General features: G+C 44.2%; 52 protein-coding genes and 1 tRNA gene (1 of these 53 running past the window's edge). 42 read left to right on the top strand and 11 right to left on the bottom strand.

The genetic code is table 11. The features are described from left to right. Together F0364_RS23430 and F0364_RS23425 are read left to right on the top strand one after the other, a co-directional pair. Nucleotides 1–1,984, top strand: the 3' portion of a protein-coding gene (locus F0364_RS23430; RefSeq protein WP_153800254.1) for a TonB-dependent receptor domain-containing protein. 461 nt of this gene lie to the left of the window's left edge; the window shows 1,984 of its 2,445 coding nt (coding positions 462–2,445); its start codon lies beyond the left edge, outside the window; it ends in the stop codon at nt 1,982–1,984. Nucleotides 1,985–2,170: 186 nt separating this feature from the next. Then, a complete protein-coding gene (locus tag F0364_RS23425; protein WP_153800253.1) occupies nt 2,171–2,401 on the top strand; it encodes a hypothetical protein in 231 nt (76 codons plus the stop codon). Between the two features lie 54 nt (nt 2,402–2,455). Here the strand turns inward: F0364_RS23425 and F0364_RS23420 are convergent, their stop codons facing one another. Then, nucleotides 2,456–3,031 carry a DUF1684 domain-containing protein gene (locus F0364_RS23420; protein WP_153800252.1) on the bottom strand — a complete coding sequence of 192 codons (576 nt, stop codon included), beginning with the start codon at nt 3,029–3,031 and terminating at the stop codon, nt 2,456–2,458. Between the two features lie 169 nt (nt 3,032–3,200). On the opposite strand from F0364_RS23420, the gene F0364_RS23415 reads away from it, so the two are divergent. The 4 genes from F0364_RS23415 (at nt 3,201) to F0364_RS23400 (ending at nt 8,842) form a co-directional block, all read left to right on the top strand. Beyond that, complete coding sequence (locus tag F0364_RS23415) at nt 3,201–4,247, top strand: dihydrofolate reductase family protein (RefSeq protein ID WP_153800251.1); 1,047 nt, start codon at nt 3,201–3,203, stop codon at nt 4,245–4,247. 66 nt (nt 4,248–4,313) lie between these two features. Then, a complete protein-coding gene (locus F0364_RS23410; RefSeq protein WP_153800250.1) occupies nt 4,314–5,396 on the top strand; it encodes a Gfo/Idh/MocA family protein in 1,083 nt (360 codons plus the stop codon). A 551-nt stretch (nt 5,397–5,947) separates the two neighbouring features. Then, a complete protein-coding gene (locus tag F0364_RS23405) occupies nt 5,948–7,498 on the top strand; it encodes a serine hydrolase domain-containing protein (protein WP_153800249.1) in 1,551 nt (516 codons plus the stop codon). 339 nt (nt 7,499–7,837) lie between these two features. Next, entirely contained in the window at nt 7,838–8,842 is a 1,005-nt protein-coding gene (locus tag F0364_RS23400) for a glycosyltransferase family 9 protein (RefSeq protein WP_153800248.1), read from the top strand. Nucleotides 8,843–8,856: 14 nt separating this feature from the next. On the opposite strand, the gene F0364_RS23395 is transcribed toward F0364_RS23400, so the two are convergent. Beyond that, complete coding sequence (locus F0364_RS23395) at nt 8,857–9,831, bottom strand: class I SAM-dependent methyltransferase (protein ID WP_153800247.1); 975 nt, start codon at nt 9,829–9,831, stop codon at nt 8,857–8,859. A 122-nt stretch (nt 9,832–9,953) separates the two neighbouring features. Here F0364_RS23395 and F0364_RS23390 point away from each other — a divergent pair, with 122 nt between their 5' ends. Next, nucleotides 9,954–10,853, top strand: coding sequence for a glycosyltransferase family 2 protein (locus tag F0364_RS23390; protein ID WP_153800246.1), 900 nt, complete (start codon nt 9,954–9,956; stop codon nt 10,851–10,853). 293 nt (nt 10,854–11,146) lie between these two features. On the opposite strand, the gene meaB is transcribed toward F0364_RS23390, so the two are convergent. Beyond that, complete coding sequence (gene meaB / locus F0364_RS23385) at nt 11,147–12,046, bottom strand: methylmalonyl Co-A mutase-associated GTPase MeaB (RefSeq protein WP_153800245.1); 900 nt, start codon at nt 12,044–12,046, stop codon at nt 11,147–11,149. A 136-nt stretch (nt 12,047–12,182) separates the two neighbouring features. Between meaB and F0364_RS23380 the strand changes: the two genes are divergently transcribed. Both F0364_RS23380 and F0364_RS23375 read left to right on the top strand, forming a co-directional pair. Then, nucleotides 12,183–12,959, top strand: a complete 777-nt coding sequence (locus tag F0364_RS23380) for a glycosyltransferase family 2 protein (protein ID WP_153800244.1) — start codon at nt 12,183–12,185, stop codon at nt 12,957–12,959. Then, nucleotides 12,949–13,977 (top strand): glycosyltransferase family 9 protein, encoded by a 1,029-nt coding sequence (locus F0364_RS23375; RefSeq protein ID WP_153800243.1) that lies wholly within the window; start codon nt 12,949–12,951, stop codon nt 13,975–13,977. Before F0364_RS23380 ends, F0364_RS23375 begins: the two co-directional genes overlap by 11 nt. Nucleotides 13,978–14,012: 35 nt before the next feature. Here the strand turns inward: F0364_RS23375 and F0364_RS23370 are convergent, their stop codons facing one another. Beyond that, nucleotides 14,013–14,882, bottom strand: a complete 870-nt coding sequence (locus tag F0364_RS23370; protein WP_153800242.1) for a glycosyltransferase family protein — start codon at nt 14,880–14,882, stop codon at nt 14,013–14,015. A gap of 110 nt (nt 14,883–14,992) precedes the next feature. Between F0364_RS23370 and F0364_RS23365 the strand changes: the two genes are divergently transcribed. From F0364_RS23365 to pyrH, 9 genes are all read left to right on the top strand, one after another. Then, nucleotides 14,993–15,628, top strand: coding sequence for an LON peptidase substrate-binding domain-containing protein (locus F0364_RS23365; RefSeq protein ID WP_153800241.1), 636 nt, complete (start codon nt 14,993–14,995; stop codon nt 15,626–15,628). A 384-nt stretch (nt 15,629–16,012) separates the two neighbouring features. Continuing rightward, nucleotides 16,013–16,735, top strand: a complete 723-nt coding sequence (locus F0364_RS23360) for a type III pantothenate kinase (RefSeq protein ID WP_153800240.1) — start codon at nt 16,013–16,015, stop codon at nt 16,733–16,735. Next, a complete protein-coding gene (bamG, locus tag F0364_RS23355) occupies nt 16,713–18,080 on the top strand; it encodes a BamG family beta-barrel-assembly machinery protein (RefSeq protein ID WP_153800239.1) in 1,368 nt (455 codons plus the stop codon). Before F0364_RS23360 ends, bamG begins: the two co-directional genes overlap by 23 nt. Next, nucleotides 18,073–18,648 carry an LPS export ABC transporter periplasmic protein LptC gene (gene lptC / locus F0364_RS23350; protein WP_153800238.1) on the top strand — a complete coding sequence of 192 codons (576 nt, stop codon included), beginning with the start codon at nt 18,073–18,075 and terminating at the stop codon, nt 18,646–18,648. Before bamG ends, lptC begins: the two co-directional genes overlap by 8 nt. A 285-nt stretch (nt 18,649–18,933) precedes the next feature. After that, complete coding sequence (locus F0364_RS23345; RefSeq protein ID WP_153800237.1) at nt 18,934–20,190, top strand: hemolysin family protein; 1,257 nt, start codon at nt 18,934–18,936, stop codon at nt 20,188–20,190. A gap of 276 nt (nt 20,191–20,466) precedes the next feature. Beyond that, nucleotides 20,467–21,315 carry a twin-arginine translocase subunit TatC gene (gene tatC, locus F0364_RS23340; RefSeq protein ID WP_153800236.1) on the top strand — a complete coding sequence of 283 codons (849 nt, stop codon included), beginning with the start codon at nt 20,467–20,469 and terminating at the stop codon, nt 21,313–21,315. 37 nt (nt 21,316–21,352) lie between these two features. Continuing rightward, nucleotides 21,353–21,811: a ribose 5-phosphate isomerase B gene (gene rpiB, locus F0364_RS23335; RefSeq protein WP_153800235.1), complete on the top strand. Its 459-nt coding sequence runs from the start codon at nt 21,353–21,355 to the stop codon at nt 21,809–21,811. A gap of 327 nt (nt 21,812–22,138) precedes the next feature. Further along, nucleotides 22,139–22,873 (top strand): DUF2490 domain-containing protein, encoded by a 735-nt coding sequence (locus F0364_RS23330; RefSeq protein WP_153800234.1) that lies wholly within the window; start codon nt 22,139–22,141, stop codon nt 22,871–22,873. Nucleotides 22,874–22,953: 80 nt separating this feature from the next. Continuing rightward, complete coding sequence (gene pyrH, locus F0364_RS23325; RefSeq protein WP_153800233.1) at nt 22,954–23,673, top strand: UMP kinase; 720 nt, start codon at nt 22,954–22,956, stop codon at nt 23,671–23,673. 164 nt (nt 23,674–23,837) lie between these two features. Here pyrH and F0364_RS23320 read toward each other — a convergent pair whose 3' ends face one another. Further along, nucleotides 23,838–25,319, bottom strand: a complete 1,482-nt coding sequence (locus F0364_RS23320) for an NAD(P)H-hydrate dehydratase (protein ID WP_153800232.1) — start codon at nt 25,317–25,319, stop codon at nt 23,838–23,840. A gap of 1,042 nt (nt 25,320–26,361) precedes the next feature. On the opposite strand from F0364_RS23320, the gene F0364_RS23315 reads away from it, so the two are divergent. Continuing rightward, complete coding sequence (locus F0364_RS23315) at nt 26,362–28,869, top strand: AsmA-like C-terminal region-containing protein (protein ID WP_153800231.1); 2,508 nt, start codon at nt 26,362–26,364, stop codon at nt 28,867–28,869. 15 nt (nt 28,870–28,884) lie between these two features. Here the strand turns inward: F0364_RS23315 and kdsB are convergent, their stop codons facing one another. Next, nucleotides 28,885–29,610, bottom strand: a complete 726-nt coding sequence (gene kdsB / locus F0364_RS23310; RefSeq protein WP_153800230.1) for a 3-deoxy-manno-octulosonate cytidylyltransferase — start codon at nt 29,608–29,610, stop codon at nt 28,885–28,887. Nucleotides 29,611–29,678: 68 nt separating this feature from the next. Between kdsB and F0364_RS23305 the strand changes: the two genes are divergently transcribed. The 3 genes from F0364_RS23305 to F0364_RS23295 all read left to right on the top strand — a co-directional run bounded on the left by F0364_RS23305 (nt 29,679) and on the right by F0364_RS23295 (nt 34,277). Beyond that, nucleotides 29,679–30,302, top strand: a complete 624-nt coding sequence (locus F0364_RS23305; RefSeq protein ID WP_153800229.1) for a DNA-3-methyladenine glycosylase family protein — start codon at nt 29,679–29,681, stop codon at nt 30,300–30,302. A 106-nt stretch (nt 30,303–30,408) separates the two neighbouring features. Then, nucleotides 30,409–30,482 (top strand) — tRNA-Asn (locus tag F0364_RS23300). A 450-nt stretch (nt 30,483–30,932) separates the two neighbouring features. Continuing rightward, nucleotides 30,933–34,277 (top strand): vitamin B12-dependent ribonucleotide reductase, encoded by a 3,345-nt coding sequence (locus tag F0364_RS23295; protein WP_153800228.1) that lies wholly within the window; start codon nt 30,933–30,935, stop codon nt 34,275–34,277. A 176-nt stretch (nt 34,278–34,453) separates the two neighbouring features. On the opposite strand, the gene F0364_RS23290 is transcribed toward F0364_RS23295, so the two are convergent. Then, the gene (locus F0364_RS23290) at nt 34,454–34,897 is read right to left on the bottom strand and encodes a hypothetical protein (RefSeq protein WP_153800227.1); all 444 of its coding nucleotides are present in this window, start codon (nt 34,895–34,897) and stop codon (nt 34,454–34,456) included. 261 nt (nt 34,898–35,158) lie between these two features. On the opposite strand from F0364_RS23290, the gene gatB reads away from it, so the two are divergent. Next, nucleotides 35,159–36,601 carry an Asp-tRNA(Asn)/Glu-tRNA(Gln) amidotransferase subunit GatB gene (gatB, locus tag F0364_RS23285; protein WP_153800226.1) on the top strand — a complete coding sequence of 481 codons (1,443 nt, stop codon included), beginning with the start codon at nt 35,159–35,161 and terminating at the stop codon, nt 36,599–36,601. A gap of 221 nt (nt 36,602–36,822) precedes the next feature. Beyond that, complete coding sequence (locus F0364_RS23280) at nt 36,823–37,950, top strand: TlpA disulfide reductase family protein (RefSeq protein WP_207632843.1); 1,128 nt, start codon at nt 36,823–36,825, stop codon at nt 37,948–37,950. Nucleotides 37,951–38,103: 153 nt separating this feature from the next. Here F0364_RS23280 and F0364_RS23275 read toward each other — a convergent pair whose 3' ends face one another. The 3 genes from F0364_RS23275 to F0364_RS23265 form a co-directional block, all read right to left on the bottom strand. Further along, nucleotides 38,104–39,654, bottom strand: coding sequence for an Rne/Rng family ribonuclease (locus F0364_RS23275; RefSeq protein WP_153800224.1), 1,551 nt, complete (start codon nt 39,652–39,654; stop codon nt 38,104–38,106). Between the two features lie 362 nt (nt 39,655–40,016). Continuing rightward, nucleotides 40,017–40,874, bottom strand: coding sequence for a tetratricopeptide repeat protein (locus F0364_RS23270; protein WP_235921223.1), 858 nt, complete (start codon nt 40,872–40,874; stop codon nt 40,017–40,019). Between the two features lie 22 nt (nt 40,875–40,896). Continuing rightward, nucleotides 40,897–41,187, bottom strand: a complete 291-nt coding sequence (locus tag F0364_RS23265; protein ID WP_153800223.1) for an HU family DNA-binding protein — start codon at nt 41,185–41,187, stop codon at nt 40,897–40,899. A 450-nt stretch (nt 41,188–41,637) separates the two neighbouring features. On the opposite strand from F0364_RS23265, the gene F0364_RS29050 reads away from it, so the two are divergent. The 18 genes from F0364_RS29050 to F0364_RS23180 all read left to right on the top strand — a co-directional run bounded on the left by F0364_RS29050 (nt 41,638) and on the right by F0364_RS23180 (nt 56,646). Next, nucleotides 41,638–41,802 carry a hypothetical protein gene (locus F0364_RS29050; protein WP_207632842.1) on the top strand — a complete coding sequence of 55 codons (165 nt, stop codon included), beginning with the start codon at nt 41,638–41,640 and terminating at the stop codon, nt 41,800–41,802. A 15-nt stretch (nt 41,803–41,817) separates the two neighbouring features. Further along, nucleotides 41,818–42,309 (top strand): nucleotidyltransferase, encoded by a 492-nt coding sequence (locus F0364_RS23260; RefSeq protein ID WP_153800222.1) that lies wholly within the window; start codon nt 41,818–41,820, stop codon nt 42,307–42,309. Nucleotides 42,310–42,388: 79 nt separating this feature from the next. Then, nucleotides 42,389–43,495 carry a F0F1 ATP synthase subunit A gene (atpB, locus tag F0364_RS23255; RefSeq protein ID WP_153800221.1) on the top strand — a complete coding sequence of 369 codons (1,107 nt, stop codon included), beginning with the start codon at nt 42,389–42,391 and terminating at the stop codon, nt 43,493–43,495. Between the two features lie 34 nt (nt 43,496–43,529). After that, entirely contained in the window at nt 43,530–43,757 is a 228-nt protein-coding gene (gene atpE, locus F0364_RS23250; protein ID WP_153800220.1) for an ATP synthase F0 subunit C, read from the top strand. Between the two features lie 103 nt (nt 43,758–43,860). Beyond that, nucleotides 43,861–44,370 carry a F0F1 ATP synthase subunit B gene (gene atpF / locus F0364_RS23245; protein WP_153800219.1) on the top strand — a complete coding sequence of 170 codons (510 nt, stop codon included), beginning with the start codon at nt 43,861–43,863 and terminating at the stop codon, nt 44,368–44,370. 86 nt (nt 44,371–44,456) lie between these two features. Beyond that, on the top strand, nt 44,457–45,020 hold the full coding sequence (gene atpH, locus F0364_RS23240; protein WP_153800218.1) for an ATP synthase F1 subunit delta: 564 nt from the start codon (nt 44,457–44,459) through the stop codon (nt 45,018–45,020). Nucleotides 45,021–45,214: 194 nt separating this feature from the next. Then, complete coding sequence (atpA, locus tag F0364_RS23235; protein ID WP_153800217.1) at nt 45,215–46,792, top strand: F0F1 ATP synthase subunit alpha; 1,578 nt, start codon at nt 45,215–45,217, stop codon at nt 46,790–46,792. A 606-nt stretch (nt 46,793–47,398) separates the two neighbouring features. Beyond that, nucleotides 47,399–48,265 (top strand): hypothetical protein, encoded by an 867-nt coding sequence (locus F0364_RS23230; protein WP_153800216.1) that lies wholly within the window; start codon nt 47,399–47,401, stop codon nt 48,263–48,265. A gap of 122 nt (nt 48,266–48,387) precedes the next feature. Further along, a complete protein-coding gene (locus F0364_RS23225; protein ID WP_153800215.1) occupies nt 48,388–49,227 on the top strand; it encodes a hypothetical protein in 840 nt (279 codons plus the stop codon). Between the two features lie 135 nt (nt 49,228–49,362). After that, nucleotides 49,363–49,860, top strand: a complete 498-nt coding sequence (locus tag F0364_RS23220) for a hypothetical protein (RefSeq protein WP_153800214.1) — start codon at nt 49,363–49,365, stop codon at nt 49,858–49,860. Beyond that, the gene (locus F0364_RS23215) at nt 49,857–50,255 is read left to right on the top strand and encodes a hypothetical protein (protein ID WP_153800213.1); all 399 of its coding nucleotides are present in this window, start codon (nt 49,857–49,859) and stop codon (nt 50,253–50,255) included. The genes F0364_RS23220 and F0364_RS23215 overlap by 4 nt, the downstream gene beginning before the upstream one ends. Before the next feature lie 273 nt (nt 50,256–50,528). Further along, a complete protein-coding gene (locus tag F0364_RS23210) occupies nt 50,529–52,775 on the top strand; it encodes a TonB-dependent receptor (RefSeq protein ID WP_153800212.1) in 2,247 nt (748 codons plus the stop codon). 314 nt (nt 52,776–53,089) lie between these two features. Next, entirely contained in the window at nt 53,090–53,365 is a 276-nt protein-coding gene (locus F0364_RS23205) for a 2TM domain-containing protein (RefSeq protein WP_153800211.1), read from the top strand. A gap of 11 nt (nt 53,366–53,376) precedes the next feature. Beyond that, entirely contained in the window at nt 53,377–54,003 is a 627-nt protein-coding gene (locus F0364_RS23200) for a hypothetical protein (RefSeq protein ID WP_153800210.1), read from the top strand. Nucleotides 54,004–54,150: 147 nt separating this feature from the next. Further along, nucleotides 54,151–54,834 (top strand): DUF2306 domain-containing protein, encoded by a 684-nt coding sequence (locus tag F0364_RS23195; RefSeq protein WP_153800209.1) that lies wholly within the window; start codon nt 54,151–54,153, stop codon nt 54,832–54,834. Nucleotides 54,835–55,016: 182 nt separating this feature from the next. Then, complete coding sequence (locus tag F0364_RS23190) at nt 55,017–55,622, top strand: hypothetical protein (protein ID WP_153800208.1); 606 nt, start codon at nt 55,017–55,019, stop codon at nt 55,620–55,622. Nucleotides 55,623–55,667: 45 nt separating this feature from the next. Further along, nucleotides 55,668–56,360 (top strand): hypothetical protein, encoded by a 693-nt coding sequence (locus tag F0364_RS23185; RefSeq protein WP_153800207.1) that lies wholly within the window; start codon nt 55,668–55,670, stop codon nt 56,358–56,360. Beyond that, nucleotides 56,353–56,646: a winged helix-turn-helix domain-containing protein gene (locus F0364_RS23180; protein ID WP_153800206.1), complete on the top strand. Its 294-nt coding sequence runs from the start codon at nt 56,353–56,355 to the stop codon at nt 56,644–56,646. Before F0364_RS23185 ends, F0364_RS23180 begins: the two co-directional genes overlap by 8 nt. Before the next feature lie 3 nt (nt 56,647–56,649). Here F0364_RS23180 and F0364_RS23175 read toward each other — a convergent pair whose 3' ends face one another. Further along, on the bottom strand, nt 56,650–57,438 hold the full coding sequence (locus F0364_RS23175) for an FkbM family methyltransferase (protein WP_153800205.1): 789 nt from the start codon (nt 57,436–57,438) through the stop codon (nt 56,650–56,652). Nucleotides 57,439–57,671: the final 233 nt, after the last annotated feature.

Genomic DNA, 57,671 nt, shown 5'->3' with positions numbered 1-57,671 from the left:
TGTAACCGTTGATAAGGATGACAACATAAGCCTTAGCGGAAAGAACGGCGTGCAGGTTTATATTGATGGCAAACCTTCTCCGTTAAGTGGCAGCGATTTAAGCAACTTCTTAAAATCCCTGCAGTCATCGCAGGTAGAAGCTATTGAAATAATCACCAACCCTTCAGCAAAATATGAAGCCGCTGGTAACGCCGGTATCATTAACATAAGGCTGAAAAAAAATAAAGCTTATGGTACCAATGGTTCGGTTAACCTTGGATATAACCAGGGGGTTTATCCTAAATACAATGGCGGCCTGTCTTTAAACCACCGCAATGCCAAGTTTAACCTGTTTGGCAACTACAATTACAATAAGGCCAGGAATGAAAGCTTTATGGAGCTGCACCGTGTGCAACTGGATACTTTGTTCGATCAGAAGTCTTTAATGACTTTCAGCAACGCCAGTCATGGCTTTAAAGCTGGTGCAGACTATTTTGCCAATAAAACCAGCACAGTAGGTGTTATGGTAAATGGTAACATTTCAGAAAACACTTTCAGTAATGTAAGCAAAACGCCTATTTCTACCAAAGGCGTTGTGGATAGAATTTTGTTTGCTGATAACGTTAGCAAGAGCAACCGCGACAACATAAACTTTAATGCGAACTACCGTTATGCTGATACTGCCGGCCGTGAATTAAACCTGGACGCTGACTATGGCTTTTACACCATCCGCAGCGACCAGTTTCAGCCCAACTATTATTACGATCCCAGTTTTACCACCATTAACAACCAGTATATCTACAACATGGTTGCCCCAACAGACATTGACCTTTATTCTGCCAAGGCGGATTATGAGCAAAACTTCAAAAAAGGCAGGCTGGGTATTGGCGGCAAGATATCTTACGTAAAAAGTGATAACGATTTTCAACGCTACAATGTGTATTCTTCAGATAAAATTCTGGATACACTGCGCAGCAACCGTTTTAACTATAAAGAGAATATCAACGCGTTATACGTAAACTATAACAGGCAGTTTAAAGGTATTATGATACAGGCTGGCGTTCGTATGGAGAATACAAATGCCGAGGGCCGCTCCAACGGTTTTAAATGGCAGGGTGATTATATTCAGTATGATTCAGCCTTTAAAAGAAATTACACCAATTTCTTCCCGAGCGCGGCTATTACCTTCAACAAAAACCCGATGAACCAGTGGAGCATCAGCTACAGCAGAAGGATTGACCGACCTGCTTACCAGGACCTGAACCCCTTTGAGTTTAAGCTGGATGAGTACACTTACCAGAAAGGTAATACAGAGTTGAGGCCACAGTACACCAATAGCATTTCTATCACCAATACGTTTAAGTATAAGCTTACTACCACATTAAGCTACAGCCATGTTAGCGATGTGTTCTCGCAGATTATTGATACTGCCGAAAAATCAAAATCATTCATTACCAAAAAGAACCTGGCAGACCAGGATATTGTAAGCCTTAACGTCAGCATGCCGTTCCAGTACAAGATATACAGCATATTCGCTAATGTTAATGCCTACTATTCCAAGTACCAGGCAAACTTTGGCGAAGGCCGCACCATTAACCTGGATGTGTTTGCCGCCACTTTGTATGCCCAGCAAACATTAAAACTGGGCAAGCTTACTACTATGGAAATCAGTACTTTTTACACTACGCCTTCTATATGGCAGGGCACTTTTAAAAGTAAAGAAATGTTTGGGCTGGATCTTGGTGTAATGCAAACTGTACTAAAAGGTAAAGCCACTATAAAGGCAACTGTTACGGATGTGTTTCAAACCATGCGCTGGGGCGGTACCAGCGACTTTGCCGGTCAGTATATTAAAACAAGGGGTGGTTGGGAAAGCCGCCAGCTACGCATCAACTTCAGCTACCGTTTTGGCAGCATGCAGGTTAAAGCCGCCCGCCAGCGTAAAACAGCTACCGATGAAGAAAGCAAACGCGTAGGCAGCCAGGGTGGCGGGATAAGCCAGTAGCATCTTTTTGATTTCAGCGATACAACAATGGTTAAAAGGCCCGGGTAACTCCGGGCTTTTTTATTTTCTTCATCTTATTTCTCGGGTTTTCTTCCCGGTTCATCCCCCATTTTTTCCGTTTCATACATTCCCCGGTATTGCGGCAGAGTTACCGTTATTACATTTGTTCCGCAATCATACACAAAAATGCTACTGCAATTTTTCAAATATTATCCACTAAAAAACATTCTGAAGAAGCATTTGCTGCTATTCTCGCTTGTTTTTGCCACTGCTATAATAAGCAGCAGCGGCAGGCAGGCCTTTCATATATTTTTCAACCCTGGTACCAACGTAAAAAACGCCTCTCTGGCAAATAGTGATAAAGACTTGAAAAGCGTAACCTGTAACCCTTCTTTTATAAGCAGGTTTATACAGTAACGGCTAAAGGATAAGCCGGAGAAAGCTACAGGCTGGCATCATCTGCCAGCTTTTTTATTTTAAACCGGTGTACTTTTTTTCGCCGGCATTAACGGCAAAAGGTAATTTGTTGGCTGGCGGCGGTATAGGGCAGTTATAACCGGTTACAAATGCGCAGGAAGGGTTGTACGCCTTATTAAAGTCAATGAGAAGTTTACCAGCCTGTATATCGGCGGCGGTAAAATCAAGGTAGCGGCCACCACCATAATTCCCTTTACCACTGGCTGCATCTTTAAAAGGAACAAAAAAGTGGGTGGCATGTTCGGCTGAATTCTTTAAAGCTATCAACTGGTAGGCATACAGTGTGTAAGATTTGTCTTGATAGTTGAAGTGCAGCCTTGCATATTTTACCGCCTCTTTTGTTTTGCCGGATGAAGTTATCATATCAAATACGGGTTCTTCCTTCAAAAGCTCCACGGTGGCGTTAACAAGCAATGCTTTGTTGATGGGATAAAATTTTACTTTAGAAGTATCAATGTGCAGTTCATTGGCCAGGCCGGTTTTGTAAGTAAGCTGGTAAGCGGCATAATCTGGCTGGCCGTCAGCGGAAAAAGTTAGCAATATCAATATCAGCGGCAGAATTTTTTTCATAGCCTAAGTTCTGTCTTTTTACTAATACAACCAATCAAACTGTGCATGGCTAACAAAGATGTGTATTGACACATTTGCACCCGCAGCTTGTCATATACAGCCTCTGCCCAGCCCATCTAACCAGGGTAAGTTTACAATAAAGTATTACTTAACTATTCAAACATTTTGTATGCGCAAACTGATAGTATCCATGATGGTTTCGGCAGATGGTTATGCTGAAGGCCCTGGCAACAACCTTGATTGGCATGTGTGGGATGATGAAATGGAAACTTACATGACAGCGTTTCTTGAAGGCATTGACTTGCTTATTTATGGGCGGGTATCGTACGAGTTGATGATACAGTACTGGCCCAATGCTGAGGGCCATTTTGCCGGGATGATGAACAACAAAGAGAAGCTGGTATTTTCAAGCACGCTTAGCAAAGTTGAATGGAACAGCAGGCTGGTAAAAACCGGCATACCTGAAGAGATAAACCGGCTTAAAGCGCAGCCGGGTAAAGACATGGTATTGTTTGCCGGGCCTACCCTGCTTGCCGAAATGATCAAGCATCAACTGGTGGATGAATACCGCCTGATTATAGTGCCCGTAGTGTTAGGCGCCGGTACGCCGGTATTTAAAAACGTGACGCATCTCTTAAACCTTACGCATGCGGCAACCCGCAGTTTTAAATGCGGTAACGTATTGCTTACCTACCAGCCGCGCAATGAAAAACAGCAATTGCTGGCAGACCTGGAAAACGCAGGCAAGGATTTGCTGCAAACCCTTGCCGGTTTTACACACGGGCAGGCCAACATAACTCCTTTTGAAGGTAGCTGGACGGCAGCACAGGTGGCGGAACATGTGCTCAAATCCTTGTCCGGAGTGCCACAGGTATTAACTGAGGGCATTGTACCTACCTCAAGGCCTGCTAATGAAAAAGTACCTGTCATAAAAAGCATTTTCCTGGATTATTACACCAAAATGCAATCGCCGGATTTTATATGGCCTTCCGCCGGGCCACTTGATAAAGAAGCACTTGCAAACCAGTTGCAGCAAGCTATAAGGGAAATACAAGCTATAGCGGAGACCGCCGATTTGTCTGAAACCTGCACCAGTTTCCCTTTCCCGCAACTTGGGGAGCTTACCCGGCAGGAATGGATTTGTTTTGTTACCTGCCATACCATGCGGCACACAAGGCAGTTAAAAAATATATATGAAAAAATAGCAGCCGCTTAACAGGTTTAACCCTGCATAACAGTAGTTTTGCCGCCGCTGGCATTCACCTATAAAAACAGTTACAATATGCAGGGTAATACAAACAAAGTAAAGGTACTTGTGGTGGGTTGTGGTAATATGGGCGCTTCTCATGCGTGGGCCTATCATACAATGGATGGCTTCGAAATTTGCGGTATAGTATCAACAGGCAAAAGCAAAGAAGTGCTTAATGAAAAACTGGGCGGCGGTTATCCGCTGTTCAGCGATTACGAGAAAGCACTGGCTACAACCAGCCCCGATGCGGTTTGTATTTCCACATACCCGGATACACATGAAAGTTATGCCATAACCGCCCTTGAAAAAGGCTGTCATGTATTTATAGAAAAACCGCTGGCCGATACCGTTGCCGGTGCGGAAAGGGTGGCTGCCGCTGCACAAAAAGCGGGCAAAAAGCTGGTGGTGGGTTATATACTCAGGCAACACCCTTCGTGGGAGCGTTTTATACAACTGGCGCAACAGTTGGGTAAGCCGCTGGTTATGCGCATGAACCTTAACCAGCAAAGCCATGGAAACATGTGGAATGTACACCGTAACCTCATGAAAAGCTTAAGCCCTATTGTTGATTGTGGTGTGCATTACATAGATGTTATGTGCCAGATGGTGCGTTCCAAACCGGTGCAGGTGTATGCCATAGGTGCCAGGCTAACAGAGGAAATACCTGCCGGAAATTATAATTATGGCCAGTTACAAATAAGGTTTGAAGATGGTTCAGTAGGTTGGTACGAAGCTGGTTGGGGCCCCATGGTTAGCGAAACAGCTTTCTTTGTTAAGGATGTGTTTGGGCCAAAAGGTTCCGTATCTATTGTGGCTAAAGATGCCGGCGGAGCCGGTAAGTCAGATTCTGTGGAGGCGCATACAAAAACAGAATCTATAAGGTTGCACCATGCCCAACTGGATGCTGATAATAATTTTACCCAACCTGATGAATGGATCAACCTTCAGGATGAGCCCGATCACCAGGAACTTTGCAACCGCGAACAACGCTATTTTTTAAAAGCCATACTGGAAGATATTGACCTTACAGACCATATTGAAGACGCGGTTAACAGCCTGCGCATCGCGTTTGCCTGCGATGAATCTGTAAGAACTGGCGAAGTGGTAAAGTTGTAAAAAGCAGGGAAAATTTTTTATGAGCCCGGCTGGAGAACATGCATGAGGCTGTCGTTGCGTCGCACTCTTGTACGTCCAGTATTTCTATTCGCCATTGTGTAACATGCCTGGGTTGTTCAAAGTTTATCTGTTCAAAGTTTAAAGTTATTGCTGAGCTGCTTTGCAAAATCTCTCCGTTCTTCGCAGGCTTACGCATCATTACCCACCTGGAAAGCCCAGTGTCCGGAACCGGTGAAGCGTTTCACTATTTAAACTATTGCTAAAGGTTACAGCATATTGGAGAAAGCTGGGCAAAAAGTGAGCTTTTCTTCACAGAAAAAATGGATACTTTTTCTGGCAATTTTTTAACAGTAATTAAAGCTGCCCGTTTAACAGCCATGCCATCAACCGGATGCTCCTGTCTCCGTTTTGGCGAATAGAATTCCCGGACGTACAAGAGTGCGACGCAAGGAACGCCAAATACCTGTTCCTGCTGCCGGGCACATAAAAATTTTGCCTCAAATGGCGCCAGCCATTTGATTTTTGATATCTTAACCCTATAAAACCTTATAATGATGGCTCGCCTGAAAACACTGCTAACAGCAATACTCCCCCTTTTTTTGTTCCACCTGCAACTTACCGCTCAAACCGATGGGTTACCACGTAGTACGCCTGAAGCTGAGGGTGTTTCTTCAGCGGGCATACAGGCTTTTTTGGATGCTGCCAAGGCCAGCAAACATGAGTTTCACAGCATTATGTTTTTACGCCATGGCAAAGTTATAGCAGAAGGCTGGTGGGGTCCTTATGGCCCAAATCTTAAACACACCATGTACTCTACCAGCAAAAGTTTTACCGCTACGGCAGTTGGGTTTGCCGTAAGTGAAAAACTGCTGAAGCTGGATGATAAAGTGGTTTCATTCTTTCCCAACGATTTGCCTGATACCGTTAGCCCTAACCTTGCAGCGCTTACGGTAAAAGATGTGCTCATTATGTCTGACGGCCAGGAACCGGACCCAACTTTTGCCGTCGCTTCCCGCGACAGCAACTGGGTAAAAGGCTTTTTGTCAACACCTGTGCTGCATAAGCCGGGCAGCCGTTTTTTGTATAACTCTTTAGGCACTTACATGTTAAGTGCCCTGGTACAAAAAGTAACAGGACAGAAAGTAATTGACTACCTGCGCCCCCGTTTGTTTGAGCCACTGGGCATTACCGGCATGGATTGGGAAGTTGACCCCCGCGGTATTAACACCGGGGGATGGGGCCTGAGAATAAAAACTTCAGACATGGCTAAGTTTGGCCAGTTGTTTTTGCAGAAGGGTAAATGGAACGGCAAACAGGTATTGCCCGAAGGATGGGTTGAGCAGGCCAGCACGGCCTCTATTATGCAGGAGCCGGATGCCCCCCAGTCTAAAAAAGACTCCAGCGACTGGCTGCAGGGTTATTGCTATCAAATGTGGCGCTGCCGCCATAATGGCTACAGGGCGGATGGCGCATTCGGACAGTTTATTATCGTACTGCCGCAGGAAGATGCTGTTGTTGCCATTACTGCCGAAACACCCGACATGCAGGGTGAAATAAACCTGGTATGGCAACACCTGCTGCCTGCTATGAAAAAAGGTACGCTTACAGCAGATAAAACCGCCAGTAATAAACTGCAGCAAACGCTATCATCGCTGGCGCTGCCGTTTCCGGGTAAAGCATCATCATCGCCTATAGAAAAACAGGTTGCAGGTAAATCTTTTGTTTTAAACGCTAATGACGGGCACTACGACAGCCTTTCATTCAGCTTTGATGACGGGAAACTTTTGTTGAAAATGCACAGGGGCAGTGCTGTGTACAGCATTCCCTTTGGTTCATCGCAATGGGCCGCCGCCGAAACTGAAAAAGAAGGCCCTTATCTTGTGGCAGCAGCAAAGGCAAGAGGCGTGGGGCTGCCACCCGCGAAAGTAATGGGCGCTTATCAATGGCTTAACGAAAATACACTGCAACTGGTTCTGCGTTATATTGAAAGTCCACATACAGAAACCATCACCTGCCAGTTTGAAGGCAACAACCTATCCGCGGAAACACGCAACAGCTTTTCGCCCAATAACAAAACTGTGGTAACCGGCACATACAGGTAAGTGAGTGGTGAGTGGTGAATAGTGAGTGAAATGATTTTTACATCGTACATCCCACATCGTACATCCCACATATTATAGGTACTTCGTACTTCTAACTTCGTACTTGCGTTTTGGGGGTGCCCCCAAGCTATCGCAAGGGGTCGGGCTTTCCGCTATTACTCCGCCACAAGGCCAGGCTGCGAAGGCTTCAGCGGGGTAACCGCTGCAATCCCTCACCCAAAGTGCAACATACTGCGGTATTACAAACAGTCTCTATTGCAAGTACAATAATACCCTTGCCTGAAGCGCTTAATACTTCGTAACCCGTACATGTTCAGCCCCGCCGTATTTTTGCAAAGCATGGATAAAAAGTTCCTGGTTATACAAACAGCATTTATTGGCGATGTAATACTTGCAACAGGCGTGTTGGAAAAGTTGCACCGGTTTTACCCCGGCGCAGCCATAGACTTTATGGTGCGCAAAGGCAACGAAACTTTGCTTACCGGCCACCCGTTTTTACGCAGGGTGTTGGTATGGGATAAGAAAAAAAATAAGTACCGCAACCTGCTGAAACTACTGCACCAGGTAAGAAGGGAGCGTTACGATGCAGTAATCAACATACAGCGTTTTGCCGCTACAGGTATGCTTACTGCTTTTTCAAATGCCGGAGAAACCGTAGGCTTTGATAAAAACCCGTGGAGCTTTGCCTTTAGCAAACACATACCGCACGTAGTGAACAGCGATGCACAGGGGCAAACCTTGCACGAAATAGAGCGGAATAACCAACTGGTAGAACATTTAACTGATGCGGTGGCGGATAAGCCCAAACTCTATCCTTCGGCTGATGATTATACTTCAGTGGAACAGTTTAAAACCCAGCCCTATATTTGTGTTGCACCGGCTTCAGTTTGGTTTACCAAGCAATACCCCAAAGAAAAATGGATAAGCTTTATACAAAAGCTTACTCCCTGGTTGCCTGTATACCTTATAGGAGCCCCAACAGATAGGCAGCTTTGCGACGAAATTGTACAGCAATCCGGGCATGCCAATGCCCTTAACCTGGCTGGCCAGCTTAGCTTTCTGCAATCTGCCGCTTTGTTAAAGGATGCGCAGATGAACTATGTAAACGATTCTGCGCCTATGCACCTTGCTTCGGCTGTTAATGCACCGGTTACTGCTATCTATTGCTCTACTGTCAACACGTTTGGATTTGGCCCGTTGAGCGACAAAAGTTTTGTTGCAGAAACCAGGCTACCGCTTGATTGCAGGCCCTGTGGGTTACATGGTCATGCCGCCTGCCCACAAGGGCATTTTAAATGCGCCTTAACTATTGAAGATGAACAATTGCTGGAGAAGCTGGGGTAGCGAATAGCCCTATGTTAGCTTGCTTTTGTTATATAAAAAGCTGCATCACCACCCAGGTGTTGCTGGTTAAGCTCCTTTATCCTTTTCCGGTAATTACGGATGTCTCTTTTGCTGAACATAGAGTTGCGCCGGTTTATCTCGTAAGATTTTTCAGACTTTAAAGGGATTCCCTTTTTGTACTGCTCACTTACCCAAAAGTGAAAAGCTGTTGCATCATGCACAACCTCTTTTATGGTAAAACCTGCCTTGTTGCAAAGTATATCCATACTTTTTTCTGAATGGATAAAGAAATGCCTCGGCGCATCCAGGCTTGACCAGTAAACGCCATAATGTTGCCAGCAGTAAGCGTTTGAAACAGGAACCCTTATCAGCAGCGTGCCACCGGTATTTAGCAGGGAGTACAGCTTTTCAAGTATGGCCAGTTGGTTATCCATGTGCTCGAAAGCATGGTTAAGCATAATAAAATCGAAACTGCCCTGCAGGCTGAAAACTTCCTGCTTGTAGATGGAAATATTTTCTGTAAGAATATCCTGCTGTATAAATGGGTCAACACCGGTTAGGTTTGTGAAGCCATTGCTTCGCAGCCTGAATAGCAGGTCTCCGCTGCCGCAACCAACATCCAGGATGGATGTGTTGTAATTTGCTTTCACTTTTTTAATCCAGGCAAAATAATCGGGTTGGTCGTAACCGGCACAGAGAATACTGCCTAATAGTTTGTTTTTGCCAAAAAGCAGGTAATCAGACTGTATCTTTCTCACTTTTTGAGAAAAGGAATTTTTGTCTTCTTTTGCCACCCGGCTTGTTTGATAAGCATAATATTCTGTGGCAGGGTAGTATTTATCAAGATTGGCGGGTGGTTCCACAATCTGGATGCAACCGCAGTTGCTGCACTGGAAATAATCAAATTCATCACCAAAGCCAAACATTCTTTCTGTTGCTTTGAAAATGGTATTGTTGTGGTTATTGCCACAGATTTTACAGTCTGGCATAGTTGGAGCAGCACCTCACGAAAATAACCGGAGGCATTGGCAAACATAAAAATATGGGAATAAATTGTATGCCCCGGAAACAATAGCTTTACAACTTTACACATATTCTAATTTCTGCGTTTATGAATATAGCTGCAGCGGTAACCAAGGTAAAAAGAGAAGTAAAAGGAGATGAAAAATTTTCTATACTGATACCTACCTGGAATAACCTGCCCTACCTGCAGTTATGCATCAACAGCATACGCAAACATTCACAATTTAACCACCAGCTAATTGTTCATGTTAATGAGGGCACGGACGGCACGCTGGAGTGGCTGGCCAACGAGGCCGGAATTTCTTATACCTGCAGTAAGGAAAACATAGGCATTTGCTATGCGCTTAATGTTGCCCGGGATTTAATAACCACTGATTATGTACTGTACATGAATGATGACATGTACGTATGCCCCGGCTGGGACACGGTTCTATGGAAAGAAATAGCGGCGGTTGGGCATAACAGCTTCTTTTTTTCATCCACCGTTATTGACCCGGTGCGCAGCGCCCCCATTATGATTACCAGGAATTATGGAACCAGCATCGAATCGTTCAGGGAGGGGGATTTGTTGCAGGAATATGCGGGCCTGCCTTTTAACGACTGGCAGGGTGCCACTTCTCCACCCAACATTGTACACAAGGATGTATGGGACCTGGTGGGCGGTTACAGTATCGAATTTTCGCCGGGCATGTATTCTGACCCCGACTTTTCCATGAAACTCTGGAAAGCTGGTGTGCGCCTGTTTAAAGGTCTTTCGGAAAGCAGGGCTTATCATTTTGGTTCTATTTCTTTAAACAGGGTTAAGCGCAACAAAGGATATTACACGTTTGTTGCAAAATGGGGCATTACCCAGAATGTTTTTACCAAATACTTCCTGCGCCGCGGAGAGGTTTTTAACGGCCCTCTTGCAGAACCACAGCTTAACAAAGGCCACCAGGTAAAGAATATTTTTAAACAGTTGAAGGCTGCATTTTATGGTGATAAATAACCTGTTTGCGGTTTGCCGGGCAGCGGTGAAACTACCTACAATATGGCGAGATGTTAAATTGGAAGTTTCTGGCGCCGCAGGCGGCAGAAACAAAGCTACATGGTGGGAAAAGCCGCATAGAGCCTCATCCGCCCTTTGGGCACCTTCTCCTAAAGGAGAAGGAAAAAAGGATGAATAATCTTCAGAACGTACAAGAGTGCGACGCAAGTAAAGCTTAAGATAGTTCCTTCTGCCGGGCCCCAAAAACATATTCTTCTCATTGTGCAAAGCACAATTACCCATAAAAAACTGTTCTATTTTTTGTAGTTACCGGCAAACCTGTACAGGTTAAAGTGAGGCGACTGATAGTTTTTTTCAATTTCTGATACCAGCTCTTCTTTCACTATATCGCTCATTCTAATTTTTTGAATAAGCCGGTAAGCTTTTTCGGCGAGCAGTGTTAGCTTCTTATGCGTGTTCACGGAATAGGACTGGTGCTGTTCAATGGCTTTTGCGAGGTCTGCAATGCCCAGCTTTTGTGTGGCAACTGTTTTTAACACAGGCGTGTTATGGTTGGGCGCTGATGTATGCAAGGTTAACCGCAGGCTTTTAAGCATGGCATCGGCTTCGGGCCTGTCTGCCTTGTTTACTACAAAAATGTCCGCAATTTCCATGAGCCCGGCCTTCATGGTTTGAATTTCGTCGCCGGCTTCCGGCACCATTACCACAACGGTTGTATCGGCGAGGGAGGCTATCTCTGTTTCACTCTGGCCAACACCCACCGTTTCAATGATGATGTTATCAAAAGGCCCAGCTTTCATCAGGTCGGTAATCTCAATAATCTTTGGGTGCAGTCCGCCGAGGCTCCCCTTGGAAGAAAGTGAGCGAATGTACACGTTAGGGTTGTTAAACCATTCGCTCATCCTAATCCTGTCGCCCAGCAAAGCTCCGCGGTTAAAAGGTGAGGATGGGTCAATGCAGATAATGCCGGTCTTTTTGCCTTCGCCCATCCAGTGTCCTGTAAGTGCATCCGTAAGGCTGCTCTTGCCTGCACCGGGAGGGCCGGTAATACCGGTTACCCGGGTGTTGTAATTACCAAGTGCCTGCAACAATTGCTCATAACCCGGCACCTGATTTTCAACGAAAGAAATAGCACGGGCAAGCACTTTAAAATTGGCTTGCTGTATGGCTGTTATGGTTTCCTGCACATTCATGGGTTGCAAAAATAAGGTGGTGCGCTGTCTTAAGTTACGCCGCCGGTAATGGCTACAAATATTATCACTATATTTCCGGCTGTTTTACCATCCCGCGTTTGTTTTGCGGTAGGGGGTAAATGGTTAAGTATCTCCCATGCTAAAGCTAAGCGTAGTTATCATAACGTTTAACGAAGAAAAAAATATTGGCCGTTGCGTACAATCTGTAAAGAATGTAGCGGATGAAATAATCGTGCTGGACAGCTACTCAACCGATACTACCGCTGCCATAGCGGAAAGCCATGGCGCCAAAGTTTTTTACCAGGCATTTTTAGGGCATATAGCACAAAAAAACGCGGCTATAGCGAAAGCCTTGTACGGCTGGGTGTTATCGCTGGATGCGGATGAAGCGCTGTCTCCCCAACTTGAGCAGGAAATATTGCAGGTTAAAAAATCTGCTGCCTACAGCGTGTACAGGATGCCCCGTTTTACCAACTATTGCGGTAAATGGATAAGGCATTGTGGTTGGTACCCCGATAAAAAAATACGGCTGTTTGATAAAAGCAAAGGGGCATGGGTAGGCGAAAACCCGCATGATTACTGGCAGCCCTTTAACGCTGATGAGGAAACAGGTAACCTGGCCGGCGACATTTTGCATTACAGTTATTACACACTATCCGACCACATAAAACAAATTGAAAAATTTACGGAGATAGCCGCCCATGCCGCTGTGGCCAAAGGAAAGGATTGCAGCCTGCTTAAAATATGGCTGGGGCCTAAATGGAAATTCTTTAGCGATTACATTATCCGCAAAGGTTTTTTGGACGGATACGAAGGCTACCTTATTTGCAGGTATTCCGCCTGGGCCAGTTTTGCGAAGTACAGTAAAATAAGGCAGTACGCCAAACTGAAAAGAAACAACAGTGAACAGTAAACCACATCTCAGCAATATCATTATCAGCCGCACAGACAGTATTGGAGATGTGGTGTTAACGTTACCGGTGGCGCAGGTAATAAAGCAACATTTTCCCGGCATAACAATAGCCTTTCTCGGCAGGGCTTATACCAGGCCCGTTATAGATGCCTGCAGCCATGTGGATGAGTTTATAGATGTACGCGATTTTTTGCAGCAGGATGTTGTAATAGCAGGCAAAAAGCCGCAGGCAATACTGCATGTATTTCCCGAAAAACAGGTAGCGGCCAGGGCAAAGGCGCTGGATATAAAACTTCGCATAGGCACTACCAACCGGTTTTTTCACTGGGTAAGCTGCAACAAGCTGGTAGCATTAAGCAGGCGTAAATCTAACCTGCATGAAGCCCAACTTAACATGAAGCTGCTGGAAGGCATAGGAATCAATGTTGATATTCCCCTGGAAAAGTTTCCCGGGCTTTTTGGGCTAACTAATGTGCAGCCCCTGGAAGAAAAATTTGCCGCATTGCTGCATCCTGAAAAGTACAATCTTATTCTCCACCCAAAATCCCAGGGCAGCGCAAGAGAGTGGGGGCTGGATAATTTCGCAACCCTGGTAAATAGCCTGGATAGCGCTTTGTTTAAAATTTTTATTTCAGGAACGGATAAAGAAAGAGAGCTGCTAAACCACTTATTTAGCCAGGTGGGCAACAAGGTTACGGATATAACCGGCCTTATACCCTTAGGCCAGTTTATTTCTTTTATTAACCACAGCCATGGCCTTGTAGCCAACAGCACGGGCCCCCTGCATATTGCAGCGGCATTGGGTAAAGACGCGTTGGGCATATACCCGCCCATGCGCCCCATACACCCCGGCCGTTGGGCGCCATTGGGGCAAAATGCTAAGGTATTTGTGCTGGATAAATTTTGCAGCGATTGCAGCAACAATGCTATGCCCTGCCATTGTATTGCCACTGTACCACCAGCCTGGCTGCACAAAGAATTGCAGGCAAGGGCAGAAAAGCTGTTGCAGCTAAAATAGGGAGCTCAACAACAAAAAACTGTTTAAAGAAAGCTCTAAATTTTGCGGTAGTTCCTGAAATCGAACAACCGTATGCCGGTGAGCTTTTCAAAAATGTAGAGTAACTTATTTTTCAGGGAAAACTTCTTTTTAGACACATCCAGTTGCAGGTTCCAGTTTTTTGTGGCAATGCGTTGCTGCATAACAGCCGGGTGGGTGCCGGTAAACTTTTGAAGGCTGTCGAACTGCGTAAAATCAAATACATCGTTAGATGCCAGCCATCCCGCTATCTCTTCATCAGAATGCCAATACACGCTGCTGTTCTTTTGTTTCTTTATCATTTGTTCCGGGCTTTTTACCCAGCCATAGTGATAAATGCAGGCATCTATAGATTTTACGGCAATTTTATTGTTGTTAATGCGAAAACCCTGTGCGTCTTTATAAGACTGTATGCGCTTATCGTTTCGGATGATGCGCACTTCATGGCTGTACCATTTACGGCTATCGCCCACATAATCGTAAGTGCCAAAAAAGTGAAGATATTTAAACAGCAGGCCCTGTACACGGGTATCGTGTTCGTATGCCCTGCACCCGTCCAGTATTGCCTGGTGATATTTTTCATGCACCACTTCATCACTTTGAATGTAAAAAGCCCAGGTGCTCTCAGGGTCAACCAGGTTAAAAGCCTTGTCTGTTTCTACAGCAAGTACGGCGCCGCCTTTTCTTAAAGCAGGGTCCCAAACGGAATGGTGAATCTTTATTTTATCGCTCTTAATGCTTCTTATAAGGGCTTCGGTATCATCGCTGCAGTCACCCACCAGTACAATCATTTCATCTACCACCGGCAGTATGGATGTAATGGCTTCCACAACCGGGTAATCGTTGGCAACCGCGTTCTTAATAATGGTAAAGCCACTTATTTTCATGCCTTATGGTAATGGTATTTGCACAAAGAAAGGAAACCGCTTCGATTTTATATTGTAATTAAGAAAAACAAATGCTGAAAAATTTAATTTGCATTACTTAGCAGGTGCGTATGATAAATTTTATTCCCATATTTCCGCTCAATATTGTTGTTTACCCAGGCGAGCAGTTAAACCTGCACATTTTTGAAGAGCGTTACAAACAACTGGTTAACGAGTGTTACAAAGACAATAAGCTCTTTGGCATCCCTTCTGTTATTGATAACAAGGTTGCCGATATGGGCACGCTGGTACGTGTAACCGAAATAGTGGAGGTATATGAAGACGGCAGGATGGACATACGTACAGAGGGGCTGCGCATTTTTAATATCCTTGAGATTATTAAAAGCATACCCGATAAATTGTACAGCGGCGCCATTGTTAACTATCCTGATACGGTTGACACAAAAAACCTAAGGATGATGCGCCGCATCATGATGTCAATAAGAGAACTGCATAAGCTGCTAAAGGTTACCAAAGATTTTAAAAAGCCGGATGATGAGTTGGTAAGTTACGATGTGGCACACCATGCCGGCCTGTCGTTGCAGGAAGAATATGAACTGCTTGGCCTTTTGCTGGAAGACCAACGCCTGGAGTACCTAAAACGCCACCTGAACAAGGTAATACCCATTATTGGCGGCATAGACAACCTTAAAGAAAAAATTCAGCTAAACGGCCATTTTAAGGAGCTTAAAGGGTTTAACTTGTAGCTATGCACAGTAATTATCATCATCCCGTATAATTCATATTTATTTGGTTCCCGCCTGTGGTATTTTATGGCATCGCCTGTTGTGTCACTCACTTGTACGGCTGGTTTTTCATGGCATCTTTTTAGCCCGGATAGGGTAGCCAAACCAATAATTATAAACCAGCAATTATCAAATAACAGGGCATGGAATAAGCAAAGTTGTTGCACTATGTTGAGTAGTGCTAAAGGTGTACAAGTGAGCAATCCTGCGTGTCAACGCAGCAGGATTGGAAACAACCTTCCTGCTTGAGATAGTAGTAATCCTGCTAAGTACATAAAAAATTGTTCAATAAAATTTTCCGTACAAACCCAACATCACTCCCTAATTTAGCGGCTTTACCATTGTATGCAAACCACCCTCTGCTTCGATTTTGGAAATACACGCCTTAAATGTGCCGTTTTTAACGATGCGCTGCTGAAAGATGTAATAGTGCTGAACGATGACTCTGTAAGCAGTGTTCAGCAAGTGCTGAATGAGTACAAACCTTACAAGACCTTGCTTTCATCGGTTATTAAGCATAATCCTGAAATTGAAACGCTGCTGGCTGCAAACAGTGCATTTCACAAGCTTGGCCATCTTAGCAAGCTGCCCGTTACCACACCGGTGGGCAAACCTGAAACCATTGGCGCAGACAGGCTGGCACTGGTTACAGCCGCTGTGCACCTGCACCCTAAAAAGCACAACCTGGTAATCGGGCTTGGCTCCTGCATTACATACAACTTCGTTAATAAATTTCATGAATTCCTGGGTGGTAGCATTTCGCCGGGGCTGGAAATGCGCTTTAAAGCCATGCACGATCATACCGCCCTGTTGCCGCTGGTCAAGCCAGACTGGAACTTTCCGCTGGTAGGTTACGATACACGCACCAACATGTTAAGCGGCGTAATATTGGGGATAAGCAAGGAAATTGACGGAATTATAGAGGAATATGAGGAAAGGTACAGTGATTTTAACGTGCTTTTAACCGGAGGTGATATGCCCTTTTTTGTGCCGCATCTCAAAAAGAAGATATTTGCAGACCCTTATTTAATCTATAAAGGTTTGTATGCTATCAGCGAGTTCAATTAATAAACATAGTGCTCTTTTTGTTCTTACACTGTTTGTTTTTTCTAATCTTCTGGCCCAGGAAAACTCCCCATATTCCCGTTACGGTATAGGCGAAGAATATGCTAACCAGCATGTTGCAACAAAATCATACGGCGGAATAACTACCACTTATGCGGATGGACAAGCCATCAACGTTTCTAACCCGGCTTCTTATGGCAGCATAGCATTGGTTACCTACGATTTAGGTTTTGCCATAGACCGCCGTACGCTTCGGCTGGCCAACCCGGTTGATAAATACACCTCCACCAACTTTATTCCCAATTACGTAATACTGGGCATACCGCTAAGCCGGGGAAAAGGCTGGGGTATGGCATTGGGCTTCAGGCCTGTTACAAGGGTAAACTATAGCATTGTAGATACTACACAGCCACCCATTGGCGGCACAACACGGTTACAAACTTTGTACGAAGGCAACGGCGGCATGAATGAATTTTTCTGGGGGTTGGGCAAAAGGTTCAAAAATTCACTGAGCATTGGCTTTAATGTGGGGGTTGATTTTGGGCGCAAGCAAACCAATACACGCACCGCTCCCGTAGACAGTGTTTACTTCTACAAAGGCAACCGTGCCACCACCACTACTTACCGTGGCCTCTTTTTAAACGGCGGCCTTCAATACGATATCAAGCTGAAAAAGAAAGAAGATAAAATAAAAAACACCACCTCTACGCTGTTAATGCGTGTCGGCGCTTTTGGAACGTTGGGCAATACGCTGAATGCGGAAACCGACGTGCTTACAGAAACCTTTGAATACGATCAAAGCGGTGGTGTAAGAACCATTGATACCATAGAGTACCAGCAGGCGGAAGATGGCAAAATAAAATTGCCGCAAACGGTGCGTGGCGGCCTTTCGTTCATTAAAAAGATATCAGACGGTTTTAGCACTTATGATAAATGGAGCGTAGCTGTTGAATACAATAAAGCCCAGTGGAGCGATTACCGCTTTTATGGCGCTAAAGACGAGTTGATCAATAACCACATGTTCCGCACCGGCGCTTCGCTTACGCCCAACAATCCTTTTTCAGACAAAAGCATGTTTGCACGTTCTACCTATCGTGTTGGCTTTTACACCGGCAAAGATTTTATCAATGCCGATGGTAATGAGTTAAAAGTGTTTGCATTTACAGCAGGCTTTGGCTTTAATATCCGCAAAAGAAGATCCTTCGATAACCAGTTTACGCTCATCAATACTTCGTTTGAATGGGGCAAGCGTGGCAGTAACGTTAATAATATAACAGAAAGCTTTTTCAGGTTTTCCGTTGGGTTATCTTTGAGCGATGTTTGGTTCATCAAGCGCAAATATGAATAACAGGTTTTTACGACAACTATATTTTGCGGCAGCTTTTATTACAGGCTGCCTTTTTTTATGCGCCTGCGAAAACGATATTAAAGACGTTCATGCGCTTGGCAAGAAAAAGCCTGGTATTGATGAAGTGTACAATATGGTAAGCTACCTTAGCGAAGTGGGCCGTGTAAAAGCCAAACTTACAGCCCCTCTTATGCTGCGTTACCAGGATACACCCCGTTTTACCTTTCCCAAAACCCTGCACGTTGATTTTTACGACAGCACCCTTAAAGTAGAAAGCCAGCTTTTTGCCAAATACGGCCAATACCTCGACAACCAGGATAAAGTGTATTTAAAAGACAGTGTTGTAGTATTTAATGTAAAAGGCGACACCCTGTTTTGCGATGACCTTTGGTGGGATAAAAGCAAGGAGAGTTTTTCCACAGATAAAAAGGTTTCCATTCATAAACCTTTTGGCGAAACAACCAACGGTATTGGCCTTACGGCAAAACAGGATTTCAGCAAATGGACCATTTTTAAAATTCAACCTAACACTTTCTTCAACTACGCCGATAGCGGGCTTACGGAATAACAATATTATTTTCAGGGGGTGCCCCCAAGCTATCGCAAGGGGTCGGGCTTTCCGCTCCTATTCCGCCACAAAGCCACCGCGCAACACCTTCAGCGGGGGGACTGCGTCCGCAACCATCGTCAAAGCAACGTTTAGTTGCTTTGACGATGGTTGTGCTTCAATCCCTCACCCAAAGTGTAACAGGCTCATTTTTTTGAAGGCAGGTTGCTGTGCCAATACAAAAACAGTAAGCATTAAACCTTCGACAACCATATTTGGCAAACCGGTAAAACACTATATTTGGGTATGAACGACATGTACACCTTAATACTGCTGGTGATAACACTGCTGTTTATCGGCTTCTTTGGCGGGCTGGAAATAGCGTTTATCAGCGCCAATAAACTGGGTATAGAACTTCGCAAAAAACAAGGAAAAAAAAGCGGCATATTGCTTTCTCATTTTATGGAAGAGCCTGCCAAATTCCTGGGCACCTGCCTCATTGGGTTTAACGCCTTCCTGGTAATTTTTGCCCTGTTGTTCAGCAGGCTAAGCAATACATTATGGTCGTACTTAAATTTCGGCGGCGGCTCTTATCTGCAACTGTTACTCAATACTCTCGTATCCGCATTTGTTGTGCTCATTTTCGGGGAGTTTTTGCCTAAAGCCATTTTCAGGGCTAAGAATGATGCATTGCTTAATTTTTTTGCACCGGTAATCAATTTCTTTCATAGTTTTTTTTACTGGATAGCTGTAGTTTTTGTAAACATCAGCCAGTGGATACTCAAAAACCTGTTTAATGTACGGGTAAAGGATAAAGACGCTTTTTCAAGTATTGACCTGCAACATTTTTTGCAGCAGATAGAGCAGCAGGATGAGAGTAATGACGAGCTGAACAACGATTTATATAAAAACGCACTTTCGTTGCCTGCTGTCAAAATTCGCCAGTGCCTTGTGCCACGTACAGAAATTGAAGCGGTGGAAATAAACACAAGTATCGCAGAAGTAAAAAAGCATTTTATTGATACCAAGCTCAGTAAAATAGTAGTGTATAAAGAGAATATTGATAATATACAAGGCTACGTTCACCAGCTTGACCTGTTTAAAAAGCCAGCCAGCCTGGAAGCGGTTTTACTGCCCATACCCGCCGTTCCTGAAAGCATGAGCGCTATGGACCTCATCACCAAGTTTTCCAAAGAAGGTAAAAGTGTAGCCTGGGTGGTGGATGAATTTGGCGGTACCGCCGGTATTGTAACCATGGAAGATGTACTGGAAGAGATTTTTGGGGAAATAAAGGATGAATACGATACAGAAGAGTTTGTAGAAAAGCAGATTGCCGAAAACGAGTTTATTTTTTCCGGCCGGCTGGAGTTGGATTACCTGAAAGGCAAGTACGATTTTGAGTTCCCGGAAAATGAATCAGAAACACTCTCTGGCTATATTATCAATGCCCACGAAACCATACCACGGTTAAAGGAAAGAATTATTATTGAGCGTTACGAATTTGATGTGCTGAATGTAAGCGATACCCGCATTGAAATGGTTAAGATGAAGGTGCTGAGATAAAGCCAGCCTGTTTTTTGATTACAGGCTGCCGTAGCGGTACTCTGCCACCAAATTTCCTGTAGGCAAGAAACCTGTCAGCCTCGTTTTATTTGCCTTCTGCCTGTGATGGTTGATTGTTCTAACCGGCTGATTACAATTACTTTCCACATTAAAAGCCAAACATTTACTACTACCAATTTGCCAATCACCTTACCCCCCTTACAATTCACCATCTTTTTAGCGATTGAATATTCCATACAGTTAACTTTGCCTGCCTGATTAAGGGGTATAAACGTAATGGCAAAATCATTTTTAGGCAGAAGAAGTGGCGAAAAACAGGAGATGGCGTTTGTTGACCATCTTGAAGAACTTCGCTGGCATATTATCCGTTCGGTTATCGTAATACTGGTGATGGCCGTTATTATTTTCATCAACATCCGCTGGGTATATGAAAATATAATCGCAGGGCCCATCAACCCGAGTTTTGTTAGCTATAAAGCACTCTGCGACTTTAGCCATTGGTTGCATATTGGTGATGCGCTTTGTATGCCGCCGGTAAAGGTGATATTGCAAACCACCGTTGTTGGCGGGCAGTTTCTCAGTGCTATTTCCATATCTTTCATTGGAGCATTCATTGCCGCTTTTCCGTATGTTTTCTGGGAGTTCTGGCGATTTGTGAAACCAGCATTGAAACCTAAGGAAGTAAAGAATACGAGGTTTATTATTTTTTGGGTATCATTTTTCTTTTTTTTAGGTGCGGCTTTCGGTTATTTTATACTTGGCCCCTTTACTTTTAATTTTCTTACAAGTTTTAAACTGGGCTTTATGGTTGAAACTAAACCTACCATAAATGACTACCTGGATAATCTTACCAATATTGTACTGGGTTGTGGCCTTGCCTTTGAACTTCCTGTATTGTCATTCGCACTTACCCGTATAGGCATAATTACCCCCGGCCTGCTTAAGCGTTCCCGCAAATTTGCTATTGTTGTGATATTGATTGTGGCTGCCGTAATAACACCCAGCCCAGACTGGATGAGCCAGCTAATTGTATTTATCCCACTGTTCCTTTTATACCAGTTGAGCGTTCTCATATCCTCACGTGTATACAAGAAAATGGAGAAAGAAAGCGAAGAGTGGAGCTAAGAAAACAACGGCAAATAAAGTTTTAAAATACAATATCATGAGCACATCCGTTTTTGACATTAGCAAACCAATAGCCATAGGTTGCGACCATGCCGGGTTTGATTACAAAGAGCCTATTAAAAACTGGCTTCGCGAAAAAGGCTGGCAGGTAACCGATTTTGGAACGGATTCTGCGGACTCTGTTGATTATCCTGACTTTGCCCACCCCGTAGCTACCGCTGTTGAAACAGGTGTGGCATCTTTCGGTATTTTACTTTGCGGCAGTGCCAATGGTGTGGCCATAACGGCCAACAAACACCAGGGCATTAGTGCCGGGCTTGTGTGGCACAATGAGGTAGCCAAACTGGTACGCCTGCACAACAATGCCAATGTTATTTGCCTGCCTGCCAGGTTTATTTCCGTTGAAGAAGCGTTGCAATTTGTGGAAACTTTTATTACAACTGCGTTTGAAGGCGGCCGCCATGCAAGAAGGGTTGGCAAGATGGCCTGCATGTAAGTATGGCCCCGAAAGGAAGCGGGACAATGTTATTAAATTAAGCTGTCAGCCTGAGCCTGTCGAAGGCGGCGTTGGCGAAAACGCAGCTTGCATACTCCGGTTTCGCCCCGGAATTTCTGGACTCAACCTGACATTCGTTTCTTAACTTAATTACATTGGGAAGCGGGATGCGGGTTTAGTTGCTGCGCAAAGCTTTGCAGTACAAGAGTGCGACGCAACGATGCCTCATTCATATTCTTAGCCGGGCCCATAATAAAAAAAGGGCAAAGCCCGCCGTAAGGCAAGGAAATAAAAACGAATCATTCATCCAGATACTTTATTAAGCGTATGAAGAAATTGATTTTTGCTGTTTGCCTGTTCTTTTCCGTTTGCGGTTTTGCGCAAAGCAGGATAAGCGAACACAACAGTATTGGCTGGTACGCTTTTTTTGTTTCCCCACGTATTACTGACAAACTTAGCGGGCATATAGAGTACCAGTGGCGGCGTGAAGATTTTATCAGCAATTGGCAGCAAAGCCTGTCACGCATTGGGCTTACCTACAAAATTAATAGCCAGGTAAGCGTGCAGGCTGGTTATGGCTGGATTGTTACCTATCCCTACGGCAAATATTCCCTTGCTGCTGTACCCAAAGATTTTCCTGAACACCGCATTTACGAACAGTTACAGGTAACCACACCGGTTGGCAAAACAACACTGAGCCACCGTTTGCGGCTTGAGCAACGCTGGCTGGGCCGCCTTAACAGCATACAAAGCGAAAAGCCGGATAGCTGGATTTTTTTAAACCGTTTTCGGTATATGCCCCGGCTGGATGTTCCGCTGAACGACAAGCTGTATACCGCGCTATACGATGAAATTTTTATAGGCTTTGGTAAGAATGTTGGCGAGAATGTATTTGACCAAAACCGTGTGGCCTTGTTGCTTGGCTATAGGTTTAGCAAGGCGGTAAGGGCCGAAGCCGGCTTTCTAAACCAAACGGTGCAGCTTGCCCGGGAAATTGATAACAAGAACGTGTTTCAATACAACAATGGCTTTATAATTAACACATACATCAACATAAATTAAATGCTTGGCGGTTAAAAAATTTTAAGGTTATTTGCACCGCTAACCAGTTAATTAATAAAACTCTTAATTGCGCAAAAATTATGCAGCCTAAGTACAAGCGTATTCTGTTAAAACTTTCCGGAGAGGCTTTAAGTGGTAATAAAAGCGGTGGCTTTGACCCCTTTAACCCCGCCGTTATTGAGCAATACGCCAATGATATTAAACTGGTTACTGACCAGGGCATACAGGTTGCAATAGTGATAGGCGGCGGCAATATTTACCGTGGCATGAATGAAAGTGAGAGCGGTATTGAGCGGGCCCACGGTGATTATATGGGCATGCTGGCTACCATGATTAATGGCATGGCCATGCAGGCCATGCTGGAAAAAATTGGCGTATTTACCAGGTTGCAAAGCGCTATTAAGATGGAACAAATTGCAGAGCCCTACATACGCCGGCGAGCCATGCGCCACCTTGAAAAAGGCCGTGTGGTAATTTTTGGAGCAGGCACCGGTAACCCTTATTTTACCACTGATACCGCCGGCTCGCTAAGGGCTATCGAAATAAAAGCAGATGTAATTCTTAAAGGCACCCGTGTAGATGGTATTTACACCGCCGACCCTGAGAAAGACCCCACCGCCACACGTTACGATAAAATCAGCTTCCAGGAATGCATCAGCAAAGGATTGAAAGTGATGGATATGACCGCCTTTACACTGTGCATGGAAAACAAACTGCCTATCATTGTGTTTGACATGAACAAACCCGGCAACCTGCTAAAACTGGTTGAAGGAGAAGCAGTGGGTACGCTGGTTAGTTAGATGCAGGGAAAATGTGGGATGTAAGGTTGTGTTTAAGTAAAACTTACAAAGTATGAAATACTTTATCTCCGGAAGGGGTAACACGTTGTATGTATAATGTTCCCAGCCTGTATTTTCGGCCGTGGGCTTTTTATCTCTCTATTCATATCTTTCACTAGCGCTTTTTACAACCTGCACGCTTTAAAAGCCTTTCCCATATTATCAATTATATCGCCGGGCAGCAGGCTTTCTTCGCTTTGGTTTTCCAGGGCAATATCCGCCGCCAGGCCGTGCAGGTACACAGCCGTCAGGGCAGCATGCAAAGGTGGGTACTGCTGGGCCAGCAAAGCTGTAATAATGCCGGTTAGCACATCGCCGGAGCCCCCGGTAGCCATGCCCGGGTTGCCGGTAGTATTAAACCATCCTTTACCATCGCAGGCCACCAGACTGTACCTTCCTTTAAGCACAATAATTAAAGAAGATTCCTTACTGTATTGTATGGCCTTGTTAATCCTGTCAAAATCACTGGCGCTCTCGCCAAAAAGCCTGTCAAATTCTTTGGGGTGAGGCGTCAGTATAGAACGTATGGGCATTTCCGGCAGCAAACGGTTATTGCCGGCCATTATATTCAGCGCATCCGCGTCAGCAACAATGGGTTTTGTATAAGCGCTTAGTAACCTGGTAAGCAGGGTTGCTGCATCGGTTTTTGTGCCCAGCCCCGGCCCTATGCCAATAGCGTTGTATTTGTTCCAGTCAATGGGTTCTGTTCTTGTTACGGCCATCGCCTCCGGCAGGTTGCCATGCAGTATGGGCAGGCTGCTTTCCGGCAGGCTGCAGGTTAGCAGGCCGGCGCCGCTGCGCAGGCATGCCCTGGCAGCAAGCAAAGCGGCGCCAATTTTACCGGTATTGCCTGCCAGCAGCAAGGCATGCCCGTAAGTGCCTTTATGAGAAAAGTTTTTGCGTACAGGCACCAGCCGGTTAATCAAACTATGTGTAGTTAGCTGCAGGCTTGTTTCAACAACTTGTAAAAAGCCGGGGTGCAGGCCAATATCCAATACGGCAACCTCACCAAAAAAGGCAGCATTTTCAGCTACTAAAAAGCAAAGCTTTAACGATTGAAAGGTGAGTGTTGCCGATGCTTTTACAATGCTGTTGCCCAGGGAGCTTTTGTGGGTAAACATGCCGCTGGGCACATCAATGGCAATAACGGTTGCACGGCAGTTATTAATATGCTCTACCAGTTCGGCGCTTAAATCCTGTAAAGGCCTGTTGAGGCCAGACCCGAACAAAGCATCAAGCACCAAACAGCCTTCATCCAGCTCAGGGAAAAACTCAGAAGATTGTATAAAGTAAATTTCCCTGGTCAGCTCATGCATTCGGCTAAGGTTGGCCTGAAAATCTTCCGTTCCTTTTGCTCCAAATTCAAGAATATACAGCACGGGGTTAAAGCCCTCGTTGATTAGCTGCCTGGCAATAGCCAGCCCATCACCGCCATTATTGCCCTTGCCGCAAAATATTTTGATGGAGCGGTATTCTGCAGGCTGCTGGATAATCCAGTCAGTGCAGCGCCGGGCAGCCCTTTCCATCAGGTCAAGCGATGTAATAGGTTCATGTTCTATAGTGTACGCATCCCACTGGTGTATTTGCTGGGCATTCAGAATTTTCATACCGGTATTTATAGCTGTGATAATTGTGTGGCTTGGCTACTTAAAGTTAGGGTAGTTTATGGTATGTTGGCGGCGCACGGCATTACATAGATGAGGGCCATACATTTTTTTGTACAGCATTTTTATGGTACCGGCTGCAGTATTCCATAGCATCGCCTGTTGCGTCGCAATCCGTTCATCGGCTGGTTCATTGGGCGGCTTTTCAGACCCGGGTAGGGTTGTAGTGTCTGCCACCTTAGGTGCCAGACACGTCAACAACAAGAGGCTTTTTAATTATCAGGGAGGTAATAGGCTCTAGTGTCTGCCACCCTAAGGGTGCCAGACACGTTGCCCACAGCAGGTTTAATCATCAGGACGGTCACGCCCAATATGTGCACCCATACAACAGGCACAACGCTGAATACTCTTTACCAATCCTGCATCCCGTGTTTTACAAAGCCCCATCGGGGCGATATGTTAGAAGAAAGGGAGAGCAGCGCACATACCTGGGCAATAACTGTTTTCTTAGCAGGCCCCTGCACAACATGCCGCCCCGATGGAGTTTTGCAACCGGGGCCGGCACTGCTGCAGTGTCTGCCAGCTTTGTTACAGTACACGTTAGCCATTCAGGGTATAGAACTGCTCCGTTAAGTGCCTTTTATTTTGACCTTCCATTACCGGCACGCTTTAATGCTTAAGGCGCCTAAGGGTTGCAGAAGCGGGTGCAGCATCTTGCAGTGTCTGCCAGTTATAAGCCTTTTAAACTTCAACAGACCGGCAACTTGTAACCGGTAAGCTGCAACTGGTCTTCGGGTGAGGGATTGAAGCGGATACCCCGGTGAAGGTTTTGTGCCGTGGCCTTGTGCCGGAGTATGAGCGGAAAGCCCGACCCCTTGCGATAGCTTGGGGGCACCCCCAAAAACATTTATTTTTATACAACCCTACAAACCCGGTGCAGCATATAAATGCGTTGCCACTTCCTTCAATTCGCCATAAAGCAACAGCATGTGGAAAATTTTTAGCAAAACCTTCTGCAACATCCGGCTTGCAATACCCGTCAGTAATGTATTTTGTTGTAGTAAAACAAAGGGTATTGTTGCAAAAGAGTTTGCTGAACATAAAAAGCGCTGTAAAAAACAAATGGTTACGTTGGGGCATTTTATCATTATCCGGCCTTGCAGCGCTGTACGTGCTTGCTTTGGTGATAATGCAGTTTTATGCCGGCAGTAAAAAAGTGCAGATGCTTGCCATTATTAACCAGGTGCTAAGAGACAATATCAACGGTAATGCATCCATAGAAGATATTGAGATAAACGGCTGGCGTTATTTTCCTTACATAGAAGTGCGGCTGGTAAATGTTTCTGTTAAAGACAGCCTTAACAAGCCGCTGTTATCGGCGGGCTCCGTTGCAACCACATTCAGCCTTATTGAACTGGCCGGTAAAAAGAAAAAATTAGACAACATTATTGTAAAAGAAGGGCTCTTTCACCTGTATACGAACGCCAATGGTTATACCAATAAATACCTGCTCCAGTTAAAAAAGCAGGCGGATACAGGCCAGCCTGCGGCAAAGGGCAAACAAACGGTTGACATTAGGACCATTGAAGCGGAAGATGTAGAACTGCTGATTGAAGATGAAAGCAAAAACAAAAAATTTGAGCTGACGGTAAATGAGTTGGAGGCGCACTTAACACGTAAAGGTCCGCTGCTTTTTATTGATGCCGAAGAAGCCTGTACCATGAAAGCGGGCCTTGGCTTTAACCTGGAGAGAGGATCTTACCTGCAAAACAGCAAGCTGGAAGCTGAATGGAAGCTAAAACTGGATATACCTGCAAAAAATATATCTTTCGATAAAACTGAACTGGAAATTAATGGCCAGGATTTTACAATGGCAGGCTTTTTTGACTTTTCAGCCAAAGCGAAATTTGGGTTGCAGTTTGAAACAAAGGAAATTGATTATGGCAATGCATTGGCTATTCTTACCTCATCTGTACGTGGTAAACTGCAAATGTTGCAAGTGGATGAGCCGCTGGATGTAAAAGGCCAGGTTGAGGGCTCGCTGCTTCCGCACACTATTCCTTTTGTAAAAGTATCATGGTCCACGCAATACAACAGGCTGCAAACGCCCGTAATTGAGTTTACTGACTGTGGGTTTACCGGCAGTTACACGAATGAAGTAATAAAAGGGGTGCCACGTACCGATGCCAATTCCCGTGTTGTATTTGATAAGTTTTCCGGTAACTGGGATGGTATTCAAACCTCCGGCTCAGGCATTGCCATTAACAACCTTGAAACACCGGTTTTGCAACTTAACCTGCAGGCCAACAGCGACCTGGAAAACCTGGACAGCAAGTTTGCGCTTAAAACACTCAAGTTTATATCCGGCAAGGCCAGGTTTGACATGCATTACACCGGGCCTTTAAAGGCTGATAAATCTATTATTGAAAACGCTACGGGCAACCTGCATGTACAGGATGGGGTGATAACTTACCTGCCACGTAACTTTACTTTTACCAACTGCAGCGGCACCGTTAATTTTTTAGAAGACAGCATAATGGTAAACCAGTTGCGTTGCCGGTACAGGCAAAATAACTTTTTGATTACCGGCCATGCTGCCAATATACGTAAGCACAACGGCCTGCAGGATTCTACCAAAGCCTCAATATACTGCGATGTGTATTCCCCATTTGTAAACCTGAAAGACTTTAGCGGGTTGTTTTCCACTCCGGTACAAACAGGCGGCAGGAGAAAAGTTGCAGGGGTGCGTTTTGCACGTACAGCCACTACCGTTGATAACCTGCTGGAAAAGGGAGCTTTGCAGGTGAACATGAATGCGGACTCGTTAAAGCACGGGCTATTTACCGCGGGCAACCTGCGTGGCAGTATTGTATTCAGCCAGCATAATTGGGAGATTCCCTCGGTTTCATTCCGCCTGGCCGACGGCATGTTAAACGCCAGGGGCAGTGTGCAAAATGCCGGCGCAGGTGCAAGGGCAAACCTTACTGTAAACATGCACCAGATGAATGTGCAAAAACTGTTTTATGCTTTTAACGAGTTTGGACAGGATGGCATAACCAGCCAAAACATAAGGGGCGTACTACAGGCAGGCGCTAATATAACTACCGCCATCAGCGATTCCGGCAGCCTTGTAACAAACAGTTTAAAAGGCACAGTGGATTTTTCTTTGCGGGATGGGGAGTTGCTGAATTTTGAACCACTTATAAAGCTTAAGAACTTCATCCTGAAAAACAAGGAGGTGAATGATGTAAAGTTTGCTGAACTGAAGAACCGGTTACAGATAGAAGGTGACAAAATTTACATTAGCCGCATGGAGATACAATCAACCGTATTAAGCATGTTTATAGAAGGTGTTTATGGTACCAGGGGCAATACAGACCTGCTTATACAATTACCCATGAGTAACCTTAACCGGCGTGATAAAACCTACAATCCTCAAAACATTGGCGTGAATGCCAAAGTGGGGCCCAGCATACGTGTAAGAGCTGTTTCGGGCGATGATGGAGACCTTAAGTTTAAGCTTACCTTTTCAAGGAAAACGAAAGACAGGTAGTAGCCTTACGAAATGCTAAAGGTATCTGGCTGCCCTTTCCAGGTCTTCCGGGGTATCTATTTCCACGCCCATGTAATCTACAATTACCATTTTAAGAGGCACACCATTTTCAAGATAACGGAGGCATTCGATTTTTTCGGCAGATTCCAGGGGTGTTATGGGCCAGTTGGTAAAATTGAGCAGCGCCTGCTTGCGGAAAGCATATACACCAATATGCTCATAGTAAACAATAGCGGCCTGGGTGCTCCGCGGGTACGGTATAACGGAACGGCTGAAGAAAAGGGAGTTGCAGTTTTTATCTACGGCAACTTTTACATAGTTGGGATCGTCAATAAATTTTTGCTCTTTCAATACCTGCATCAGGCTGGCCACCTGCACTTTTTTACCCTCTTCTCCTTCAAACACGTTCAGCAGTTTTTTTAAAGGTTCTTTTTTAACAAAAGGCTCATCGCCCTGTACGTTTACCACAATATCAACCTGCATGCTGGCAACAGCTTCGGCAATGCGGTCACTGCCGCTTTCGTGCTGCTTCCTGCTCATTACCGCCTTGCCACCGTGGGTTGTTATTTCATTAAAAATAATATCGCTGTCTGTAGCTACGATTACCTCGTCAAATAAACCGGTAGCCAGGGTATTGTCGTAGGTATGCCTTATAACAGGTTTAGCGCCCAGCATTTGCATCAGCTTGGCAGGAAAACGCGTTGCCGCGTAACGTGCAGGTATCAGCGCAACTTTTTTCATGGGCCAAATTTAATACCGCCTGTCAATTGCAGGCTATTTTAATTGGTCAATTTAAATATCTTGGCTGAATGGAATACCTGGAACATTTAAAGAAAGACAAAAAACTGGGCATAGCCATAAGCGGGCCGGTGGATGAGATTGTGCCACGCAGGCACATAGCATTCCTGCTGATGAGCAGCATCATGAGCCAGCAACTGAGTACCAAAGTAGCGGCTGTAATAAAGCAGCGTTTCCTGGCACTGTACGGTGGCAAAATACCCAAATCGCAACAGGTACTGGATACGGCTTCGGAACAATTGCGTGCCATCGGTTTATCCAACGCTAAGGTGAGCTACATTAAAAATGTGGCGGCGTTTTGCATTGAACGCAAGATTACCGATAAAATGCTGATGGCAATGGACAACGAGGCTGTTATTGAATTACTTACCGAAATTAAAGGAGTAGGCCGCTGGACGGTGGAAATGTTGCTGATGTTCAGCCTGGGCCGCGAAGATGTTTTTGCCATAGACGACTGGGGGTTGCAGAACGCTGTTATTAAATTGTACAAGCTTGACACTTCTGATAAAAAAAAGCTTCGTGAAAAAATATTGCGTATTTCTGCCAAATGGAGCCCTTACCGCAGCTATGCCTGCCTGTACCTGTGGCGGTGGAAGGATAATAAGCCAGCGGTAGAGGAGGTAATCAACAAATAGACGCTGATTATTACTGCATTGGATGTGTTGTAAAAAAAAATTACAAAGCTCTTGGCAGATATGCAAAATCTCCTATTTTTGCAGCCCGATTAGAAATAACGGATATTCCTGAATAGCTCAGTTGGTTAGAGCATCTGACTGTTAATCAGAGGGTCGCTGGTTCAAGTCCAGCTTCAGGAGCATAAAAAGCCACCACTTGCAGGTGGCTTTTTTTGTTGTGTATAAAATTGGTAAAGATGGTGCAATCTGTTTACTAATACCCGCTTAAATGGCCCCATAAAAAACCGAACGTACAAGGGAGTGACACAACCAAAGCCTCATAGTAGTAACCAAAGTCCGTCCCCGTAAAAAGCCTGCCACCGGCAGGCATAGTAACAACACATATACAACTTTTTACCCGCATTTTAGTTAAATAGCCCGGAAATTGTTATACGCAACTGTTGATAAACCGGCAAACGCAACAGGGGGTGGCGATACGGAAAAATCAACATTCCTTTTCCACAACCTGTGCATATTTCAAGGTTCTTTTTTTCATTGTATCGGGATATTTTCGTCAACCGCTAACGATTCAGTTGACAGGGACCACATAAAGAAAAACCGCATTTCCTAACTTATTAAATTATTATAATCATGGCCAGGCAATCCACAAAAGGGCTGCAGTTTCAACGCCGCTTTACCAAAGAAGGGGTAAGCGTTTACGACTTGTTTGAATATGATTACCGCACCAGCGTAATCAGGAACCCCAGTGGGGAAGTAGTGTTTGAAATGAATAATGTGGAGGTTCCGAAGCAGTGGAGCCAGATTGCCACAGATATATTGGCGCAAAAATATTTTCGCAAAGCAGGTGTGCCACAGGCTGATGGCTCCCTGGGGCGTGAAACATCTGTTAAACAGGTAGCCCACCGTATGGCCAACTGCTGGCGGATATGGGGTGAAAAATATAATTACTTCGCCAGCAAAAAAGACGCGGATGTTTTTTACGAAGAACTGGTGTACAGCATCCTTAACCAGGCATGTGTACCTAACAGCCCGCAATGGTTTAACACCGGCCTGCACGCCAGCTACGGTATTACCGGTAAACCACAGGGCCATTATTATGTGGACCCGGTTGATGCAAAACTGAAAAAATCTGAAAACGCTTATGAGCGGCCCCAGCCACATGCCTGTTTTATTTTAAGCGTTAGCGATGACCTGGTTAATGATGGCGGTATCATGGACCTGTGGGTTAGGGAAGCAAGGATTTTTAAATATGGTTCTGGTGTTGGTACTAACTTTTCCCAAATACGCGGTGAAGGTGAAAAACTGAGCGGCGGCGGTACATCCAGCGGTTTAATGAGTTTCTTGAAAATAGGCGACCGTGCAGCCGGCGCTATTAAAAGTGGAGGTACCACCCGCCGTGCGGCTAAAATGGTGTGCCTTGACCTGGACCACCCCGAAATAATGAATTTTATTAACTGGAAGGTAGAAGAAGAAAAGAAAGTAGGCGCCCTTATAGAGGCTGGTTACGATAACCACTACGAAGGAGAAGCTTACCTTACAGTTTCAGGCCAAAACTCTAATAACTCCGTACGCATACCCAACGAATTTTTTGAAAAACTTGAAAAAAATGAAGATTGGGAATTAAAGGCCCGTACTGATGGCCGTGTAATGAAAAAAGTGCCAGCCAGGGAAGTGTGGAACCAAATTTCTTACGCAGCCTGGCGTTGCGCTGACCCAGGCACGCAATATGATACCACTATTAACGAATGGCATACCTGCCCGCAGGGTGGCCGCATCAATGCGTCTAACCCCTGTAGCGAGTACATGTTCCTGGATAATACGGCCTGCAACCTGGCTTCTGCCAACCTGATTAAGTTTTTTGATAAGGAAAAGAATGAATTTGATATAGAAGGTTTTGAATATACCTGCCGCCTGTGGACGGTTGTGCTGGAAGTTTCTGTGCTGATGGCGCAGTTCCCTTCCAAAGAAGTGGCACAACTGTCTTACGACTACAGAACACTGGGACTTGGTTTTGCCAACCTGGGCACTGTATTGATGGTGAGTGGGATACCTTACGACAGTGAAGAAGCCCGTGGCATTGCCGGCGCTATCAGCGCTATTATGACGGGTATTGCTTATAAAACTTCTGCTGAGCTGGCCGAAATACTGGGCCCCTTTGCTAAATACGAAGAAAATAAAGCAGATATGCTGCGTGTTATGCGTAACCACCGTGCCGCAGCATACGATGCTTCAGAGGCTTATGAAGGCCTTAGCGTAAAGCCAGTAGGCATTAACGCTAAGTACTGCCCTGATAACCTGTTGAAAGCCGCTACCAAGGCCTGGGACGATGCTGTGCAACTGGGAGAAAAATTCGGCTATCGCAATGCGCAAACCACCGTTATAGCACCTACAGGTACCATTGGCCTGGTAATGGATTGCGACACCACCGGTGTTGAGCCTGATTTTGCGTTGGTGAAATTTAAAAAACTCAGCGGTGGCGGTTATTTTAAAATAATTAACCAGAGCGTGCCCGCAGCACTTAAAAACCTGGGTTATACAGAAAAGCAAATTGACGCTATTACCAAATACGCGGTTGGCGCTGCCAGCTTTGAGGGTGCCCCGTTTATTAACCCGCAAACGCTGAGTGAGAAAGGTTTTATTGCCGAAGAAATTAAGAAACTGAATAATGCCGCCAAAAGTGCATTTGAAATAAGCTTTGTATTCAACAAATTTACCCTGGGCGAGGCCTGCCTGGAAAGGCTGGGCTTTACCCCGGAACAATACAATGACTGGAGCTTTAACCTGCTGGAAGCACTGGGCTTTACAGACGAGCAGGTAGATGCGGCTAATGATTATGTTTGTGGCACTATGACGGTTGAGGGAGCCCCTTACCTGAAGGAAGAGCACCTGCCTGTTTTTGACTGTGCCAACAAGTGTGGTAAAAAAGGCGAGCGTTATATTCATGCGCATGGGCATATTAAAATGATGGCTGCCTGCCAGCCTTTCCTTAGCGGCGCCATATCCAAAACCATTAATCTGCCACACGAAGCCTCTATTGAAGAAATTGCTGACTCTTACCTGCTTAGCTGGCAACTGGGCCTTAAAGCCTGCGCTTTGTACCGCGACGGCAGCAAATTGAGCCAGCCGCTGAGCAACAAGAGCGATAAAAAGAAAAAAGCAGAAAGCCAGGAAGATAAAAAGGAAGAAGCCACAGTGGCGCTACCCGAGTCAAACATAGTTGACATGAGCAAGCTTACTGTAGAAGAGTTGCTGGATGAAGTAACCAAACGCATGCAGGCTTCTACCGATACTTCACTCAAACGTGCTTTGTCACGTATTGTAGAGCGTAAGTCCCTGCCGGCTAAACGCCGTGGGTTTACCCAAAAAGCAAAAATTGGCGGGCAGGTATTGTTCCTCCGTACAGGCGAATACAACGATGGTACCTTGGGCGAAATATTTATAGACCTTGCCAAAGAAGGTTCTACCCTGCGCAGCCTGATGAACTGCTTTGCCATAGCTGTTTCAGTTGGCCTGCAGTATGGTGTGCCGCTGGAAGAATTTGTGGAGAAATTCGTGTTCACCAAGTTTGAACCAGCAGGCATGGTTGACCACCCGAACATAAAGACCACAACATCCCTGGTTGACTTTGTGTTCCGTGCACTGGCTTACGAATACCTCGACAGGACAGACCTTGTACACGTGATTGACCGCCCGCAGGTTGGCAATACCGGTGACGAGGGCGATGTTACCTTAATCGGCAAACCCGAGCTTAGCAATATACGCGTAACAGCACCGGCACCGGCAGCCCAGCAGGTTCACCAGCACAAAGCGCAAAAAACCGCGGTTAAGGCTGAAGCCGGTCTTGATGCCATGAACGCTGCGGCTAAAAACATGCAAAGTGATGCCCCGGCTTGTAATGTGTGCGGCCATATAACCGTACGCAGCGGTACATGCTATAAATGCTTGAATTGCGGTAACAGTTTGGGTTGTAGCTAATTAATTGCTCATTACTATTGCTTTTATATAAAAAGCCATCCCTTACGGGTGGCTTTTTTGTTTTTTGGGGTCGGCTGTGGTATTTTATGGCATCGCCTGTTGTGTCACTCACTTCAACGTTCTGTACTCTATTGAACAAAAACGTATTTCTGATGATCTTCTCTTCTTAAATGTGGCTACGGATTGCCCCCTAAAATGTAAAAGTCATCATTAATAAAAGCATATCTTTTATGCCTGTCTTCTACCATCATATTCACAAGTTGTATAAACTGGCCATAAGTGTTCTCATCACAAAAACGAACTTTAATAATGTGAGTGGTATCACGTGTGTACATAAGTCTTCTGGCCTCCAGTTGTATGATTTCAAAAATCTTATCATCTTCTTTTATTTCGCCAGTTAAGTTTATGTGAATGATGGATTTGTGACGGATACTTTTAAGGAAGCCGGATTCACTATAAACGTTTTTCTTTTTATCTAAAGAAGGGAGAAACATTGTCAGCATGTGGGGTATTTTTCTGGGTTGTTCAAGTTCCTCTATTCTTTGAAAGAATACATGCAGTGTTAGTAACTGAAAGACTGCAAGAATTATAAATTGAAAGAAAATTTTCAACTGCTGCATGCAAAACAGAAGCTTTTTACAATTATTTCCATATAAAAAAAGTTCGCCAATAGTCAGGCTGTGCTGCCCCGCGCCAGGGATAGAAGCGGATACCCCGCTGATGGTAATGTGTGGCGGCTTTGTGGCGGAGTAGCAGCGGATAGCCCGGTGCTTTAGCAGGCGCCCAAAATTATTTATTTGTATTTCCTGCCAGCTTACTCACCTTCCCAACTATGGCGGTAAACAAATACCTTTGCTAACTTTTAAAGACGCCGTTCATACATGAGTTATCACGATAAATACGAGGCTGTTATTGGGCTGGAGGTACATGCACAGTTGCAAACTGAAAGCAAGTTATTCTGTGGGGATAGTGCTGCTTTTGGCGGTAGCCCTAATACCCATGTTAGCGCTATAACACTTGGCCATCCGGGCACATTGCCTAAAACCAATAAGAAAGCCGTAGAACTGGCTATAAGAATAGGACTTGCCTGCAATTGCGAAATAGAGCGGTACAACTATTTTGCCCGAAAAAATTATTTCTACCCGGATTTGCCTAAGGGCTACCAGGTATCGCAGCATACAGCCCCTATCTGCAAAGGTGGGCATGTGGCCATACATACGGCAGAAGGTAAGCGAAACGTACAGTTGAACCGCATACACATGGAGGAAGATGCCGGCAAAAGCATACACGATATTGATGATAACAATACCTGCGTGGATTATAACCGTGCCGGTGTGCCGCTGGTGGAAATTGTAACAGAGCCCGACCTTAAGAGCGCCGACGAAGCTTACCAATACATTACAGAACTGCGAAAACTGGTGCGCTGGATTGAGGTTTGCGATGGCAATATGGAAGAAGGCAGCCTGCGTTGCGATGCGAATGTTTCCATACGACTGAAGGGCGAAACGAAGCTGGGTACCAAAGTAGAGGTGAAGAACCTAAACTCCATACGCAACGTTAAGAAAGCCATTGAATACGAGATTGAGCGAATGATAAATGTGGTTGAGAGCGGAGGCGTTATTGTGCAGCAAACCAGGAGTTTTGATGCGGCAACCGATACCACTTTTGCCATAAGGGATAAGGAAGAGGCCAACGATTACCGTTATTTTCCGGAGCCTGACCTGCCGCCGTTTTACCTGACAGATGAGTTTATAGAAGGCATCAGGCAAAAACTGCCTGCTTTACCGGAGCAATTATCTCTTCATTACCAGCAGTTGGGCCTTGGTGAATATGATGCACAGCAGCTTTGCCTGGAAAAAGAAACCGCCGATTATTTTAACGCGGTTATACAGTTAACTACCAACTATAAGGCCGCGGCCAACTGGATGAACGGCCCCATACGCCATTATTTGCATGAACATAAACTGCATATAGCCGATTTCAGCCTGGCGCCGCAACGCCTGGCCGAAATGATACAGCTTGTTGATGAGGGAAAGATTAACTTTTCCGCAGCATCTTCTAAGCTAATGCCGGCGTTACTTGCAACTGGTTCGGCCCCGGCACTGGAAACCGCAACGGCGCTTAACCTGCTGCAGGTTAGCGATAGCAGCGAAATAACGGGTTGGGTAGATGCAGTGATAAACAAAATGCCGGATAAAGTGGCCGAATACAAAAAGGGAAAAAAAGGGCTGATTGGCCTGTTTGTTGGGGAAGTAAAGAAAATAAGCAAGGGCAAGGCAGACCCCAAAGTGGTGACTGGGTTGCTGGAAGAAAAGCTAAAGTAATAGGTGGTATACACGATAAAAAATGTGGTTCCTTCCCCACTTGCGATTCACCATTGACGACTCACGATTTAGATACCAGCGACACAACTATGGGCATCGTCCCTTGCGTCGCAAGCACTTCATCGTTCGGTTATTATGGCGGCTGTAGTCTCGCAGTGAAGGCGGCAAAAATGGTCGTAAAAGCCTTGTATTTAATCAACAAAAACCAGGAAACGAATTATATGAAAAAGATTTTTTCAGTGTTAATACTGGCTTCGCTGTTTGTGGCATGCAAGCCCAAAAAGCAGGGCCCATTTGTGGTTAGTGGAAAAATAACCAACCTGCCTGCCAAAACAATCATCCTGGAACAATTGCCTTTTGAAGGAGACCAGCCAATAGCGGTTGATTCTGCCACTTTGAAACCCGATGGCAGTTACGAACTTAAATCCATGGCAAAGGAAGAGGGCTTGTACAGGTTAACTTTCGACAAAGGCCCACAGGTAATCGTTATAAACGACGGCGACGATATCAAGATTTCTATAGATGGCAATAACTATCGGGCGCCGCAGGTTAAAGGCTCTGAAGCCACTAAAAACCTGTACAGTTTTTTTGAAGAGTACGGTAAAAAAGATTCTATTCTGTATTCTACCTACGTTGCCATTGACAGCACCAGGAGAAAACCCGGAATGGACAGCACTTTGCGGTTACTGGATATTAAACGGGAAACGGAACAGAATGTATTAAACGGCCTGGTAAAACGCTTTATTGAGAACGAAGCAAGCCCCACTGCCGCCTATTATGGCCTCATTATCGGCAGTCGCTACATGCAGCCGGAAGAAATGAAACCCATAGCTATCACATTGGCCAATAAGCACAAAGAACATGCGGGCCTGGCAAAGTTAAAAGCAATGCTTACCACGCAATCCCAGCCGCAGCAGGCGCCGCCCTATGCACTGCTTAACCAGCAGGCGCCAGACCTGAAAATGCAGGATGTAAACGGCAAGCCGTTAAGCATAAGCGCTTTTAAAGGCAAATATGTACTGGTTGATTTCTGGGCAAGCTGGTGCGGGCCCTGCCGGCAGGAAAACCCTAATGTAGTGGCTGCTTATAACAAGTTTAAAGACAAAAACTTTACCATACTCGGTGTATCCCTTGATAATGATAAAGCTGCCTGGTTATCGGCAATTAAGAAAGACAACCTTGGCTGGAGCCACATGAGCGACCTAAAATATTGGGAGAGTGCGGCTGTTGCAGCATACCAGTTTCAGGGTATACCATTTAATGTGCTGTTAGACCCCTCTGGTAAAATTATCGCCAATAACCTGCGCGGGCCGGAATTGGAAAGAAAGCTGGGCGAAGTGATTCAGTAACGGTGGCCGGCATATTTAAAGCCTGCTGCACATTGCCGGGTAGCGAACAAAGCCCTGAAGAGTGCGACGCAACGGCAGCACAATAGCAGCAACAAAGCCGGGCTACAAAAAAGAAGCTATAAAAATAAAACCCGCATTTCGCGGGTTTTATTTTTATAGCTTAATTTCTTCTTCGTTTGCATCATAAAAGTGAAACTCAGTAAGATAATAATCTGTATTGGCCTTAATATCCATTTTGGTTTTGTACTTCTTGCGCCATTTTCTTTTGATGGATGAAAAAATGCCTTTGGTAAGGTGCGAATGAAGGATGGGGTGCACCATTAAAGTAAGGTTTTTGTGCTGGTGTGTAACCAGGTAATGCAGGCGTTTTTCAATTTCATCTTCCAGCAACAGGGTAGAAGATACTTTGCCGGTACCATTGCAGCTTGGGCAATTTTCGGACGTGTTGATGGTAACTTCCGGCCGCATGCGTTGCCTGGTAATTTGCATGAGCCCGAATTTTGAAATGGGCAGTACGGCATGTTTGGCCCTGTCGCTACGCATAAAACCTTCCATGGCTTCCTGTAGTTTGCGCTTGTTATCGGGCAGCTTCATATCAATAAAGTCCACCACAATGATGCCGCCAATATCCCTGAGGCGTAATTGGCGGGCAATTTCTTCGGCAGCTTCCAGGTTGGTTTCCAACGCGTTTTCTTCCTGGTTGTTGCTAACGCTTTTGTAGCCGCTGTTTACGTCAACTACATGCAGCGCTTCGGTATGTTCGAGGATAAGGTAAGCGCCGCTGGGCAGGTTTACAGTTTTGCCAAAGGAAGACTTTACCTGGCGGGTAACGCCGTATTGGTCAAATACGGGTATACCGTTGTTGTACAACGAAATAATTTCAGATTTATCCGGCGCTATTTTGTGTATATAGCTGCGGGTATCGTTGTATATGTTTTTATCGTTGGTAATTATACGGTTAAAATCTTCGCTCAGCAGGTCGCGGAGTATACTGGTAGTTTTATCCTGCTCGCTGAGTATTTTGGCAGGGGCTTCCGCGCCCCGAAGGTTTTTTTGAATTTGCCTCCAGGTATCAATAAGCGCCAGTAAATCTTCGTGAAGCTCGGCTGTATTTTTTCCTTCGGCGGCGGTGCGTACAATTACACCAAAATTCTTTGGCTTAATGGCTTCAACAATCTTGTGAAGGCGTTTTCTTTCGTCGGAAGAATGAATTTTTTTAGATACGGCAACAATATCGTTAAAAGGGGTAACCACTACAAAGCGGCCGGGCAGGGATATTTCGCAGCTAAGGCGCGGGCCTTTGGCGGCAATGGGCTCTTTTAAAATCTGCACCAGTATATTGGGCTTGCCATTAAGAACCTCGTTTATTTTACCGGTTTTTATAATTTCCGGCTCTATTTCAAATTTGGTAAAATCAAAGCCATGCTCCGATTTATCTACCATAGACATTTGGGTAAACTTTAAAATAGAGCGGGCAAAAGGGCTTAAATCGGTATAATGAAGAAAGGCATCTTTTTCAAATCCCACATCCACAAATGCAGCATTGAGCCCGGGAATAAGCTTCTTTACCTTACCCAGGTAAAGGTCTCCCACGGCAAAACTGGCATCTGCCCTTTCGTGGTGCAGCTCAACCAGCTTTTTATCCTCCAGCAGTGCAATTTCAACACCGGTGGGGGCAGCATTAATAATTAATTCTTTATTCACAAAATGCAACTTTTAAAATGAGACAAACTGTCGAATGAAAACCTGGCCGGCAATAAATGCGGTGACGCATGGCGAAACATAACGATCAATCCACACCATCCTGCCACTTGTTGCTGATAAAGGAAAAGGTAAAAGTTGCGGGAGAAGCAGTAGAACTGAAATGCAATAACCGTTAAGTAAAACGAAAATGCCGGGGTTTAACTACCGGCATTTTCTTATAAGCTGATAGAAGACTACTTATTTTTCTTCTTATGACGGTTCTTTCTTAATCTTTTTTTGCGTTTGTGTGTAGCAATTTTATGACGTTTTCTTTTTTTACCGCAAGGCATAATTCAAAATAATTTTTTAGTTATCAATTGTATTTATTGCAACGCTTTAATACGTTCATCAATTTCCTGTTTGGCCTGGGGTATTTGTATTTTATCTCTAACAACTCCATACCATTTAACAGCATTGGGCTTGTCGCCCTTTTGTTCGTACGCTTCAGCCAGGTTAAAAGCGGCTTCCAGGTTATCCGGTGCTACTTTCAAAACATCGTTAAAATGTTCAATAGCCTTATCGTACTGCCCGCTTCTTACCCCACCGAGGCCCAAAATCATGTGGGCGTAAACATGGTGAGGGTTTTTAGCCAGCACTTCCCGTATCAGTTGTATGCCCTGCATAGGGGCATTGGAAATGTTGCCGTAAAGGTAACAAACGCCTATTCCAACTTTAGCGGAATCGTTAGCCGGATTGATTTCCAGCGACTTTTCCAAAAGAGCTTTAGCTTGCAGCCCCATCCACTTTTTCATCTCAGGGTCATGCTCGCTTACCAGGTCATCTAAAAACAAACGGGCTGCGAAGTTGAGGTTTTTTTCAGAATTTTCCAACTTGGCAGATTCTCCCAGGTAATAAGCACCCAAAAGGTGTTGGTGAACGGTATCGCCCCAAAAGGTGGCCAGTTGCTTAAACGACTCTTTTTGCTGGGTTTTAATATCGCCACGAACAACGCCTTTTTCAAGGCGGTTTACCGTATTAACCTGTTGGGCAGTTAATTTAGCTTTGGCCTGCGCAACCAGCTTATCGGTAGTAATGGAACTTGCTGGTTCTGAGGCGGAAGATGCTGCGGCGGAGTTTTCTTTTGTGGAACTTTCTTTCCGTGGTATGGTGCGGCCAAAGAAAAACAGGCCAATGAGAAGAACTGACGCAGTTAAGAGAAGAATAAGTTGTTGTTTTTTCACAATTGCCGTTTAGAGCGCAAATTTACCCGGCGTTATGCATTTCTTTTACTTCATTAACGAATTCTTTTGAAGGTTTAAACGCCGGTATAAAATGTTCGGGTATGGCAACAGCCACGTTTTTCTTAATATTACGGCCAATTTTAGCAGCCCTTTTTTTAGTAATAAAGCTCCCAAAGCCCCTTATATAAATGTTTTCGCCTTTACTAAGGTTTTCTTTAATTTCTTTCAGCATGGTTTCGAGGGTTACTAAAACATCTACCTTGGGGATACCGGTTTTGTCGGAAATGTTGTTGATGAGATCTGATTTTCTCATATGGTTTGTTTATGATTGTTAGTTGTGCTAACTCTAAAGTAACACAAATTAAATGATGTTGAAAGAAAAAATGGAGATTTTTTTGCAGATGTTTCGGGCTGAACAGCAAAGTTTTGAAAAAATAATGTTCTTAAGCTACTTCATTGTAGTAGATTGTTTAACAACAGGTTATATGTTCTGAGAATAATGTAAGAGTTTAGGGCGTGTCCCCAAGCTGTCGCAAGGGGCCGGGCTTTCCGCTCATACTCCGGCACAGACCCCCTGCGCAAAGCCTCACCGGGGTAACCGCTTCAATCCCTCACGCAGGTGCCACCAGCATATAAATACTAATACAGCCCAATTATTGTAGCGGCTTTACAGTATAGCATGCACTGTATATTTTTTGTAACTTGCCATAGCTTTAATAAGAACATGGTAAAAAGTCCCGCAAATATAAAGTTGCCCAGCTACATGCCTTCAGATGCTGACTATGAAAAGGCGGAGATGGATCAATTGAGAGATGCTTTAAAATTAACCCATAAGGATCGTTTTTTAATGGCTACCACTCTTTACAAAGTGCAGCAGACAATGAGAAAGGCAAAAATTGCTTTCAGACCATATAGCTTATCAAAATAAATATTCTTAAACCCTATGGACGTATTTGATGAAGAAATTCTGCTTTTCTGGAAATACCTGCAACAAAGTCAGGTGAGGTATATAATGGTTGGTGGTTATGCAACTAACCTTCATGGATATCAGCGATATACAAAGGATATGGATTTGTGGATAGAGGACACTATAGAAAACAGAGAAAATTTACGTACTGCTTTCCGTGACTATGGGATGGGAGATTTTTTTATGATGACGACTTTACAGATTGTTCCGGGCTGGACTCATTTTAATCTTAACAACGGTATGCAGTTGGACCTTATGACCGGCATGAAAGGATTAGAAGGCTTTACTTTTGAAGAATGTTTGATGCAGGCAGAAGTGGCAGATATTGATGGCATCAGGATACCTTTCCTTCACATTAACCACCTCATTGCCAATAAAAAATCTGTAAACCGCCCTAAGGACCAGCTTGATGTTATCTATCTTGAAAAAATAAAACAGCTTCGTGAAGAGGGTTTTAGTAATCCTTAACTTTTTTCCCAAATTCCAAAAGGCAAATACCGTTTTTCATACGCCAACACATATCTTTGCGCCAAATTTCAGGACAGGTATGGCTCTTAGATGCATGAAATACTTACTGGCAGCGGCTTTCAGCCTTTCTATGGTATTTTTTTCTAATTCGTCTTTTTCCCAGGATCAACACGAAAATGGAGAGCAACAAGCTCCTCATGAAGCTCCGGCGGAAGGCGAAGGCGAATTTAACGTTACAGAGACAATCCTGGAACATATTAAAGACAGCCATAGCTGGCACCTTTGGGGCCACACTTCTTTGCCCCTTCCTGTTATCCTGCATACCGATAAAGGTTTTGAAGCCTTTTCTTCTGCCAAATTGATGAATGAACATCATGAGCCGGTGGCTTACCAGGGAAACTACCTTTACAAAGTTGTAGAAGGAAAAATTAAGATAGTTGACGAAGCCGGCACTGTAAACGAAGAAGAATCTAAGAAATTGCTGGACATCTCTATTACCAAGAATGTGGCTTCTATGTTTCTTACGGTAATACTTTTACTGCTGATATTTATTTCAGTAGCCAATGCGTACAAAAAACGGGGCGTTACTTCTGCTCCCAAAGGTTTTCAGAGTTTTATTGAACCCATCATCCTGTTTGTACGCGACGAAATTGCGAAACCTTACCTCGGGCACAAGTATGCTAAGTACATGCCTTTCCTTTTAACTGTATTTTTCTTTATCTGGATCAATAACCTGTTGGGCCTTATACCTATTTTTCCGGGGGGCTCCAACGTTAGCGGTAACATAGCTTTTACCATGACGCTTGCGGTATTCACCTTTATTATAGTTAATGTTAACGGCAAAAAAGATTACTGGAAGCACATTTTCTGGATGCCCGGGCTGCCCACAGCCATGAAAATATTTCTGATGCCGATTGAATTGCTGGGTGTATTTATTAAGCCGGTTTCTTTAATGATACGATTATTTGCCAATATTACCGCCGGCCACATATTGGTGATGAGCTTAATTTGTTTGATTTTTATATTTAAAGCAGTTGCAGCATCTGCCATGGCGGTACCTTTTGCGGTGTTTATCAATGCGATAGAGTTACTGGTGGCATTTTTGCAGGCGTTCATTTTTACCATGCTGTCTGCGTTGTACATTGGCATGGCGATAGAAGAACACCATGAGCATGAACTGGCATAAAAAGCGTTTTTTATTCACATTTAAATACTAAACAATGGTATTAGGAGCAGTAGTAGGAAGTGTAGCTGCCATAGGTGCGGGTTTAGCCGCCATCGGCGCTGGTATTGGTATCGGCCAGATTGGTAAAGGCGCTGTAGAAGGCATTGCACGCCAGCCTGAAGCTGCCGGCGAAATACGCACCAACATGATTGTTGCTGCGGCGCTGGTAGAAGCGGTGGCCCTGTTTGCTGTGGTTGTTGCCCTGTTGGGTAATGGCGCATAGTGCACACTTCTTTTCCGAACTATGTACACAGGCCTTAAGCACAGGGCGGCGGGCCTGTTACTTTCCCACTCAATTAAGCTAATTAGAAAGATAAAATAAAGTTATGTTACTGGATATAAACCCATTAGTACTTCCTGATCCAGGCCTTATAATATGGTCAACCCTTGCGTTCCTGATATTGATTTTCCTGCTGGGAAAATTTGCCTGGAAGCCTATCATGAAGGCCATTGGTGAAAGAGAACAGGGTATTGCCGAGGCTATTGCGTCTGCTGAAAAAGTAAAAGCCGAAATGGCCCAGTTAAAAAACGAGAATGAAGCGTTGCTGGCAAAAGCACGTGAAGAAAGGGCTGTTCTTATTAAGGAAGCCAAAGAAACTTCTGATAAAATGGTTGCCGAGGCAAGGGCCAAAGCAAAATCTGAATACGACCGCATTTTGGCAGATGCACAGTCTGCCATTGAACAGCAGAAGAATGCCGCAATTACGGACGTGAAGAACCAGGTAGGTAACCTGGTAATTGAAGTTGCCGAAAAGGTATTGCGCAAAGAGTTAAGCAACCGCGCAGCACAGGAAGGTTATATTAAAGAATTAGCAGACGGAGTAAAACTGAATTAATTTATAGCCATGAGTTATGAGCTATAAGCTGTGTGTAACTACACGCACTTGTAGCTGAAAGCTAAGAGCTTAAAGCTTAGAATAGAATGCCCAATCCACGTTTAGCCACAAGATATGCGAAAAGCCTGGTGGACCTTGCTAAAGAAAAAGGTCAACTGGAGGCAGTATATGCTGACATGAATTACCTGCTTGCTGTTATAAAAAGCAGCAAGGATTTTGTGGCGTTTCTGCGTAGCCCCATTATTAATGCGGATAAAAAGAATGCTGTTATTGCGGCTGTTACCGCCAATAAGGTAGGCCCTTTAACCGAAGCTTTTAATCAACTGTTGATTAAGAAAGGCCGTGAAAGTGATTTGCCGGAGATTGCCGCAGCGTTTGTTGATCAGTATAATCATATAAAAGGTATTCACCGGGTAAAGCTTACAACGGCAACAGAAGTAAGTGAGGAACTGAAAAAAGCCATAGTTGCCAAGGTAAAAACTGAAGCTGGCCTGGCCGAAGTAGAGCTTGAAACAAAAGTAGATGAAGCCCTGGTAGGTGGTTTTGTACTTGAGTTTAATAACAATATGGTGGATGCTTCCATACTGCGGGATTTGAAGGATATCAGGAAGCAGTTTGAGCAAAATGTATATGTACGGAACATCAGGTAACCTACATATCCCTAGGAGTAGAAGAGGTGAGGGGATAGCGGTAAGTGGTGAATAAAGAACAGGACGTACAAGAGTGCGACGCAACGATGCCTCATTCCTGTTTTAAAGCCTGGCTCAAAAAAATCCGGCAAAAAACACAACCGGTAATAAGTATATATAACCGGAAACTTTAAAAAAAAAGTAAACTAAACAATATGGTTCAAATTAAGCCCGATGAAATTTCAGCGATATTGAGGCAGCAATTGAGCAACTTCAACGCCTCTGCTGATCTGGAAGAAGTGGGTACTGTATTACAGGTGGGCGATGGTATTGCCCGCGTGTATGGCCTTAACAATGTTCGCTCAGGTGAGCTTGTTGAGTTTGAAAACGGTGTAAAAGCCATAGCCTTAAACCTGGAAGAAGATAACGTGGGTGTGGTATTGATGGGTGAGGGCAAAGAAATTAAGGAAGGTAATAAGGTGCGCCGTACCGGCCAGATTGCTTCTATTAAAGTAGGCGAAGGTTTGGTTGGCCGCGTTATTAATACATTGGGCGAGCCTATTGATGGCAAGGGCCCTATTACAGGCGAATTGTATGAAATGCCTTTGGAACGTAAAGCTCCGGGCGTTATTTACCGTGAGCCAGTAAAAGAACCGTTGCAGACAGGTATCAAAGCCATTGACGCAATGATTCCCGTGGGCCGTGGGCAGCGTGAGCTGGTTATCGGTGACCGCCAGACCGGTAAAACCGCTATCTGTATTGATACAATCATTAACCAGAAAGAGTTTTTTGATGCAGGTAAACCTGTTTACTGTATTTATGTAGCCATTGGCCAGAAAGCCTCTACCATAGCCGGTGTGATGAAAACCCTGCAGGATAACGGTGCCATGGCATATACCACCATCGTTGCGGCTTCTGCCAGCGACCCTGCCCCGCAGCAGTTCTATGCTCCATTCGCGGGTGCGGCTATCGGTGAGTTCTTCCGTGATACCGGAAGGCCGGCATTGATTATTTATGATGACCTTTCCAAACAGGCTGTAGCTTACCGTGAGGTATCTCTGCTGTTGAGAAGGCCGCCCGGTCGCGAAGCCTACCCTGGTGACGTATTCTACCTGCACAGCCGTTTGCTGGAGCGTGCCGCAAAAGTAATTGCTAACGATGCGGTGGCTAAAAACATGAATGATTTGCCGGAATCCATCAAGCACCTGGTTAAAGGTGGCGGTAGCTTAACGGCACTGCCCATTATTGAAACACAGGCGGGCGACGTATCTGCATACATTCCAACCAACGTAATCTCTATTACCGACGGTCAGATATTCCTGGAAGGTAACCTGTTTAACGCGGGTATCCGCCCGGCCATCAACGTAGGTATCTCTGTAAGCCGAGTGGGTGGTAACGCTCAGATTAAATCTATGAAAAAAGTAGCGGGTACCTTAAAGCTTGACCAGGCTTTGTACCGCGAAATGGAAGCGTTCTCCAAATTCGGTGGCGACCTTGATGCGGCTACCAAACTGGTAATTGACAAAGGCGCCCGTAACGTAGAAATTCTGAAACAACCTCAATACACACCGTTTGCCGTTGAAAAGCAGGTAGCAATTATTTACCTGGGTACACAAGGTTTGCTGCGTGAGGTTAAGGTTAAGAATGTAAAGGCATTTGAAGAACATTTCTTAACAGAGATGCAAAACAAATACCCTGATATCCTGGCCGACTTTAAAAAAGGCGCTTTACCAGATGACGGCATTGCTAAAATGGTGGAACTGGCCAAAAGCATTATTCCACAGTACAAATAAGTTTAAGCTGATTATTATACAAAGGCTGCCCTACAGGGGTGGCCTTTTTTTGTTTTACCATAAACACTTTACTGCTATTCTGTTACAGTTATTTGTTATTTATCGCAGTTGTTAATTGCAGGTGATGTGGGCAGTAATTTTTTTTGGTGACGAGCTATTGAATAACCATTAAACATCGTTGTGCAATTTGCGTGACGAAGCAGCAAATTGGAACACTTGTACGCCTTGTTCTTTATTGAGCTTTGCAGCCCATAATTTCAAAAAAAGAATAAAATTTTAATGTAACTGATTGATTAATTGTTTTATTTTAACATCAGCAAAAAGCCCCGGAATCTTATATCCCGTCTTATTTGAATTTCCCTTGTTCAGATTTGCATTATTGAAATACCATTTTAAACAACCTGGCTATTACCGTCAAGTAATCTTGTTGTTATAACCCTGTTATCGCATATAATATTCCTCCCCTGTTCGTACAAAGAGTGCAATTCAAGCCAATGGCTTGCCAAACGCTATGCAATACACTTGAAGCGTCAAATGCCTCAGCCATACTATTTAAAATCAAGTATCCTGTCAGGAGCCGTTATTGTTCACCAATAAACACTCAGCATGAAAATCAAAACGTATATCCGCCCTGTAGTAGCAGTATTAATAGCCTTTTCATTGTTCAGTTGCAGGAAAGCATGGGATTACATAGCGCAACATCCGCCGGGGGAATTGAAGATTTGCAACATTCAAAAAATCTCAGACCCCAACAGCGAATGGAAAGAAGCCGTTTTTAGCTACAACCTTCTCGGTAATCCTGTAAAGGTGCTGGTAAAGAACCAGGTTGCATACGACCAGGGTAATCTATTCTTTAAATATGACGCTCAAAACCGGCTTTCTGTATATGCCAGTTGCGAGGAAAATGATATAAAGCCCAATTCATTTTTCAACTTTTATCACAAGTACAGTTACCAGGGCAGGCAAACAATCGTTGATTCTATGTTTGTTTTAAACTTGTTAAACAAAAAAGCCCAACCTCAGTTTACGCCGGGTTCTAATTTGTATGTTTTTACGTACAGTTTAGACAACCGGGAAAGAATCATCAAAATAGATAACAAAGGGTTTTACTACGACGAGGATGCTGGTATCATTCCTGCTCCTGCGTTTCCAATCAATGCCTATAAATACGATGTAAATGGAAACATGGTGGAAAGTGATTCTTACTATTACAATGTTCCGCTTTCTCCTTATCCGTATGATAAAAAAGTAAATATCCGCAGAACCAACAAGATATGGATGTTTATAAACCGTGATTACAGCACTAATAACCCCTTGCCGGCACTAACTTATAATGTTGCCGGGTTGCCGCTGAAAATTAAAAGTACGGCAGCGTTTGACAATGTTTTTTACCCGATTGCACAAAGTATTAACCTTAATTCCCCCACCCTGCACATTGAGTACAGTTGTGATAATAATGGGGGTTTGAAATAGGGCTTTGCCCAATGGTATAGCCGTTAATTATGGTTTGGTAATTGTAAAATGCCGCCTGTGATAATTTTAGCTAATCTGTCCTTCTGTTGAAACAGTTTTCCTTACCAATAAAAACACACATTATGAAAACAAAAACCTACATCCGTGCTGCCATTGCAGCTTTAATGATCTTTTCATTATTTAGTTGCAGAAAAACATGGGACTATATTAAAGACCACCCTAAAACGGAACTGAAGTTTTGTAATATTAAAAAGATTACCAATCCGGACACAGACTGGAAAGAATTGGTTTTTACCTATAACGCAAAAGGAAATCCTGTTAAAATAATTCCTGTAGTACCGTGGACATATACCATACCCATGTATTTTTTCAGGTATGATAAGTTTGACCGGTTAACAGATGTTGCATTTGTTACAGAAAAAGACTTTTCATTTGACTCAAATAAAGTTCAGGGTTTCTGGACTTACCACAAATACACCTATCTTAACAATGGCAATGTTATTGATTCAGCCTTTTTATTTGGTCATTTAGACATTCATGGTAATCCTAAGCCAGAGGTGGAAGAGCCTATCGTAATAACAACTATACAGTTTGATTCACAAAAAAGAATACGCAAAACCAACTCTGTTCGCGTAACGTTTCATCATGATAGCACTTATAGCCCTCCTTCAGCACCCACGGTTGTGGATTATCCGTACAATCAGCAGGGAAATCTAATTCAGTCTGAAGATGGTACTCCAAGAATAGCAAACAACAAGCAAAACATACTGCGTACCAATAACATTTGGATGTTCTTGAACAGGGACTACAGCGTAAACGGCCAATCCACGGATATGAATTTTAATTGTTTTGATTTGCCCGCTAAGAGTAGTATGCGTTTGCCCATTTTAGACCTATATGAAACGGTTTCCGGTGATATAGAATACATGTGCGATTGCAACAATAGCTCTTCTTTAAAATAATTGTCATTCTTAATTTATCCAGCCATTTATCTCTGTACAAATAGCTGGATGTTCACGAAATTCCTGACCGCAATAGCCTACAGTTAATCTGTCATTCTGTTGAAACAATTCTCCTTACCAATAAAAACACACATTATGAAAACAGAAACCTACATCCGTGCTGCCATAGCAGCTTTAATGATCTTTTCATTATTTAGTTGCAGAAAAACATGGGACTATATTAAAGACCATCCTAAAACGGAACTGAAGTTTTGTAATATTAAAAAGATTGCAGACCCCGCCAGTGACTGGAAAGAAATGGTGTTTACCTATAACGCATTGGGAAACCCTATAAGTATCTTGCCCATAGTTGATATAGATTACGGAATACCTGCATATTTTTTTAAGTATGATAAGTATAACCGTTTAATAGCCTTTGCACAGGTGTGGAACAAAGATTTTTCTTTTATGCCAGATCAGGGTGCTTGTGAAAATTTTCACAAGTATGTTTACTTAAGCAATGGAAATGTGATTGATAGTTTTTTCCAATCCGCATGGTTTGGGCCAAATGGAGAAGCTTATAATGGTGGTTACGTTTCACCTATCTCCGAAATTGAATTTGATGCTTTGGGCAGAATAAAAAAAGAACTGTGAAGGATTTCGACTTTGATCCAAGTACCGACGAATATATTCCACCGCCACCTCCAATTCCTCCTGTAACTCATTACACATATAGTTATGATGGTCAGGGTAATTTAACAAGCATTGCGAATGATGTATATGGCGAACAGCTTATTCCGCATCCTTACAACAACAGGGTAAACATTTTGCGAACCAATAAGATTTGGATGTTTATTAATAAAAATTATAGTCAAAATGGAGTAGCCGCTGCTCCTGAATATGATGTGCAAGGAGATAGCAATTTTAATTGTTATGGATTACCCCAAACAATAAGCCCGGTGAATTTTGAGCAATTTATATTCTCTTATGGTTCTGCCACAGGCAGTATTGAATACATGTGTAATTGCAACGATAGCGCTTCAAAGTAAAGCTTGCCAGGTAAATCAACCCGCTACACAATGCTCCATAGCGGACAAAGAGTACAAGTGAGTGACACAACCAAAGCCTCATAGTAGCAATACTGCCCCGGCCCATTACAATCTTTCAAAGCCACCATCAAGGTGGCTTTTTCCATGTTCACCTACTGTAACAGCTTAGCTCACCGCCGCTTTCTGCCGCTCATCAAATTTTAAAAACAAATTTGCTTTATAGTTTGGTTTATAAAATAAACTAAAATAAGTTTGTTCTATCAAACTGATGTTATGAGGTACTTAACTGCTGTAATTTTTTCCCTAATTATACCTACAACAATATTTTCTCAAACCACTATTTCGGGTAAAGTAAAAGACAATAAGGGCAAGCCGCTTGCCGGGGCAAGCATTACCATTAAAGACTCCTACGATGGCGCTTCTGCCGATTCCGCTGGCAATTTTAAGTTTACCAGCAGCGAAACCGGGGAGCATTTACTTACTGTTACTAATATTGGTTACAACAGTTTTGAGCAGAAAATTACACTTAATGGTACCGCCATCGTCATCAATGCCTCATTAAAAGAAAAACTGGACGAACTGAAAGCCGTTACTGTTACCGCTGGGTCTTTCGCCGCAGGTGATAACAAAAGGGCCGCTACCGTATTAACCTCGCTGGATATTGCCACAGTAGGCGGCGGTAACGCAGATATTACTGCAGCCGTTAAAACTTTACCGGGCGCTCAGCAAGTGGGCGACCAGGACGGCTTGTTTGTTCGCGGTGGCGCCGGTTACGAAACCAAACAATATATTGATGGTACCGTAGTTAATAACCCATTTTTTACCAGTATACCAGACATATCTACCCGTGGCCGTTTTTCTCCATTCCTGTTTAAGGGCACGGTATTCAGTACCGGCGGTTATTCGGCTTTATACGGCCAGGCTTTATCTTCCGCATTAATACTGGAATCTATTGACTTGCCAGAGCAATCTGCAGCCAATGCTTCCATTTCTCCCATACTGGTTGGCGCAGGGTTTCAACAGTTGGACAAAAACAAAAAATCTTCCTGGGGTGTAAACTACAGCTATGTAAACCTGGTGGCTTACTTCAATATTGTAAGTCAAACCCCTGATTACTTTAAGATGCCCGAATTTCACAATGGCGATGCCAACTTCCGCATCAAAACAAAAAGCGGTGGTATGATAAAATACTATACCACTTTCAGCAAAAGCAAACTGGGCTTACGCCGGCCTGATATTGACAGCATGGCTATTAAAAATGCTTTTGGCATAGATAACCTTAACTGGTATAACAACCTTAGCTGGCGTGAAAACCTGGGCCGTGGCTGGAAAATGAACCTGGGCCTTAGCTACAGCACCAATAGTGACGACCTTACGCAGGAATTGCAGGACCAAAATAACAATCCTCAAAAATTTCCTGACCAGCCCTGGCTTGCTTACAAAAACTTTGTGATTGATGCCCGGCAGGAATTATCCCAGGTAAAAGCGGTATTTGATAAAAAAATGTTTGGCATCAGCACAGTTCGTTTTGGAGGGGAGTATTGGTACAATGTTGACCGCAGCAAATTCAACGATACCATGCGCAAAATATCAGACAACTACCAGGCGCTGTTTGCTGAAACAGATATTTACCTTACCAACGATCTTGCTGCAAAAATCGGTGGCCGTTTTGAGCGCTCTTCCATTATCAACAAAACCAATATAGCGCCCCGTGTTTCGCTGGCTTATAAGGTTGGCCAGGGTGCGCAGGTATCCGCGGCCTACGGTATGTTTTATCAAAAGCCTGAGAATTCACAATTGTATTATTCCACCAACCTGGGTTATACCAAAGCAACGCACTACATCATCAACTACCAGAAGATGACCAACGACCGCATCTTTCGCATAGAGGCTTACTACAAAAAATATGAAGACCTGATTAAAACCATCCCACGCAATTACTATTATTTTGATTACAACAACAGCGGCAGTGGCCATGCCCAGGGTTTTGAACTGTTTTGGAGAGATAAGAAAAGTATCAAAAACTTTGATTACTGGATTAGTTATTCATACCTGGATACAAAGCGTGATTACCTGAATTTCCCGGGCCAGTTGCAGCCAAATTTTGCGGCCAACCATACAGCATCACTGGTAATGAAACGCTTTATCATGGATATAAAAACAGGTTTCAATTTTACGTATACATACGCAACAGGCCGGCCGTATTATTTCTTCCAGTATAACGGCACAGGCAATAAATACACTATTGGCGACCAGGGTACAACAAAAGATTTTCATAACCTGGGTTTCAGTATGAATTATGTGCCAAGTGTGGGTAAAACCAATGCCAAAACATTCTGGGTGCTGGTAGCCAGCGTAACCAATGTGCTGGGTTATAACCCGGTGTATGGATACAATTATTCTTACAATGGCGCCAACAAGCAGCCCATTGTGCCACCGGCTAAAAGGTTCTTCTTCATCGGGGCCTTCTTTAGCTGGGGGGTAGACAGAACGCAGGATGCGATTAATAATAATCTGTAGTGAGTGGAGTGGTGAGCGGTGAGTGGTGAATAGTGAGTACCACTTGTCTTTGACTCATTGACTTTATGACTTGTCTTTGGCTCATTGACTTTTTTGACTCATTGACTTTATGACTTTTTTATGAGCCCGGCAGCAGGAACTACGATGAGACTTACGTTGCGTCGCACTCTTGTACGTCCGGTTTTTTATGGCATCTTTTCAGACCCGGGTAGAAACAGGTGCGTGAAGACAGACCAGGGCTTACCGGCACCGGGTTAGTAACATTGAACATTAAACTTTTAGAGCATTAAACAATAAACCACAAACTGTAAAATATGAACACAAATCAATCACGGGACGAGCAGCTCTGGCACCTTGCCAGGAAAAGGGCAGACTTTAAAAAGCATGCTGCATCGTACTTTTTTGTAAATAGTTTTCTTGTAGCTATCTGGTTTTTCACCAGCGGTATAGGCTCTTACTTCTGGCCTGTATGGCCAATGCTCGGCTGGGGTTTGGGCCTGGCCATTCAATACTTCGATGCATACAACGGCAACAAGTTATTCACTGCGGAAGAAGAATACCAAAAATTAAAAAATCAGCAAAATCAATAAACAATACTATCATGAAAAAAATCTTAACCGTAATTGCTTTAACAGCGGCTGTAATGGTACATGCGCAGGATGATAAATTTACCGGTGCTATGAAGAAAAACCTGGCCCAGTTTGATTCAGTAAAAACAACGCAGGATTACACCAATCTTGCCAACAATTTTGAAAGGATTGGCGACGCAGAAAAAACACAGTGGCTGCCTTATTATTATGCGGGGCTGGCCCTTACTACGGCCGCATGGTCTGACCAGTCTCTGGATAAGGATAAAAATGCCGAGAAAGTAAAAGCCTTATGCGATAAAGCAGAAGCCATTGAAAAGAATGCCGAAATACTTACCATACGTAATATGGCAGCCACACAACAAATGATGGTGGACCCGCAGAACCGCTGGCAAACTTATGGCATGGAGGCAGGCTCTGCTTTGCAAAAAGGTATGCAGATAGATCCCAACAATCCAAGGTTATATTACCTGCAGGGCATGAGTATTTTTAATACACCTGAGCAATTTGGCGGAGGTAAAGACAAAGCAAAACCCATTTTTGAAAAAGCGGTTGCTCTGTTTAAAGCTGCCCAGCCCAAACCACTATATCCTAACTGGGGCCAGAAACAGGCAGAAGATATGTTGGCTAAGTGCCAGTAGTAAATGGTGAGTGGAGAGTGGTGAGTGGTGAATGGTGAATGGTGAGTGGTGAATAGGGGGAAACCCTCTGCTCACTACTCCTGCTTTCGCTCACAGCTCAAGGCTCACAACTCATAGCTCATCGCTCAAGTCTCACAGCTTCTTCTCATGCATACACTTTATAAAATACTACTTGCGTTACATGTTGCCGGCGGAGCAATCGGACTGGTATGTGGTACTATTGCTACCGCTGTTGTAAAAGGCCGTAAAGCACATTTGCTTAATGGCAAATTGTTTTTCTGGGCCATGCTGCTGGCTTCAATAAGCGCCCTGGTAATAAGCCGCATGCCCGGCCATGAGAACATTTTCCTGTTTGCCATTGGCGGGTTTACCATTTATATGATTGGCACAGGCTACAGAATGGTATTGTTAAAGCGGCACAATATGCACAACCATAATCCTTATACACGGGTGGATTATTCCTTGTTTTTCTTTGGAACCGGCTTTGGGTTATTCCTGTTAGTATTGGCTGCTACAAGGGTTGCCAAGGGTGATATGTTTTCATTAGTACCGGCTGTGTTTGGTTTAATATGCCTTGCTTATGCCCGGGCCGATTATGCCATTATCTCCGGCAAAAAAACAATTAAGCAGTTTTGGCTGTACAATCATATCATCCGCATGATGGGGGCGTTGATAGCCTCTTACACAGCATTCCTGGTAGTGAATATTCAAATACCCATGCAATGGATTTTGTGGCTGCTGCCTACCGTACTGGGCTCGGTATTAATTGCCCGCTTTATACGCAAGTATGCAAGGCCTAAAACGGCCAGCGCTGTGATACGCAAAGAGTAAGGCTCAGGATGATGTAATGTTGCTGAGTAATGATACAGAACGTACAAGAGTGCGACGCAACGGAGGTTCAATGCCTGTACCTCCGCCCGGCCAATAAAATCTGCACTCATTTATCCCCCATCGGGGGATAAAGAGTAAGGAAGAATACTTTAACCAACCAATTTCTACATCAAATTTGCGAGATGGCGGAAGATAATTTAAACCCCAGCGAAAGCCTGCAGTTAATTGAAAGTATGATTAACAGGGCCAAGAACCGTTTTAGCGAAGACGGTCATTTGTATTTATTCTGGGGCTGGATGGTTTTGCTTTGCTGTATTGTTCAGTTTGTGCTCATTCATTTTTTTCAGTACCGCTACTTCTATATTGTGTGGATGTTAACATGGTTTGCCGGTTTTTATTCCGTTTTTTATGCCCGCCGGCAAAAGAAGAAAAGAAAGGTGAAAAATTATGCGGATGAAATTATTAGTTATGTATGGATGGTGTTTTTAGTTATGGCATTGCTGTTAAGTTATGTAATAGGGGCGCTAAGCGGCCCTGGGCCTTACTATACGTACATTCACCCCATAATGCTAACCTTGTATGGTATGCCTGTTTTTTTATCTGGGGTAATACTGCGGTTTAATGCCTTAAAAATTGGCGGCATTGGTTGCTGGGTGTTGGCAGCTATATCGCCGCTGGTAGCTTTTGAATACCAGAGCCTGCTGGCAGCCGCTGCTATGATAATTGCCTGGATAAGGCCGGGCTATTTATTAAGGGAAAAATATAAACTGCAGGAAAGCAGCCAGTAAATAAAAACGCTAAGCGGCGCCGTAACCAACTATAAAGAGAGAAATATGTCTGACGAGAAACAACTTTCCAGCGAGGAAAGCCTGCAGTTAATCACCAGCATGATTAACAAGGCAAAGAACAGCTTTTACGATAGTGGCATCAGCCTGCTGTTATGGGGCAGTGCAGTGTCAATAGCGGCTTTTGTTACCTACCTGCAGGTGCAGTACCAGTTTAGTATTGGGTTTGATATATGGTGGTTGGTATTGGCAGCCATAATACCACAGGTAATCATTTCTGTCCGCGAAGCAAAAATCAGGAAAGTTATTTCTTACGACCATACCGCCATGAACGCTGTGTGGATAACATACGCCATTACCATATTCGGCCTGGTTGCCTATCAGAACATGATACCTTCTGCTACTGACGCTATTCTTAAAAATGAAGGTTGGGTGCTTATAAAACATTATACCAGCGGTACAAAACCTGATGAACAGATACGCCCCTTCACTTTAAGTGTAACGTCTATTTACATTCTTATTTACGCGTTTCCCACTCTTATAACGGGAATTATAAAACGGTTTACGGCTATGATAATCGGGGCGGTAATAGCTTATGGGCTTTTTATCGCATCTTTTTACACTTCCTTTAAATACGATATGGTGCTGGCCGGCATAACAGCATTGGTTTGTTGGTTTATACCGGGCATTATCTTAAGAACAAAGTACCTGAAGCTTAAGCAAAAAGAGCGTAATGTTTAAAGAACTGGATCCCATATTGCATTCTCAGCTAAGGCTGGCCGTAATGAGCCTGCTCATCAGCGTTAAGGAGGCGGAGTTTACTTTTATCAAAGAAAAAACAAACGCCACTGCCGGCAACCTTAGCGTACAGATACAAAAGCTTAAAGAAGCCGGCTATGTAGAAGTGGTTAAAGAGTTTAAAGACAACTACCCCAACACCACCTGTAAAATAACCGAAGTGGGTATTAACGCGTTTGAAGAATATGTAAAAGCATTGCAGCAATACCTTAATGTAAATCACAAATAACTATCAGGCTAAATAGGGCGCTATGCGGTCTTGTTTAGATGGCGGCGCAAATAAAACATCCGAAGTGTTTATTTCATGCAGTTGCAGCTTACTGCAGTTTATTAGTTTGTCTTTCTCAAGGCTGTAAGCCTCAAAGCCTATACTCTTAAAAAAGTTGAGCATTACCGTAAGTTGCTCACCCCATGTTTCCAACTGCACCAGCGGCTCATGCTGTAAAAGCAACTCCCTCATTTCCTGCAATACCACTGTTTCGTAGCCCTCAATATCACATTTTATGTAATCAATTTTTTCAAGGCCGGCAAAAGCTTCGCTTGCCTTTTTCAATGGGCTGCAAAAAGTAATGTTGTGGGCAACGCTTCTTTCGTCTGTTTCAACGGTAACAACGCCATGCTTTAGGTATCCCAGCTTTTCAAAGGCAGAGGGCATGCCCAGCGTAACGCTGTCCCTGTTCTCATTACCCAAGGCAAAAGGCAGTATAGTAACATTGCTGTGGCCTGCCGTTATTTTAGCCAGTTGTTTGCGGTAGGCCTCCACGGGCTCTACACTGTATAGCCTGCCACTGCTGTTAAGGCATTTAATAAAAATAGAAGTAAAATAACCCAGGTTGGCGCCAATATCAATAATGGTGTCGCCGGGCCTTATAAGCCGCAGCACAAAATGGTGCCACGCATAGGTTTTATTATTTTTCAGCAGCCCGCCCTTGTAAGCAGCCAGGTAGCTTTTTTGCATAAGCGCCAGGTAGCCGTTTAAGCCCAACAGGCGAAACAATGTTTGTTTAATAAAGTTTATCATGTACGGCGGCAAAGAAACAAAAATTCAACTATGTAGCAGAAAGTAAAGATTTTATAGGGGGTGTCCCCAAGCTATCGCAAGGGGCCGGGCTTTCCGCTCATACTCCGGCACAAGGCCCTGCTTCGATGGCCTCACCGGGGTATCCGCTTCAATCCCTCACCCGAGAGAAGGTTGCCGGTTACAGGTAGCTGGTTACCGGTCTGTTGAATTTGTAAAAAAGCTGATAATTTGTT

Origin of the sequence: Foetidibacter luteolus (assembly GCF_009650435.1) — a bacterium.
GTDB lineage: Bacteria > Bacteroidota > Bacteroidia > Chitinophagales > Chitinophagaceae > Foetidibacter > Foetidibacter luteolus.
The sequence above is the reverse complement of the archived record's forward strand: the minus strand, read 5'-3'. Positions and strand labels throughout refer to the sequence as shown.

Excerpts from the sequence above, each read along its gene's own strand:
- F0364_RS23425 (WP_153800253.1), top strand. The coding sequence starts at position 2,171 with ATGCTACTGCAATTTTTCAAATATTATCCACTAAAAAACATTCTGAAG.
- F0364_RS23420 (WP_153800252.1), bottom strand. The coding sequence starts at position 3,031 with ATGAAAAAAATTCTGCCGCTGATATTGATATTGCTAACTTTTTCCGCT.
- F0364_RS23415 (WP_153800251.1), top strand. The coding sequence starts at position 3,201 with ATGCGCAAACTGATAGTATCCATGATGGTTTCGGCAGATGGTTATGCT.
- F0364_RS23410 (WP_153800250.1), top strand. The coding sequence starts at position 4,314 with ATGCAGGGTAATACAAACAAAGTAAAGGTACTTGTGGTGGGTTGTGGT.
- F0364_RS23405 (WP_153800249.1), top strand. The coding sequence starts at position 5,948 with ATGATGGCTCGCCTGAAAACACTGCTAACAGCAATACTCCCCCTTTTT.
- F0364_RS23400 (WP_153800248.1), top strand. The coding sequence starts at position 7,838 with ATGGATAAAAAGTTCCTGGTTATACAAACAGCATTTATTGGCGATGTA.
- F0364_RS23395 (WP_153800247.1), bottom strand. The coding sequence starts at position 9,831 with ATGCCAGACTGTAAAATCTGTGGCAATAACCACAACAATACCATTTTC.
- F0364_RS23390 (WP_153800246.1), top strand. The coding sequence starts at position 9,954 with ATGAATATAGCTGCAGCGGTAACCAAGGTAAAAAGAGAAGTAAAAGGA.
- meaB (WP_153800245.1), bottom strand. The coding sequence starts at position 12,046 with ATGAATGTGCAGGAAACCATAACAGCCATACAGCAAGCCAATTTTAAA.
- F0364_RS23380 (WP_153800244.1), top strand. The coding sequence starts at position 12,183 with ATGCTAAAGCTAAGCGTAGTTATCATAACGTTTAACGAAGAAAAAAAT.
- F0364_RS23370 (WP_153800242.1), bottom strand. The coding sequence starts at position 14,882 with ATGAAAATAAGTGGCTTTACCATTATTAAGAACGCGGTTGCCAACGAT.
- F0364_RS23365 (WP_153800241.1), top strand. The coding sequence starts at position 14,993 with ATGATAAATTTTATTCCCATATTTCCGCTCAATATTGTTGTTTACCCA.
- F0364_RS23360 (WP_153800240.1), top strand. The coding sequence starts at position 16,013 with ATGCAAACCACCCTCTGCTTCGATTTTGGAAATACACGCCTTAAATGT.
- bamG (WP_153800239.1), top strand. The coding sequence starts at position 16,713 with ATGCTATCAGCGAGTTCAATTAATAAACATAGTGCTCTTTTTGTTCTT.
- lptC (WP_153800238.1), top strand. The coding sequence starts at position 18,073 with ATGAATAACAGGTTTTTACGACAACTATATTTTGCGGCAGCTTTTATT.
- F0364_RS23345 (WP_153800237.1), top strand. The coding sequence starts at position 18,934 with ATGAACGACATGTACACCTTAATACTGCTGGTGATAACACTGCTGTTT.
- tatC (WP_153800236.1), top strand. The coding sequence starts at position 20,467 with ATGGCAAAATCATTTTTAGGCAGAAGAAGTGGCGAAAAACAGGAGATG.
- rpiB (WP_153800235.1), top strand. The coding sequence starts at position 21,353 with ATGAGCACATCCGTTTTTGACATTAGCAAACCAATAGCCATAGGTTGC.
- F0364_RS23330 (WP_153800234.1), top strand. The coding sequence starts at position 22,139 with ATGAAGAAATTGATTTTTGCTGTTTGCCTGTTCTTTTCCGTTTGCGGT.
- pyrH (WP_153800233.1), top strand. The coding sequence starts at position 22,954 with ATGCAGCCTAAGTACAAGCGTATTCTGTTAAAACTTTCCGGAGAGGCT.
- F0364_RS23320 (WP_153800232.1), bottom strand. The coding sequence starts at position 25,319 with ATGAAAATTCTGAATGCCCAGCAAATACACCAGTGGGATGCGTACACT.
- F0364_RS23315 (WP_153800231.1), top strand. The coding sequence starts at position 26,362 with ATGTATTTTGTTGTAGTAAAACAAAGGGTATTGTTGCAAAAGAGTTTG.
- kdsB (WP_153800230.1), bottom strand. The coding sequence starts at position 29,610 with ATGAAAAAAGTTGCGCTGATACCTGCACGTTACGCGGCAACGCGTTTT.
- F0364_RS23305 (WP_153800229.1), top strand. The coding sequence starts at position 29,679 with ATGGAATACCTGGAACATTTAAAGAAAGACAAAAAACTGGGCATAGCC.
- F0364_RS23295 (WP_153800228.1), top strand. The coding sequence starts at position 30,933 with ATGGCCAGGCAATCCACAAAAGGGCTGCAGTTTCAACGCCGCTTTACC.
- F0364_RS23290 (WP_153800227.1), bottom strand. The coding sequence starts at position 34,897 with ATGCAGCAGTTGAAAATTTTCTTTCAATTTATAATTCTTGCAGTCTTT.
- gatB (WP_153800226.1), top strand. The coding sequence starts at position 35,159 with ATGAGTTATCACGATAAATACGAGGCTGTTATTGGGCTGGAGGTACAT.
- F0364_RS23280 (WP_207632843.1), top strand. The coding sequence starts at position 36,823 with ATGAAAAAGATTTTTTCAGTGTTAATACTGGCTTCGCTGTTTGTGGCA.
- F0364_RS23265 (WP_153800223.1), bottom strand. The coding sequence starts at position 41,187 with ATGAGAAAATCAGATCTCATCAACAACATTTCCGACAAAACCGGTATC.
- F0364_RS29050 (WP_207632842.1), top strand. The coding sequence starts at position 41,638 with ATGCCTTCAGATGCTGACTATGAAAAGGCGGAGATGGATCAATTGAGA.
- F0364_RS23260 (WP_153800222.1), top strand. The coding sequence starts at position 41,818 with ATGGACGTATTTGATGAAGAAATTCTGCTTTTCTGGAAATACCTGCAA.
- atpB (WP_153800221.1), top strand. The coding sequence starts at position 42,389 with ATGGCTCTTAGATGCATGAAATACTTACTGGCAGCGGCTTTCAGCCTT.
- atpE (WP_153800220.1), top strand. The coding sequence starts at position 43,530 with ATGGTATTAGGAGCAGTAGTAGGAAGTGTAGCTGCCATAGGTGCGGGT.
- atpF (WP_153800219.1), top strand. The coding sequence starts at position 43,861 with ATGTTACTGGATATAAACCCATTAGTACTTCCTGATCCAGGCCTTATA.
- atpH (WP_153800218.1), top strand. The coding sequence starts at position 44,457 with ATGCCCAATCCACGTTTAGCCACAAGATATGCGAAAAGCCTGGTGGAC.
- atpA (WP_153800217.1), top strand. The coding sequence starts at position 45,215 with ATGGTTCAAATTAAGCCCGATGAAATTTCAGCGATATTGAGGCAGCAA.
- F0364_RS23230 (WP_153800216.1), top strand. The coding sequence starts at position 47,399 with ATGAAAATCAAAACGTATATCCGCCCTGTAGTAGCAGTATTAATAGCC.
- F0364_RS23225 (WP_153800215.1), top strand. The coding sequence starts at position 48,388 with ATGAAAACAAAAACCTACATCCGTGCTGCCATTGCAGCTTTAATGATC.
- F0364_RS23220 (WP_153800214.1), top strand. The coding sequence starts at position 49,363 with ATGAAAACAGAAACCTACATCCGTGCTGCCATAGCAGCTTTAATGATC.
- F0364_RS23210 (WP_153800212.1), top strand. The coding sequence starts at position 50,529 with ATGAGGTACTTAACTGCTGTAATTTTTTCCCTAATTATACCTACAACA.
- F0364_RS23205 (WP_153800211.1), top strand. The coding sequence starts at position 53,090 with ATGAACACAAATCAATCACGGGACGAGCAGCTCTGGCACCTTGCCAGG.
- F0364_RS23200 (WP_153800210.1), top strand. The coding sequence starts at position 53,377 with ATGAAAAAAATCTTAACCGTAATTGCTTTAACAGCGGCTGTAATGGTA.
- F0364_RS23195 (WP_153800209.1), top strand. The coding sequence starts at position 54,151 with ATGCATACACTTTATAAAATACTACTTGCGTTACATGTTGCCGGCGGA.
- F0364_RS23190 (WP_153800208.1), top strand. The coding sequence starts at position 55,017 with ATGGCGGAAGATAATTTAAACCCCAGCGAAAGCCTGCAGTTAATTGAA.
- F0364_RS23185 (WP_153800207.1), top strand. The coding sequence starts at position 55,668 with ATGTCTGACGAGAAACAACTTTCCAGCGAGGAAAGCCTGCAGTTAATC.
- F0364_RS23180 (WP_153800206.1), top strand. The coding sequence starts at position 56,353 with ATGTTTAAAGAACTGGATCCCATATTGCATTCTCAGCTAAGGCTGGCC.
- F0364_RS23175 (WP_153800205.1), bottom strand. The coding sequence starts at position 57,438 with ATGATAAACTTTATTAAACAAACATTGTTTCGCCTGTTGGGCTTAAAC.